The sequence below is a fragment of the Cryobacterium sp. TMT2-14 genome, assembly GCF_004402465.1.
GTDB classification, from domain to species: Bacteria; Actinomycetota; Actinomycetes; order Actinomycetales; family Microbacteriaceae; genus Cryobacterium; species Cryobacterium sandaracinum.
The window spans coordinates 1-56,552 of the sequence record NZ_SOFV01000008.1 but is presented as its reverse complement, the minus strand read 5'-3'; the positions used below and the strand labels follow the sequence as shown (position 1 = coordinate 56,552).

Annotated in this window: 55 protein-coding genes, 7 tRNA genes and 2 pseudogenes (1 of these 64 running past the window's edge); 15 read left to right on the top strand and 49 right to left on the bottom strand. The window is 67.1% G+C overall.

Features of this window, described 5'->3' with window-relative positions; translation table 11 throughout:
- From efp to cyoE, 3 genes are all read right to left on the bottom strand, one after another.
- Nucleotides 1–73, bottom strand: the beginning of a protein-coding gene (gene efp, locus E3O28_RS02225) for an elongation factor P (protein ID WP_104100509.1). It extends 488 nt beyond the left edge of the window; the window shows 73 of its 561 coding nt (coding positions 1–73); its start codon is at nt 71–73; its stop codon lies off the left edge, out of view.
- A gap of 110 nt (nt 74–183) precedes the next feature.
- A complete protein-coding gene (locus E3O28_RS02220; protein ID WP_104100508.1) occupies nt 184–633 on the bottom strand; it encodes a type II 3-dehydroquinate dehydratase in 450 nt (149 codons plus the stop codon).
- 46 nt (nt 634–679) lie between these two features.
- Entirely contained in the window at nt 680–1,630 is a 951-nt protein-coding gene (cyoE, locus tag E3O28_RS02215; RefSeq protein WP_166784712.1) for a heme o synthase, read from the bottom strand.
- Between the two features lie 185 nt (nt 1,631–1,815).
- Between cyoE and E3O28_RS16165 the strand changes: the two genes are divergently transcribed.
- A complete protein-coding gene (locus E3O28_RS16165; RefSeq protein ID WP_166784711.1) occupies nt 1,816–1,992 on the top strand; it encodes a DUF1508 domain-containing protein in 177 nt (58 codons plus the stop codon).
- A 128-nt stretch (nt 1,993–2,120) separates the two neighbouring features.
- Nucleotides 2,121–2,855, top strand: coding sequence for a signal peptidase I (lepB, locus tag E3O28_RS16160; protein WP_134400847.1), 735 nt, complete (start codon nt 2,121–2,123; stop codon nt 2,853–2,855).
- A 467-nt stretch (nt 2,856–3,322) separates the two neighbouring features.
- Here the strand turns inward: lepB and E3O28_RS02200 are convergent, their stop codons facing one another.
- The 14 genes and pseudogenes from E3O28_RS02200 to E3O28_RS02135 all read right to left on the bottom strand — a co-directional run bounded on the left by E3O28_RS02200 (nt 3,323) and on the right by E3O28_RS02135 (nt 18,006).
- A complete protein-coding gene (locus E3O28_RS02200; RefSeq protein ID WP_134415106.1) occupies nt 3,323–3,823 on the bottom strand; it encodes a histidine phosphatase family protein in 501 nt (166 codons plus the stop codon).
- Between the two features lie 593 nt (nt 3,824–4,416).
- Nucleotides 4,417–5,385 (bottom strand): annotated as a pseudogene (locus tag E3O28_RS16805) (aldehyde dehydrogenase family protein); the annotation flags it as partial.
- Between the two features lie 221 nt (nt 5,386–5,606).
- Nucleotides 5,607–6,386 carry a hypothetical protein gene (locus tag E3O28_RS02190; protein WP_134415105.1) on the bottom strand — a complete coding sequence of 260 codons (780 nt, stop codon included), beginning with the start codon at nt 6,384–6,386 and terminating at the stop codon, nt 5,607–5,609.
- 318 nt (nt 6,387–6,704) lie between these two features.
- Complete coding sequence (gene aroB / locus E3O28_RS02185; protein WP_104100503.1) at nt 6,705–7,811, bottom strand: 3-dehydroquinate synthase; 1,107 nt, start codon at nt 7,809–7,811, stop codon at nt 6,705–6,707.
- On the bottom strand, nt 7,808–8,323 hold the full coding sequence (locus tag E3O28_RS02180; RefSeq protein WP_174720172.1) for a shikimate kinase: 516 nt from the start codon (nt 8,321–8,323) through the stop codon (nt 7,808–7,810). Before E3O28_RS02180 ends, aroB begins: the two co-directional genes overlap by 4 nt.
- 18 nt (nt 8,324–8,341) lie before the next feature.
- Nucleotides 8,342–9,547: a chorismate synthase gene (gene aroC / locus E3O28_RS02175; RefSeq protein WP_104171053.1), complete on the bottom strand. Its 1,206-nt coding sequence runs from the start codon at nt 9,545–9,547 to the stop codon at nt 8,342–8,344.
- Nucleotides 9,548–9,552: 5 nt separating this feature from the next.
- On the bottom strand, nt 9,553–10,458 hold the full coding sequence (locus tag E3O28_RS02170; RefSeq protein ID WP_104100502.1) for a shikimate dehydrogenase: 906 nt from the start codon (nt 10,456–10,458) through the stop codon (nt 9,553–9,555).
- Complete coding sequence (gene mltG / locus E3O28_RS02165) at nt 10,451–11,692, bottom strand: endolytic transglycosylase MltG (protein WP_134415104.1); 1,242 nt, start codon at nt 11,690–11,692, stop codon at nt 10,451–10,453. The genes E3O28_RS02170 and mltG overlap by 8 nt, the downstream gene beginning before the upstream one ends.
- Nucleotides 11,689–12,213, bottom strand: a complete 525-nt coding sequence (gene ruvX / locus E3O28_RS02160) for a Holliday junction resolvase RuvX (RefSeq protein WP_174721868.1) — start codon at nt 12,211–12,213, stop codon at nt 11,689–11,691. The genes mltG and ruvX overlap by 4 nt, the downstream gene beginning before the upstream one ends.
- 3 nt (nt 12,214–12,216) lie before the next feature.
- Nucleotides 12,217–14,871, bottom strand: a complete 2,655-nt coding sequence (alaS, locus tag E3O28_RS02155; protein ID WP_104100500.1) for an alanine--tRNA ligase — start codon at nt 14,869–14,871, stop codon at nt 12,217–12,219.
- A gap of 72 nt (nt 14,872–14,943) precedes the next feature.
- Nucleotides 14,944–15,174 (bottom strand): hypothetical protein, encoded by a 231-nt coding sequence (locus tag E3O28_RS02150; protein WP_104100499.1) that lies wholly within the window; start codon nt 15,172–15,174, stop codon nt 14,944–14,946.
- Between the two features lie 131 nt (nt 15,175–15,305).
- Nucleotides 15,306–15,683, bottom strand: a complete 378-nt coding sequence (locus E3O28_RS02145; RefSeq protein ID WP_134415103.1) for a DUF948 domain-containing protein — start codon at nt 15,681–15,683, stop codon at nt 15,306–15,308.
- 134 nt (nt 15,684–15,817) lie between these two features.
- Complete coding sequence (rpsD, locus tag E3O28_RS02140; protein ID WP_104100497.1) at nt 15,818–16,447, bottom strand: 30S ribosomal protein S4; 630 nt, start codon at nt 16,445–16,447, stop codon at nt 15,818–15,820.
- A 218-nt stretch (nt 16,448–16,665) separates the two neighbouring features.
- On the bottom strand, nt 16,666–18,006 hold the full coding sequence (locus E3O28_RS02135) for a replication-associated recombination protein A (protein ID WP_104100496.1): 1,341 nt from the start codon (nt 18,004–18,006) through the stop codon (nt 16,666–16,668).
- A gap of 175 nt (nt 18,007–18,181) precedes the next feature.
- Between E3O28_RS02135 and E3O28_RS02130 the strand changes: the two genes are divergently transcribed.
- The 3 genes from E3O28_RS02130 (at nt 18,182) to E3O28_RS02120 (ending at nt 20,988) form a co-directional block, all read left to right on the top strand.
- Nucleotides 18,182–18,982 carry a peptidylprolyl isomerase gene (locus E3O28_RS02130; protein ID WP_134415102.1) on the top strand — a complete coding sequence of 267 codons (801 nt, stop codon included), beginning with the start codon at nt 18,182–18,184 and terminating at the stop codon, nt 18,980–18,982.
- A gap of 89 nt (nt 18,983–19,071) precedes the next feature.
- Nucleotides 19,072–20,304 carry a DUF349 domain-containing protein gene (locus tag E3O28_RS02125; RefSeq protein ID WP_134415101.1) on the top strand — a complete coding sequence of 411 codons (1,233 nt, stop codon included), beginning with the start codon at nt 19,072–19,074 and terminating at the stop codon, nt 20,302–20,304.
- Nucleotides 20,305–20,409: 105 nt separating this feature from the next.
- On the top strand, nt 20,410–20,988 hold the full coding sequence (locus E3O28_RS02120; RefSeq protein ID WP_104100493.1) for a hypothetical protein: 579 nt from the start codon (nt 20,410–20,412) through the stop codon (nt 20,986–20,988).
- A gap of 38 nt (nt 20,989–21,026) precedes the next feature.
- Here E3O28_RS02120 and E3O28_RS02115 read toward each other — a convergent pair whose 3' ends face one another.
- The 19 genes from E3O28_RS02115 to E3O28_RS02025 all read right to left on the bottom strand — a co-directional run bounded on the left by E3O28_RS02115 (nt 21,027) and on the right by E3O28_RS02025 (nt 35,459).
- Nucleotides 21,027–23,300 (bottom strand): bifunctional (p)ppGpp synthetase/guanosine-3',5'-bis(diphosphate) 3'-pyrophosphohydrolase, encoded by a 2,274-nt coding sequence (locus tag E3O28_RS02115; RefSeq protein WP_104100492.1) that lies wholly within the window; start codon nt 23,298–23,300, stop codon nt 21,027–21,029.
- 103 nt (nt 23,301–23,403) lie between these two features.
- The gene (gene secF, locus E3O28_RS02110; protein WP_104100491.1) at nt 23,404–24,417 is read right to left on the bottom strand and encodes a protein translocase subunit SecF; all 1,014 of its coding nucleotides are present in this window, start codon (nt 24,415–24,417) and stop codon (nt 23,404–23,406) included.
- On the bottom strand, nt 24,417–26,153 hold the full coding sequence (gene secD, locus E3O28_RS02105; RefSeq protein WP_104100490.1) for a protein translocase subunit SecD: 1,737 nt from the start codon (nt 26,151–26,153) through the stop codon (nt 24,417–24,419). The genes secF and secD overlap by 1 nt, the downstream gene beginning before the upstream one ends.
- 67 nt (nt 26,154–26,220) lie before the next feature.
- The gene (yajC, locus tag E3O28_RS02100; protein ID WP_233191352.1) at nt 26,221–26,586 is read right to left on the bottom strand and encodes a preprotein translocase subunit YajC; all 366 of its coding nucleotides are present in this window, start codon (nt 26,584–26,586) and stop codon (nt 26,221–26,223) included.
- Nucleotides 26,587–26,704: 118 nt separating this feature from the next.
- A complete protein-coding gene (gene ruvB, locus E3O28_RS02095; protein ID WP_104100564.1) occupies nt 26,705–27,736 on the bottom strand; it encodes a Holliday junction branch migration DNA helicase RuvB in 1,032 nt (343 codons plus the stop codon).
- A 32-nt stretch (nt 27,737–27,768) separates the two neighbouring features.
- Entirely contained in the window at nt 27,769–28,392 is a 624-nt protein-coding gene (gene ruvA / locus E3O28_RS02090; RefSeq protein WP_134342473.1) for a Holliday junction branch migration protein RuvA, read from the bottom strand.
- Nucleotides 28,389–28,991, bottom strand: coding sequence for a crossover junction endodeoxyribonuclease RuvC (ruvC, locus tag E3O28_RS02085; protein WP_134400855.1), 603 nt, complete (start codon nt 28,989–28,991; stop codon nt 28,389–28,391). Before ruvC ends, ruvA begins: the two co-directional genes overlap by 4 nt.
- Before the next feature lie 6 nt (nt 28,992–28,997).
- The gene (locus E3O28_RS02080) at nt 28,998–29,762 is read right to left on the bottom strand and encodes a YebC/PmpR family DNA-binding transcriptional regulator (protein ID WP_134342474.1); all 765 of its coding nucleotides are present in this window, start codon (nt 29,760–29,762) and stop codon (nt 28,998–29,000) included.
- A gap of 150 nt (nt 29,763–29,912) precedes the next feature.
- Nucleotides 29,913–30,455 (bottom strand): DUF1697 domain-containing protein, encoded by a 543-nt coding sequence (locus E3O28_RS02075; protein ID WP_134371515.1) that lies wholly within the window; start codon nt 30,453–30,455, stop codon nt 29,913–29,915.
- 9 nt (nt 30,456–30,464) lie between these two features.
- Nucleotides 30,465–31,058, bottom strand: coding sequence for a pyridoxal 5'-phosphate synthase glutaminase subunit PdxT (gene pdxT, locus E3O28_RS02070; RefSeq protein ID WP_134371513.1), 594 nt, complete (start codon nt 31,056–31,058; stop codon nt 30,465–30,467).
- A 10-nt stretch (nt 31,059–31,068) separates the two neighbouring features.
- Complete coding sequence (pdxS, locus tag E3O28_RS02065; RefSeq protein WP_104100483.1) at nt 31,069–31,965, bottom strand: pyridoxal 5'-phosphate synthase lyase subunit PdxS; 897 nt, start codon at nt 31,963–31,965, stop codon at nt 31,069–31,071.
- A gap of 68 nt (nt 31,966–32,033) precedes the next feature.
- Nucleotides 32,034–32,597, bottom strand: a complete 564-nt coding sequence (locus E3O28_RS02060; RefSeq protein ID WP_104100482.1) for an HIT domain-containing protein — start codon at nt 32,595–32,597, stop codon at nt 32,034–32,036.
- Between the two features lies 1 nt (nt 32,598).
- Complete coding sequence (gene thrS, locus E3O28_RS02055) at nt 32,599–34,521, bottom strand: threonine--tRNA ligase (protein ID WP_233191359.1); 1,923 nt, start codon at nt 34,519–34,521, stop codon at nt 32,599–32,601.
- A 162-nt stretch (nt 34,522–34,683) separates the two neighbouring features.
- Nucleotides 34,684–34,755 (bottom strand) — tRNA-Val (locus tag E3O28_RS02050).
- A gap of 25 nt (nt 34,756–34,780) precedes the next feature.
- Nucleotides 34,781–34,854: transfer RNA gene (locus E3O28_RS02045), tRNA-Cys, on the bottom strand.
- A 49-nt stretch (nt 34,855–34,903) separates the two neighbouring features.
- A tRNA-Gly gene (locus tag E3O28_RS02040) sits at nt 34,904–34,975 on the bottom strand.
- A 178-nt stretch (nt 34,976–35,153) separates the two neighbouring features.
- Nucleotides 35,154–35,225: transfer RNA gene (locus E3O28_RS02035), tRNA-Val, on the bottom strand.
- 39 nt (nt 35,226–35,264) lie between these two features.
- Nucleotides 35,265–35,338, bottom strand: a tRNA-Cys gene (locus E3O28_RS02030).
- 49 nt (nt 35,339–35,387) lie between these two features.
- A tRNA-Gly gene (locus E3O28_RS02025) sits at nt 35,388–35,459 on the bottom strand.
- Nucleotides 35,460–35,614: 155 nt separating this feature from the next.
- Here E3O28_RS02025 and E3O28_RS02020 point away from each other — a divergent pair.
- Nucleotides 35,615–35,687 (top strand) — tRNA-Val (locus E3O28_RS02020).
- Nucleotides 35,688–35,763: 76 nt separating this feature from the next.
- Here the strand turns inward: E3O28_RS02020 and E3O28_RS02015 are convergent.
- Nucleotides 35,764–35,925, bottom strand: coding sequence for a hypothetical protein (locus tag E3O28_RS02015; protein WP_134371589.1), 162 nt, complete (start codon nt 35,923–35,925; stop codon nt 35,764–35,766).
- Nucleotides 35,926–35,986: 61 nt separating this feature from the next.
- Nucleotides 35,987–36,160: a CsbD family protein gene (locus E3O28_RS02010; RefSeq protein ID WP_104100480.1), complete on the bottom strand. Its 174-nt coding sequence runs from the start codon at nt 36,158–36,160 to the stop codon at nt 35,987–35,989.
- Between the two features lie 78 nt (nt 36,161–36,238).
- On the opposite strand from E3O28_RS02010, the gene E3O28_RS02005 reads away from it, so the two are divergent.
- Complete coding sequence (locus E3O28_RS02005; RefSeq protein ID WP_104100479.1) at nt 36,239–36,949, top strand: M50 family metallopeptidase; 711 nt, start codon at nt 36,239–36,241, stop codon at nt 36,947–36,949.
- A gap of 24 nt (nt 36,950–36,973) precedes the next feature.
- Here E3O28_RS02005 and E3O28_RS02000 read toward each other — a convergent pair whose 3' ends face one another.
- Nucleotides 36,974–37,477, bottom strand: coding sequence for a GNAT family N-acetyltransferase (locus E3O28_RS02000; protein WP_104171045.1), 504 nt, complete (start codon nt 37,475–37,477; stop codon nt 36,974–36,976).
- A 516-nt stretch (nt 37,478–37,993) separates the two neighbouring features.
- Here E3O28_RS02000 and E3O28_RS16155 point away from each other — a divergent pair.
- Complete coding sequence (locus tag E3O28_RS16155; RefSeq protein WP_166784710.1) at nt 37,994–38,149, top strand: hypothetical protein; 156 nt, start codon at nt 37,994–37,996, stop codon at nt 38,147–38,149.
- 37 nt (nt 38,150–38,186) lie between these two features.
- Here E3O28_RS16155 and E3O28_RS01990 read toward each other — a convergent pair whose 3' ends face one another.
- From E3O28_RS01990 to zapE, 8 genes are all read right to left on the bottom strand, one after another.
- On the bottom strand, nt 38,187–38,384 hold the full coding sequence (locus E3O28_RS01990; RefSeq protein WP_134415099.1) for a hypothetical protein: 198 nt from the start codon (nt 38,382–38,384) through the stop codon (nt 38,187–38,189).
- Nucleotides 38,385–38,723: 339 nt separating this feature from the next.
- Nucleotides 38,724–39,455 carry a DUF2071 domain-containing protein gene (locus E3O28_RS01985; protein WP_134415098.1) on the bottom strand — a complete coding sequence of 244 codons (732 nt, stop codon included), beginning with the start codon at nt 39,453–39,455 and terminating at the stop codon, nt 38,724–38,726.
- Between the two features lie 152 nt (nt 39,456–39,607).
- A complete protein-coding gene (locus E3O28_RS01980; protein WP_158250210.1) occupies nt 39,608–41,053 on the bottom strand; it encodes an SPFH domain-containing protein in 1,446 nt (481 codons plus the stop codon).
- A 132-nt stretch (nt 41,054–41,185) separates the two neighbouring features.
- Nucleotides 41,186–41,320 carry a LuxR C-terminal-related transcriptional regulator gene (locus E3O28_RS01975; RefSeq protein WP_166785917.1) on the bottom strand — a complete coding sequence of 45 codons (135 nt, stop codon included), beginning with the start codon at nt 41,318–41,320 and terminating at the stop codon, nt 41,186–41,188.
- On the bottom strand, nt 41,295–42,956 hold the full coding sequence (locus E3O28_RS16645; protein WP_198411523.1) for a hypothetical protein: 1,662 nt from the start codon (nt 42,954–42,956) through the stop codon (nt 41,295–41,297). The genes E3O28_RS01975 and E3O28_RS16645 overlap by 26 nt, the downstream gene beginning before the upstream one ends.
- A 72-nt stretch (nt 42,957–43,028) precedes the next feature.
- Entirely contained in the window at nt 43,029–43,295 is a 267-nt protein-coding gene (locus E3O28_RS01970; RefSeq protein ID WP_134415096.1) for a hypothetical protein, read from the bottom strand.
- 790 nt (nt 43,296–44,085) lie between these two features.
- Nucleotides 44,086–45,309: an ammonium transporter gene (locus tag E3O28_RS01960; protein ID WP_174721869.1), complete on the bottom strand. Its 1,224-nt coding sequence runs from the start codon at nt 45,307–45,309 to the stop codon at nt 44,086–44,088.
- A 261-nt stretch (nt 45,310–45,570) separates the two neighbouring features.
- A complete protein-coding gene (zapE, locus tag E3O28_RS01955) occupies nt 45,571–46,620 on the bottom strand; it encodes a cell division protein ZapE (RefSeq protein ID WP_134415094.1) in 1,050 nt (349 codons plus the stop codon).
- A 180-nt stretch (nt 46,621–46,800) separates the two neighbouring features.
- Here zapE and E3O28_RS01950 point away from each other — a divergent pair, with 180 nt between their 5' ends.
- The 3 genes from E3O28_RS01950 to E3O28_RS01940 are packed head-to-tail and all read left to right on the top strand — an operon-like array spanning nt 46,801 to nt 48,986.
- Nucleotides 46,801–47,703 carry a sulfurtransferase gene (locus E3O28_RS01950; RefSeq protein WP_134371499.1) on the top strand — a complete coding sequence of 301 codons (903 nt, stop codon included), beginning with the start codon at nt 46,801–46,803 and terminating at the stop codon, nt 47,701–47,703.
- A 60-nt stretch (nt 47,704–47,763) separates the two neighbouring features.
- Nucleotides 47,764–48,201: a SufE family protein gene (locus E3O28_RS01945; RefSeq protein ID WP_104099618.1), complete on the top strand. Its 438-nt coding sequence runs from the start codon at nt 47,764–47,766 to the stop codon at nt 48,199–48,201.
- A complete protein-coding gene (locus E3O28_RS01940) occupies nt 48,198–48,986 on the top strand; it encodes a dihydrofolate reductase family protein (RefSeq protein ID WP_104099617.1) in 789 nt (262 codons plus the stop codon). The genes E3O28_RS01945 and E3O28_RS01940 overlap by 4 nt, the downstream gene beginning before the upstream one ends.
- Here E3O28_RS01940 and E3O28_RS01935 read toward each other — a convergent pair.
- A complete protein-coding gene (locus E3O28_RS01935; RefSeq protein WP_166784709.1) occupies nt 48,907–50,091 on the bottom strand; it encodes an alpha/beta fold hydrolase in 1,185 nt (394 codons plus the stop codon). The genes E3O28_RS01940 and E3O28_RS01935 overlap by 80 nt on opposite strands.
- Nucleotides 50,092–50,202: 111 nt before the next feature.
- Here E3O28_RS01935 and E3O28_RS01930 point away from each other — a divergent pair, with 111 nt between their 5' ends.
- From E3O28_RS01930 to E3O28_RS01915, 4 genes are all read left to right on the top strand, one after another.
- Complete coding sequence (locus E3O28_RS01930) at nt 50,203–50,793, top strand: DUF3000 domain-containing protein (protein ID WP_104099615.1); 591 nt, start codon at nt 50,203–50,205, stop codon at nt 50,791–50,793.
- Nucleotides 50,786–51,982, top strand: a complete 1,197-nt coding sequence (locus E3O28_RS01925; protein WP_134342487.1) for a ribonuclease D — start codon at nt 50,786–50,788, stop codon at nt 51,980–51,982. The genes E3O28_RS01930 and E3O28_RS01925 overlap by 8 nt, the downstream gene beginning before the upstream one ends.
- Nucleotides 51,983–52,057: 75 nt before the next feature.
- Nucleotides 52,058–53,263 carry a thiolase family protein gene (locus E3O28_RS01920; protein ID WP_104099613.1) on the top strand — a complete coding sequence of 402 codons (1,206 nt, stop codon included), beginning with the start codon at nt 52,058–52,060 and terminating at the stop codon, nt 53,261–53,263.
- Nucleotides 53,260–55,431 carry a 3-hydroxyacyl-CoA dehydrogenase NAD-binding domain-containing protein gene (locus tag E3O28_RS01915; RefSeq protein WP_134415092.1) on the top strand — a complete coding sequence of 724 codons (2,172 nt, stop codon included), beginning with the start codon at nt 53,260–53,262 and terminating at the stop codon, nt 55,429–55,431. The genes E3O28_RS01920 and E3O28_RS01915 overlap by 4 nt, the downstream gene beginning before the upstream one ends.
- Before the next feature lie 340 nt (nt 55,432–55,771).
- Here E3O28_RS01915 and E3O28_RS01910 read toward each other — a convergent pair.
- A pseudogene (locus E3O28_RS01910) lies at nt 55,772–56,552 on the bottom strand (transposase); the annotation flags it as partial.

Below are 56,552 nucleotides of genomic sequence, written 5' to 3'. Positions count from 1 at the left end.
AATCGGTGACTGCCCACAGCTGGCCATCGATGTTGAGCACGACGCCATTCCGGATATCGGCGGTTGATGCCATGAAAATGTGTTCCGTTCACTGGGTTCAATTAGAAAGGTGCGCGGCCGAATCGGCCATCATCGAGTGTAGTTGCCCGCAGCCCGCGCACCAAAGGCGCGAGACCCGGCCGGTCAGGCGGTCGCCGGCACCGACCTCGCGATGAAGTCCAGGGCCAGACGGTAGGAATCGAAGCCGAACCCGGCGATCACCCCGGTGGCCACGGCGCTGACGACGCTCGTGTGGCGGAACGTTTCCCGGGCGTGCGGGTTGGACAGGTGCACCTCGACCAGGGTGACGCCGGCCTTCGTCACGAGAGCGGCGGCATCCCGCAGCGCGTAGCTGTAGTGCGTGAACGCCGCCGGGTTCAGGATGACGGGGATGCGCTCGTCGACGGCCTCGTACAGCCAGTGGATGAGCTCGGCCTCGTCATCCGTCTGGCGCACGTCGACCGTCGTCCCCGCCGGGGCGGCCCGCGTCAGCATCGCGCGCAGCTGATCGAGATCGGCCGACCCGTAAACGTCGGGTTCGCGACTGCCGAGCCGCCCCAGGTTCGGGCCGTTCAGAACGAGAACTGTACTCATTCCCACAGCCTAAGGGAGTACGCGGGCGCCGAAGGCCAGGGCAGGATCAGGGCAGGATCGGCCCGACCGAGATCATCACGCAGTACACCAGGATCATCACCAGCGAGTAGCGGAACATCCGCCTGGCCCAGGCGGCGGGATCGGCGGCGCGCAGGCCGATGACACCCAGCCAGATCCAGTAAGCGCCGAGCACACCCATGACCGCCGTATAGACGTAGCCCACGTAGCCGAATACCGACAAGAGGAGGGTGGAGACAACGAATCCGACCGTGTAGACGAGGATCTGAACTGTGGTGTTCGGGACGCCCCGCACCACGGAAATGACGGGCACGCCGGCACGGGCGTATTCGTCGTGGCGGTAGATGGCGATGGAGTAGAACTCGGGCATCTGCCAGAGGAACACGGCCAGGAAGGCGAGCACGGCTGCGATGTCGATGGCGCCGGTGACGGCGACGTAGCCGGCCAGAATGGGCGCTGCGCCCGAGACGCTGCCGACCAGGGTGCCGTGGATCGACATGCGCTTGGACAGCATGCCGTAGAGCACGACATAGACGAGGAAGCCGACCAGGCCGACGGCGACGACGAGCCAGTTCGTCCAGGCGATGAGCGTCGCCATGCCGAAAACGAACAGCAGGCTTGAGAAGGTGACCGCGTTCCGCACGCCGATGCGGCCGGTGACCGTGGCCCGCTTCTTCGTGCGTTCCATCACCGTGTCGATGTCGCGGTCGAGTACGTTGTTGAGCACGGTGGCCGAAGCAATCACGAGCGTGGTGCCCAGGCAGAGAGCCGCGAACAGGAAAAGATCCACCTGGCCCCGGGCCGCGAGTAGAAAGCCCGCCGCGGCTGTCAACGCGTTGCCGTAGAGAACGCCGGGTTTGGTCAGGGAGTAGTACAGCGTGACCGTGTCACGGATGCCCGTGCCGTCGGCCCGGCCGGCGAGAGCCCCGTCGGTGCCGTCCACCCGATTGCGAACGAAGAATGGTACGCGCGCAGTCATGCGGAAAGGGGTCCCATCGGGTCGTCGGTCGTGATCAATCATATGCCGCCGAATCTGTGCACGACCCGTGCCGGCCGACATCACACTGGCGCGCGTCGCGGCGCCTCTATCCGGCGCTGATCCAGGGCGGTAGGGTGTCGAAGCTGGTCGTTTGGTCGGCGCCAGGCCAAGAACAAGGGTGTGACATGGCCGGAAGATTCACCATCTATCGGGACCAGTCGGGCCGCTACCGATTCTGTTTCTCCGCGGACAACGGGCAGAGCATCCCGTCGCCGGAGACCTATTGCACGGAGGACGAGGCCCGGAAAATGGTTGACTCTCTGCGCTCCAACGTCAGCCCACGCAGCCGCCGCACGCACTGAGGCCAGCGCCTGTCTCCGAACCGTCATCCCCGTGGCGACAGGGGTGCAACCACGTTCTACTCACCCTGGCCTTGCAGTCGCCCTGCATCGGTCGAATTGGCCCACCACGCGTCACGTCAGGGGAGAAATTGACAGACCACGAAAGCGCGGGTCGTCGGCCCCGCGCCGCCTGGCGAGGATCTGCGTCGGGTAGCGCCAACGCCCGCACACCACGGAGGCGTCGCGTCCTCCGAAACCTCCTCGTCATCCTGGCCAGCGCCCTGGTCGTCTCGTTTCTGACCGAGGCCTTCCTGATCCGCACGTTCTACATCCCGACCGGATCGATGCAGGACACCCTGCAGATCGACGACCGCATTATCGTGAACGAGCTCGTCCCCGACGTCGTCGACATCGATCGCGGCGACATCGTCGTTTTCAGGGATCCCGGCGGATGGCTCGGTCCGGTCGCTCCGGCCCCGATCGAGGCAGGGAACACCGTTGTCGACGGCATCCAGTGGCTCGCCGCTGAGGCCGGCCTCCGGGTTCCGGATTCCGATGACCACCTCGTGAAACGCGTCATCGGCCTCCCCGGCGACGATGTGGCCTGTTGCGACGCGGCGGGCAGCACCACCGTCAACGGCGAGCCGATCACCGAGCCCTACCTCAAGCTGCCGCCCGGGGCCATCCGAACGTCGGAGTACGACTTTTCCGTGACCGTGCCGGCCGGCGGTCTCTGGGTCGAGGGCGACAACCGTTACAACTCGGCGGACAGCCGGCTGCACACAGACACACCCGGCAACGGATTCGTGCCCGTCTCCCATGTGGTCGGCCGGGCGTTCGTGATCAACTGGCCGCTCAGCCACTGGTCCTGGCTCGGCGGCTGACCCGCCGCCCCGACACCGCCCCCGCCGATCCCGTTCCCGCCCCCGCCCCCGCCCCCGCCCTTGCCCTTGCCCCAATACCAGACCCCCAGTCTCGGGCGAATTCGACGGAGATTTTGGCCCCACGCGTCCCAAACCGGCCAAACCGTGCCAGATTGCGCAAAATCCACGTCGAATTCGTTCGTTCCATTCGGCCGCGCTGCGTGGGACTACGTCGGCGAAAAAGCGCCCTCTGGCCAGCGTCGCACAAGCCGGATACGACGAGACGACGAGTCAAAAGCAGATGCCAGCGCTGGCACCCTCGAGTGCCTCCCGGCGCGAGAGCACCGGCATCCGTTGGCGCGCTCCCCAGCGCTTCCCGACGCTCCGCAACGCCCTGGAACGTCGTGGCGTGCCCCGCGGCCTGACCACGGGATCGGTTGCCGCCGCGGTCGTCCTCTTTCTCGGCGCGTTCAGGCAGCCCTGCACCGCTAGCGAGGAGGCGCGTTCACCCTGGGCGGCCGGCCCTGGGCCAGGAGGGCCGCCGGGGACTCTCCGGCGGACGACCAGGGACCCTCCCAGCCGATCACGGCGAAAGCCGAGGTCGGCAGGGACACGGTCGTGCCGGCGAGAGCGGTGGCCAGATCCTCGAGGCCGGGATTGTGGCCCACCAGGACGACGGTGTGCATGGTGCCCGGCAGCGCCCGAACAATGCTCTGCAGTTCGCCGGCCGAGGTGGCATACACCGCATGTTCGACACGGATCGGCGGAGTGCTCTCGAACTCGGCCGCCACGAGGTCCCAGGTGGCCCGCGCGCGCTCCGCCGGTGACACGACCGCGAGATCGATGCGGTAGCCGCTGTGGGACAGCCACGCTCCGGTGAGCGGCGCCTGCCGTACCCCACGTTTTGCCAGCGGCCGGTCGACGTCGGCCTGGCCGCCCACCCAGTCCGACTTGGCGTGCCGCAACAGGATCAGGGTGCGTTCAGGCATCGCCCGGCCCCGCGCCCACCCGGCCGGCAACACAGACGTTGACACTTTCCAATCGCTCACCGCTGATCATCATCCTGTCAGTCTGCCACTGCATCCACGACGGTGGCCGGGAGTTCGCAGACGCCCTCGTCGTGGGCGACGAACATGCCCGTGATGCGCACCACTTTGCCGAAGGATTCGGCGAGTTCCCGGGCCCAGGCCTGGTCGGGCGCGGTCAGCGCCGCGGTGCCCGGTCGCTCGAGGGTGAGGATGACGATGCCGCACGGGCCGTGCTCGGACAGGAGCCGACCGACCGCCGCGGCCATGACGGCGGCACCGCCGGGTTTCGGACGGAGCGGGATGTCGTCGACGGGAATCAGCAGGGGAATCTGCCGCCCGCAGGCGTCGAGCAGCATGAACCAGAGCTGGCGGCTAATCGCGTGGCCGACGAGGTCGGCCACCCGGTCTCGCGCCTGCTCGGTCGTGGTCACTGGGGCAGCGTCTTCGACGCGCAGAGGGGTTGTCATGCCACCCAGACTGGACGCGCGGACATCCGTCGCGGTCCCCGTCCACAGGGCCGGGCTCGGGAGGGAGCGGTGGAGGAGAGTGAACTCGACGGCGTCGCTCAGGGAGTCATCGTAGATCGGCTTCTGCAGCACCGCCCGGCTGGGCGCGGTGCACACCTCGCCCTGGTTGAACGCGAAGAGCACGAACCCTTCCAGGGCCTTGTCGTAGAACGCATCCTTCTCCTGGGCGACGTCGCCGAAGAAGATGTTGGGGCTCTTTCTGCCGAGCTTCATGGTCGACGAGATGATATTGGAGCTCGCGTACTGCATGATCCGACGCCCGGTCGAGGTCTCTCCCATGAACGCGATCTTGCGGATACGGTTGGACGACGCGAGCGGCTTGCCGGCCTCGATGCCGAAACCGTTGACGACGTTGAGCCCTCCCGTCGGCAGCACATCGCCGATCAGTTCGATCAGCACGAGGATCGACACCGGGGTCTGATCGGCCGGCTTCAGCACGATCGCGTCGCCGGCGGCCAGGGCCGGGGCCAGCTTCCAGACGGCCATCAGGAGTGGGAAGTCCCACGGGATGATCTGCCCGACGACGCCGAGCGGCTCGTGGAACTGGTCGGAGACCATGTCGCCGCCCAGCTCGGCGTGGTCGCCATCCTAGGCGCGGATGGCGGCAGCGAAATAGCGGAAGTCGTCGGAACAGAGCGGGATGTCCGCGTTCAACGTCTCGCGCACCGGCTTGCCGTTCTCCCAGGTCTCGTCGACCGAGAGCAGGTCAAGGTTCGCACCGATGATGTCGGCGATCTTGTTGAGCACGGCCGCGCGCTCGGTCGACGAGGTCTTGCCGCACACCGGCGCTGCACTATGCGCGGCGTCCAGGGCCAGTTCGATATCCTCCGCGGTGCCGCGGGCCACCTCGGCGAACGGCTTCCCGTTGACGGGTGAGATGTCTTCGAAGTACTGGCCCCTGACGGGCTTGACCCACTCGCCGCCGATCCAGTTCTCGTAGCGGGGCTTGAAGGTGACGAGGGCGCCCGGTGTTCCGGGGTTGGAATAGACGGTCATGATGTCTCCTCGTCGACGACGTCGTCGGTGCGGAACCGCGGGACGCGGAGGTGGACCTTGATCCGAGGAAGGAGAACGTTGCTTCAGCGTTGCGGGATATTGCGGGCGGGGCCGCGGAGCCGTCGCGGCGCAACTCGTCCGCGATCCGGTTCAATCGGGCGACCACGGATGCCCGCTTCGGCGACCGCGCCGGCAGCAGTTCGAGGCACGCGCGCCAGACCTCAGCGTCGTAGGTCGCCTCGTCGGTGCGGGCGTACTCCAGCAGGAGTTCGGCGGACGCGTCGCTGACCATGGCCTGCCGCAGCCGCGCAGAGATCCCGGCGCGGATCTGGACGATTCCCGGCGCGGTCGAGCTCGGTAGCACGGGCCCCCGGTAGGCCCCCAACGCCACCCGGTGCGTGCCGGGCTCCAGGGATGCCAGCACGCGCTGGGCGTCCAGTTCGACGGATGTCTCGAGCCGGTAGGGCCGCGAGGCAATGCCGCCACGGGGGCTGGTCTGCTACAGCACCCCGCGCAGCCGCACCATCTCGGCACGCAGGTTGTCGACCGCGTTGGTTTGGTCGGTGAGCAGCAGCGAGTGCCGGTCGTTGGATGCGCAGTTCCGCTTCCAGGGCCGCGACGGCCGCCTCCACGAGCGGGAGAGTCTGCGGGGCCACCGCCTCGTCGCCGCCCGTGATGTCGATGACGCCGAGGATGGAGCCGGAATGCGGGTCGGGGATGCGCACGGCCGTGCAACTCCACGGATGCGCCAACTGGTTGAAATACTCGGCCCGCTGAATCTGGATTCCGTGATCGAGGGCCAGGGCCGTGCCCGGCGCGCTCGTGCCGACCCGGCGCTCGGACCAGTCCGACCCCTCGACGAACAGCATCCCCTCCGCCTTACTCCGCACGGTTCGGTCACCGTCGATCCAGAGCGGGCGACCGAACTCGTCACCGATGGCCACGATCAGGCCGGAGTGAAAGGCGTGCCGGATGAGCAGGTTGTGCACGACCGGGAGCACGGCGGCCAGCGGATGCCGGTCGCGCAGCTCGTCGGAGCTGAGTTCGTGTTAGTGGACGAGCCTCAGCGAATCAAGGCTGAGGGCGAGCGACCGTTGCCAGGACTCCTGCACCAGCTTGCGCACGCCCGGACCGACGAACCGTTCCGTGACTGCCGCCTCCTGGGCCGCCGTCAGGTCCGCGAAGTCTCCGCCTCCGCTCTCGCCGGCCGCACGGACGATCCACGGACTCGTCCTGAAGCCTCCGAACAGCTTCGGTCAGCGGCGACCGGCTGCGCCTGTCTGGGAATCAGTCTGGGCCCACGGATGCGGCGCGAATGGTTAGGAGCCGATCTCCTGGTAGGCGGCGAACAACAACGACGAGTCCGGTCCTTCGAGCACGGTCGGCTTCCCGATGTCGTCGAGCACGATGAATCGCAGCATGCCGCTGCGGGTCTTCTTGTCGCGCTGCATGGTGGCGAGCAGGGTGCTCCAGCGGCCGACCGGATAGGTGGTGGGCAGGGTGAGCGATTCGAGGATGCGACGGTGCCGGTCGACGGCCTCGTCCGAGAGCCGGCCACTCAGCCGGGCGACCTCCGCCGCGAACATCATGCCGACGGCAACGGCCGCCCCGTGCCGCCAGCCATAGCGTTCGGCGTGCTCGACGGCGTGGCCGAGGGTGTGCCCGTAGTTCAGAATCTCACGCAGGCCGGACTCCCTGAAGTCTTCCCCCACGACCCGGGCCTTCATCCCGATCGCGAGTTCGAGCACGCGCCGGAACTGCGGGGTGTGCGGGTCGGTGACGGCCGTGACATCCGCTTCGACGATGTCCAGGATCTCGGGCAGCTGGATGAACCCGGCCTTCACGATCTCGGCGAAGCCGGCCAGGATCTCGTTACGCGGCAGGTCGTCGAGCACGTCCAAATCGCAGATGACGGCGGCGGGCGCGTAGAAGGTGCCGACAAGGTTCTTGCCCTCGGCGGTGTTGATGCCGTTCTTGCCGCCGACGGCGGCGTCGACCATGCCGAGCACGCTGGTCGGGATCTGCACCAGGCGCACGCCACGGAGCCAGGTCGCGGCGACGAAGCCGGCCAGGTCGGTGACGGCGCCGCCGCCGAAGCCGATCACGGCATCCGTACGACTGAAGTCGGCCTGACCCATGACCTGCCAGCAGAACGCGGCCACCTCGACGCGCTTGGCAGCCTCGGCGTCGGGCACCTCGGCGATCAGCACCTCGAATCTGCCGAGCAGGCTCTCGCGCAGGGCGACGGCGCGGGCGCCCAGGTGTGAGGTGTGCACGATGAGCACCTTCGCCACCTTCGGGCCGAGCTGTTCGACGACGTCGTCGACGAGGCCGCGACCGATCAGAACGGGGTAGCTGTCGGCGCCGGCAACCGTGATAACGGTGGTGGCGGGCTCGGTGGAATCAGGCACAGGTGCTCCGGTCATGATCTTTTCTTGGTCCATTTCACGACGTCATCAGCGATGGCGCCCAGGGGACGGTGCGAGGTGTCGAAACGGATGCCGGCCAGCGCCTCATAGATCGGGCGCCGGAGGGCGTAGATGCGCTTCCAATCGGCGATTCCGCCCGTGAGCAGCGGCCGTTTCGCCCCGCCGATCCGGGCCCCGACGGCTCGAGCGGACACGCTCAGGTACACCACGGAGCACTCAGCAAGGTCGGCCTGAGTCTCCTCGTCGAGCACGGCTCCCCCGCCGAGCGAAACCACGGCCTGCTCGGTGAGGGCCTGCACCACGGCCTGGCGTTCGAGCACCCGGAAGTGCTCTTCACCGTGCTGCCCGAAGAGGTCCGTGATCGGCCCGTGCAGGGCGACGATCCGGTGGTCGGTGTCGATGAACGGCACATCGAGGGACTTCGCCACTTTCCGGCCGATCTTGGTCTTGCCGGCGGCCATGGGACCGATGAAGACGAGGGGCAGGATCGGATGCGTCGGCGCGGCCATTGTGATTCTCCGGCGCCTCTAAAGGGAAGCGTCGCTGGACGCGCCCGTCTGGAGATTCGCCGGCATTCCGGCCAGGTAGGAATCCAGGTTGCGGCGCGTCTCCACGATGGAGTCACCACCGAACTTCTCCAGGACCGAGTTGGCCAGCACCAGAGCGACCATGGCTTCCGCGACCACGCCGGCGGCCGGCACGGCACAGACATCCGACCGCTGGTGGTGCGCGGGGGCAGCCTCGCTCGTGGCCACGTCAACCGTGCGGAGGGCGCGCGGGATCGTGGAGATGGGCTTCATGCCGGCGCGCACGCGCAACACGGTTCCGGTGCTCATGCCGCCTTCGGTGCCGCCGGCCCGGTCGCTGACCCGCTGGATGCGACCGTCGGCCTGCACAAGCTCGTCGTGCGCCTCCGAGCCGCGCCGGGTGGTGGTCAGGAAACCGTCCCCGACCTCGACCCCCTTGATGGCCTGGATGCCCATCAGCGCGGCCGCCAGCTGCGAATCGAGGCGGCGATCCCAGTGCACGAACGAACCGAGTCCGGGAGGAAGGTTGTAGGCCAGCACCTCGACGACCCCGCCGAGGGTGTCGCCCTCCTTGTGGGCCAGGTCGACCTCGGCCACCATCCGGGCGGAGGTGACGGCGTCGAAGCAGCGCAGCGGGTCGGCGTCGAGGGCGTCGACGTCGCCGGGTAGCGGTAGCGGGGCGTCGACGGGCACGCGAACCGGCCCGATCGACAGGGTGTGACTGACCAGGGTGATGCCGAGCTCGGCCAGGAACGACCGGGCGACGGCGCCGAGCGCGACGCGTGCCGCGGTCTCCCGGGCGCTGGCGCGCTCCAGTACCGGGCGGGCCTCGCCGAAGCCGTACTTCTGCATGCCGACCAGATCGGCGTGGCCGGGCCGGGGACGGGTCAGGGGGGCGCCGCGTCCGCGCGCGGACGTGGTCTCCACCGGTGCGGGACTCATCACCTCGGCCCACTTGGGCCATTCAGTGTTGCCGATCCGCAGGGCAACCGGTCCGCCCATGGTGAGGCCGTGGCGCACGCCGCCCGAGATGTTCAGTTCGTCCTGCTCGAACTTCTGGCGCGCGCCTCGGCCGTAGCCGAGTTTGCGGCGTGCCAGATCGAGGCGGATCGCATCTAGAGTAACCGGGATTCCAGCGGGCAAACCCTCGACAATGGCGATGAGTTCGGGGCCGTGGGACTCTCCGGCGGTGAGCCAACGAAGCATGACCACTATCCTGTCACAGCCTTCCCGGTCAGGGCGCCGCGCATGGCGTGCAGCACCACGTCCTCATTCGGGAGCGGCTCGAACGGGTTGCCGGAGACGAAGATGCGCACCTGGATCAGGGCCTGGTGCAGCAGCATCCCCTCTCCGGACACCGCGGTGCCGCCCACCGACGACCAGGACCGGGCGAGGGCGCTGGGCCAGGGGGAATAGCTGACGTCGAACAGGAGCGCCTGCCGGCGCAGCCCGGCGGGAAACTCGGCGCCCGGGTCGCTGCCCCCGGGCAGGGTGCTGATCACCAGCTCGCTGACGCGGGCAGGGTCGGGCAGGTCGGTGAGCGGGTATACCCGTACCACGACCCCGAGGCTCTGCCCCAGTTCGACCAGATCGGCCGCCTTCGCCGGGGTACGCACGAGCACGTCGACCAGCTCCGCGCCCAGCTCAGCCGCGGCGACCAGGGCGGATGCCGCGGTGGCGCCGGCGCCGAGCAGGCACACGTGCACCGCGCGGCGCACTCCGGCTTCGGCAAGGGCACGCACCAGGCCGGTGACGTCCGTGTTGAAACCCTGCAACGTTCGCCTGCCGTCGGCTTCACCGAACAGCACCGTGTTGACGGAGCCGGTCTGAGCGGCGACCCGGTCGATGCCGTCGAGCTGCGCCTGGACCTCGTGCTTGAGGGGCATCGTGAGGGAGAGGCCGCGCCAGTCTGCGCCCCGGGACGCGAGGAAGTCCGGCAGTCCGCCCGCCGGCACCCGCACGGCGTCGTAGCGCCAGTCCAGGCCGAGCGCCTGGTACGCGGCCCGGTGCAGTGCCGGGGAGAGGGAATGCTCGACGGGCGAGCCCAGCACCGCGAGACGACGCACGCGGGCAGAGTCACGGGCGGGGGCCGGCACGGATGCTTCGGGCTCAACCATATTCGGGGTGCTCGTCCATCCAGGCCAGCCATTTGTTCACGGCGGCGTCGTGCTCCGCGATCGTGGTGGAGAAGATCGTCTCCCCCGTGTCGAGGTTCCAGGACACGAAGTACAGCCAGGTGCCGTCGGCGGGGTTCACGGCGGCGTCGATCGCGATGTCGCCGGGGTTCGAGATCGGCCCCACGGGAAGCCCGGGGTGCACATAGGTGTTGTAGGCGTTGGCGGCGTCGGCGCGTTCGGCATCCGTTGTCTTCACCCGGTCGGTCGCCCCGGTCCCGTAGGCCACGGTAGCGTCGGACTGCAGGAGCCCGCTCTGCCACTTTGCCGGGTCGAGCCGGTTCAGGAACACGCGCGAAACCTTGTAGAAATCCTCCGTGAGCCCCGCTTCGCGTTGGATCAGGGCCGCGACAACGATGGTCTTCCAGCGGTTCTCGGGCGCGACCCCGGCAGCGTCGAGAGCCTCGAACTGTCGGTCGACGAGCGTGCGGATGGCCTCGGGCGCCGTGGTCTCCGGGGGGAACGTGTAGGTGGCCGGGAACAGGAACCCCTCGAGGGTGGTTGCCTCGCCCGGCAGGCCGTAGGGCTCGACGTCGGCGGCCGCGGCCTCGAGATCGACCAAGGGAATGCTGGTGCCCTCGCTGATCAGCTGGAGCACCGAGGCAGTCGTGGTTCCCTCGGGTATCACCACGGTCTGTTCGAGCTTGTTGTCCGGGTCGAGCAGGGCGTCGAGGGCGGCACGGCCGCTCATCTTGCCGGCCAAACGATAGGCGCCGGGCTGGAAGACGGGTGCCGGGCTCTCCGCGCGGAGCACCTCGTAGAACGCGTCGTAGCTCTTCACCACGTCCTGGGCGAGGAGGGAGTTCGCGACGTCCTGACCGGTTTCACCGTCGTGGATCATCACGATGACCTCGTCGCCTCCGGCGCCGTCGTAGTCCGCCGGGCCCTGCACCATGCCGATCACGGTACCGATCGGCTCCTGGAGCAGGAGGGCGGCGGCACCGGCGAGTCCGGCCAGGATCAGGAAGACGATCAGGCAGCCCCAGGCGCCCCGGCGGCCCCTCTTCTGCGGCACCGGAGCGGAGTCCAGCAGGGCGCGACGACTGGACCGGGTGCCTTCGCCCCGTGACTCACGGATGGCCCGACGCGAACTGAGGGGGTCCGCCGGGTCGATGGGGCTTGTCGGGTCGCCCGGCTCGGCCGGGGCTCCGGTGCTGTCGGCGGGAGGCGGTGTCATCGTTGAGGCTGCCCTTCATTCGGTGCGGCAGCTGGCGGGGACCCGGCTGGAAACTGGTCGCGCACGAGATCGACGGCGGTGCCGGCGGGTGTGCCCAGGGTGCGTTCGGTGTCGAGGGCATGCTGGAGGATGATGACCGCGGCGACTTGGTCGATCACGGGTTTTTGGGTTTTGGCCTTCCGCCCCGCGGAGCGCAGGACCGACTGCGCCGCGACGGTGGAAAGGCGCTCATCGACCAGGCGAACCGGAACGGTCAGGGACCGGGCCAGCAGCTCGGCGAACCCCACCGCATCGTTGGTCGACGCCGTGCGGTTGCCGGAGAGCGCGAGCGGCAGCCCGACCACCACCTCAACGGCGTCGAGCTCGGCCACCACGGCCACGATCCGGGCCACGTCCAGGCTGCCGGAGTGGTCGCGGCCCACGGTCTCGACCGGGATTGCCAGCAGGCCGTGCGCGTCGCTGCGGGCCAGGCCGATCCGGGCTTTCCCGACGTCGACTCCCACCCGCACACCGTGACGCATGGTTCAGCCTGCTACGGCGGATCGAACGGCCGCGAGGGCGTTCGGGATGGCTGCTGCGTCGGTGCCGCCGCCCTGGGCGAGGTCGTCCTTGCCGCCGCCGCCGCCGCCGAGGATGCCGGCGACCTGCTTCGCCAGGGCTCCCGCACGCTGGCCGGCCTCCCGGGCCGCGGGGTTGGTGGCCACGATGACGACGGGCTTGTCGGCGACCACGGCCGCGAGGGCTACGACCGCCGGCGTGCTGCCGAGCTGCGTGCGGGTGGCTGTGACCAGCATCCGCAGGTCGTCAGCGGAGCCCAGCGTGCCGACCTGCTCGGCCACGACATTGACGGAACCGGCCAGCTTTGCCGAGGCGACGAGGGCCGGCACCCTGTCGGAGAGGGCCCGCGCCTCGAACGCGGCGATCTTCTTCTCGGCGGCCTTGAGGCTCTGCACGAGCTCGTTGATGCGCTCTGGCAACTGCTCCCGCGGCGTCTTCAGGTGTGAGGTCAGCTGGGAGACGAGGGCGCGCTCGGCGGCCAGGTCGCGGAAGGCCTCGAGGCCGACCAACGACTCCACCCGGCGGTTCGTGGAACCGACAGAACCCTCGCTGACAAGGTTGATCATGCCGATCTCGGCGCTGGAGGCGACGTGGGTTCCCGCGCAGAGTTCGCGAGACCAGGGGCCGCCGATATCGACGACGCGCACTCGGTCGCCGTACTTCTCGCTGAACAGGGCCATCGCGCCGAGCGCCTTCGCCTCGGCCAGGGGCAGCTCCCGGGTGAGCACGGGCAGGTTGTCCCGGATGGCGTTGTTGGAGATCTCTTCGATCTCGCTTCGGGTCGCCGGGGACAGTGCCTGGTTCCAGGAGAAGTCGAGGCGGAAGAAGCCGGCCTTGTTGTACGAGCCGGACTGGTGGGCGTTCGGGCCGAGCACCTGGCGGAGGGCGGCATGCAGCACGTGTGTGCCGGAGTGCGCCTGTCGGGCACCGCGGCGCCAGTCGGGGTCGACGACGCTGGTGGCGGAGTCCCCGACGCCGACTTCGCCGGTCCGCACCTGAACCTTGTGACTGATCAGGCCCTTGACGGGCTTCTGCACGTCGAGCACCTCGAGCTCGTAGCCGGTGCCCACGATCAAACCGGCATCGGCCTCCTGGCCGCCGGACTCCGCGTACAGGGCCGTCTCGGCGAGGATCACCTCGGCGATGTCACCGGAGACGGCGCGGTCGACGGAGAGACCGTTGACGATGATCCCAAGCACGCTGGATTCGGTCTGCAGAGCGTCGTAGCCCGTGAAGACGGTCTCCCCCGCCGCGCGGAATGCGCTGTAGACCGACAGGTCGGCGAGGTGCGTCTTCTTGGCCTTGGCGTCGGCCTTGGCCATCGCGCGCTGCTTGGCCATCAGCGTGTCGAAGGCCTCGCGGTTGACGCTGAGCCCGGCCTCCTCGGCCATCTCGAGGGTGATCTCGATCGGGAAGCCGTAGGTGTCATGCAGGAGGAACGCGGTGTCGCCCGGCAGAACGACCTTGTCGGCCTTCTTGGTCTTCGCGACGGCGAGGTCGAGCACGGCGCTGCCACTGGCGAGGGTGCGCAGGAAGGTCTCCTCTTCGGCATACGCAGCCTGGCTGATGCGGGCGTAGTCCGCCTTGATCTCGGGGTACGCGCCGGCCATGGCGTCGCGCGAGGCCGGAAACAATTCGGGAAAGGTCGCGGCGTCGACGCCGAGGAGGCGCATGGCGCGCACGCTGCGGCGCATCAGGCGGCGCAGGATGTACCCGCGGCCCTCGTTGGACGGCATCACTCCGTCGCTCATCAGCATCAGGGACGACCGCACATGGTCGGCGACGATGCGCATCCGCACGTCGTCGTCGTGAACGGCCCCGTAGCGGCGACCGGACAGTTCCGCGGCCCGGTCGAGGACCGGGCGCACCTGGTCGATCTCGTACATGTTCTGAACGCCCTGTTTGAGGAAGGCGACACGTTCGAGCCCCATGCCGGTGTCGATGTTCTTCTTCGGCAGGTCGCCGAGGATGACAAAGTCGTTCTTGCTGGTGCCCTCGCCGCGGAGGTACTGCATGAAGACGAGGTTCCAGATTTCGACGTACCGGTCGTCGTCGGTGGCCGGGCCGCCGTCGATGCCGTAGGCCGGGCCGCGGTCGAAGAAGATCTCGGAGCAGGGTCCGGCGGGCCCGGGCTGACCGGTCGACCAGTAGTTGGAGTCCATGCCGAGACGCTGGATGCGGTGCTCGGGCAGGCCGAGGGCGCGCCAGTACCGAAAGGCCTCGTCGTCGTCCTCGTAGACGGTGACCCAGAGGTCCTTCTCGGCGAAGCCGTAACCGCCGTCGGCATCCGAGCTGGTGAGCAGTTCCCAGGCGTAACCGATCGCCTGTTCCTTGAAGTAGTCGCCGAACGAGAAGTTGCCGTTCATCTGGAAGAAGGTGCCGTGACGCGGGGTCTTGCCGACCTCTTCGATGTCGTTGGTGCGGATGCATTTCTGAACACTCGTCGCTCGCGGGTAGGGGGGCGGCACGAGACCGGTCAAATACGGTACGAACGGAACCATCCCGGCCACCGTGAACAGGAGTGTGGGGTCGTCGCTGACAAGCGAAGCGGAGGGGACGACGGTGTGACCGCGATCGGCGAAGAAGTCGAGCCAGCGCCCGCGAATTTCAGCAGTCTGCATTAGTTCCGTAGTTCGTTGTAGTGGAAAAGATATGGATGATACCTACCTGGCGAGCGCGTACTTGGCGAGTACTTACTTGGCGAGTTTTTCGATCGTGATTTCGGTCTCCGACTCGATGTCGCCGATGGCATCCCGCAGCTCGGCCTCACGCTTGCGGTAGCCGTCCGAGATGGCCTCACCGAACTCGCGCGCTTTGGTGTCCAGATCGGCGAAGAATTGCTTCCCCTGACGCGTCTTGCCGGCTTCGCGGGCGATGAGCAGCCCCGTGGTGACACCGACGACAAACCAGATGAAATTCTTCATAGCAATGCTCCCTGAATATGTGTGGAGACCCTGAAAAGTGGTGAAAAGGTCGGTTCACGGCGGTTGAACGTCTGGAACGACCGTCTGACCGGCGAATCCCTGACGGGCCGGCTCCGTTCCAGAGTACCCGACTACCTGTGGCGGCGGCGGCGGGTGCCGCCCGGGCGGGCAGCCCTCAGCGCCGCGCGAACCCCCGCGGAGAAGCCGGCCAGTTTGACCAGCGGGCCGCCGACGGTCGCCGCGACGAGGGCGACCAGGGCGGAGACGTTGCCCGTGACATCCGCCACGTTCGAGGTGATGGTGTCCACCCGGGCCAACTGCGCGTTGGTCTCCCGAATGGTCTTGGTGGATTCCTCGAGCAGTGGGGTGACGGTGTGGGTCAGGTCGCGGATGGCCACCGTCGTCTCGTCGAAGACGCGGCCGAGCTTGACCAGGGGCAGGGCCAGGAACCCGACCAACATCAGGAAGGCAGCGGCGAACACGAGCCCGACAATATCTCCACCAGACATTGACCAACCATCCATTCCAGATTCGACATTCACGAGCTTGGTGCGCGTACGCAAAGAGCGGACCACCCCAGGGTGATCCGCTCTCCAGCGTAGTTCAGTTGCAGCGCCTGACGGCGGTGCGGGTGAAAAGGAGCCTAGCGGGCCGCGTAGTACTCGACGACGAGCTGGACTTCACAGGTCACGGGGATTTCGATGCGCTTCGGGCGGCGCACGAGGCGGGCCTGCAGCTTGTCGATCTCGACCTCGAGGTAGGCGGGGAGCTTGGGCAGAACGTCGACGTGACCGCCGGCGGCTGCGACCTGGAACGGCTCCATGGCCTCGCTCTTGGGCTTGACGTGGATGAGCTGTCCCGGCTTCACGCGGAAGGAGGGACGGTCGACCAGCTGGCCGTCGATCAGGATGTGACGGTGCACGATCATCTGACGGGCCTGGGCGGTGGTGCGGGCGATCGCGGAGCGAACGAGAAGAGCGTCGAGACGGGTCTCGAGGATCTCGACGAGGTTCTCACCGGTCAGTCCCTGGGCGCGGCGAGCTTCCTCGAACGCGATCTTGAGCTGGGCTTCGCGGATGCCGTACTGGGCGCGTAAGCGTTGCTTTTCGCGGAGGCGGACAGCGTAGTCGGAGTCGGTCTTGCGCTTGGTGCGACCGTGCTCGCCCGGGGCGTACGGACGCTTCTCCAGATAGCGCGCGGCCTTCGGGGTCAGGGCGATGCCCAGGGCCCGCGAGAGGCGGGTCTTACTGCGGGTACGTGACTTGGTAGACACGGTGTCCTTTCGATGGAACTGCAAACAAGGGGAAACCAGGGCGGCGGCCGCGCGATGAGACAGCACGGGCTCAACGTCATGGGAGTTCAGAGGGGTGGTGCCACGGGACGCCCGGCTACAGGGCGAAACCATCAAATCCGGAATCGGACGCAGCCGCATACCGATTCCATTTGTAGGCAGCGTTCAGGTTAGCACATCGGGTTGTTCGGCCGTTCCGTTCAGCGGGCACGGATGATCTTGCGCAACTTGGCGAGGCGGGCCGAGACCTCGCGCTCGTGGCCATGCTCGGTGGGCTCGTAATAGCGCACCTCGGCGAGCTCGTCCGGCGGGTACTGCTGGGCCAGCACGCCGAGGGCGTCGTCGTGGGGATACTTGTAGCCCTTGCCGTGGCCGAGGCGTTTGGCGCCTGGGTAGTGCGCATCCCGCAACGGTTTGGGCACCCGGCCGGTCTTGCCATTCCGCACGTCGGCGATCGCCGCATCCAGGGCCATGTAGGCCGCGTTGGACTTGGGTGCGGTGGCCAGGTGCACGACGGCCTGGGCGAGCGGGATGCGGCCCTCGGGCATGCCGATGTATTGCACGGCGTCGGCGGCGGCGATGGCGATCACCAGCGCCTGCGGGTCGGCCATGCCGATGTCTTCGGAGGCCAGCACGATGATGCGGCGGCAGATGAACCGGGGATCTTCGCCGGCCTCGATCATGCGCGCGAGATAGTGGAGGGACGCGTCGACATCCGAGCCGCGTACCGATTTGATGAAGGCGCTGATGACGTCGTAGTGCTCGTCGCCGTTGCGATCGTAGCGCAGAAGCGCACGGTCGACAGCGAGGGCGACCACCTCGGTGGTGATGACCGGCTTCGCGTCGGACTCGGCGTCGACGGAGGACGCCGCCGCCACCGACCCAGCTTCCAGGGCGGTCAGCGCCCGTCGGGCGTCACCGGACGCGAGCCGGATGATCGCGGCCCTGGCTTCGGGGTCGAGCACGAACCGGTCGGCCAGGCCGCGCGGGTCGACCACGGCCCGGTCGACAACGACAGCGAGGTCGTCGTCGCTGAGCGTTTCGAGGGTGAGCAGTAGGGAGCGGGACAGCAGCGGCGAGATGACGGAGAAGGACGGGTTCTCGGTGGTGGCGGCCACGAGGATGATGACCCCGTTCTCCACCCCGGGCAGGAGAGCGTCCTGCTGCGCCTTGCTGAACCGGTGGATCTCGTCCAGGAAGAGCACGGTGGAGAGTCCGTAGAGGTCCCGGCTGGTGCGCGCCTCTTCCATTACCTGGCGCACGTCCCGCACTCCGGCCGACACGGCGGACAGCTCGACGAACCGGCGGCCCGAGCTGCGCGCGATGGCCTGGGCCAGGGTGGTCTTGCCGGTGCCGGGCGGGCCCCACAGGATGACGGAGATCGCGCCCTGCTCCCCTGTCTTGTCACTGGCCAGGCTGACCAGCGGGGAGCCCGGTGTGAGCAGATGCTTCTGACCGGCGACCTCCTCGAGGCTCGTCGGGCGCATCCGTACGGCGAGGGGTGTGGCCCCGCTGCGCAGTCCCGGTTGTGAATCCACCATGGGTCCAGCGTAGTTTGTGCCGGTGACCGGGCCGATCCTGAACCGGTGCTGCCCGGAGCGGATGTTTGTTTGCCCTCTCCGGGTTGCGTAGAGTTCAACATGGTTCGGGCGCCAGACGCTGGAGCCGTCCCCGTTCGATCGGGCCTTCCGATGGAGGCCGCCTGGAGGCTACGACGTGGTACCGAACAAGAAGCAAGAACGTGAAGCCCGCGAGGCGCGCGTGCGTGTACGCGCCTTTCAGGCCCGGCGTTCGGTGAATGCGCACCAAGTGAAGCGGCGCCGGCGGGACAACCTCATCGCCGGCGTCAGCGTGGCCGTGGTCGTGGCGCTGGCCGTTGGCGCCCAGGTGCTGTTCTTCACCGGAGGCCCCGGCAGCCCGGCACCCTCCGTGGCCGACACCGCTTCCCCCTCCGCGTCGGCCGCACCGTTCGACAGCGCGAACAGCGGCGAGGTGCCGCCCAGCACCCTGGCGGAAGACCGCACCTGGACCGGCACGCTGGCCCTCAACGGCATTCCGCTCGAGATCGAGCTCGATGGAGCCCTCGCCCCTCAGGCGGTGTCCTCGACCATCAACCTGATCACCACCGGCTTCTACCAGGACGTGACCTGCCACCGGCTCACCGACGGCGGTTTCTTCGTGCTGCAGTGCGGGGACCCGACCGGAACGGGATCGGGTGGCCCCGGCTACAGTTATGGACCGATTGAAAACGCCCCGGCCGACGATGTGTACCCAGCCGGCACACTGGCCATGGCCCGCCAGGGCGGCAACGCCTACAGTATGGGCAGCCAGTTCTTCATCGTCTACGACGACACGACCATCCCCGCCGACGCGGTCGGCGGCTACACGGTGCTCGGCCGGGTGACCGATGGACTGGACGAAATCAAAGCGCAGATCACGGCTGCCGGCGTCGCCGACGGCTCTTCGGACGGCACCCCTCAGGTGCCGACCAGCATCACTCAGGTATCAGTTCAGTAGAACAGACGAACAGCGCGCGGGCTTGCAATAGGCTTGACCGGGTATTGGCTCACTTGTGAGCACACAACGACATCGATAAGGTGAGGCTCTTGACTACGACAGATCAGCAACCATGGGGTCGCGTAGACGAAACCGGCACGGTTTACGTGCGCGAAGCGACAGGCGAGCGCGCCGTGGGACAGTATCCCGACGCGACGCCGGAAGAGGCGCTTGCCTACTTCGAACGGAAATACGTTGAGCTCAACGGCCAAGTCACGCTTCTCGAACAGCGCGCCAAGGGTGGCGCACCTGCCGCAGATATCGCGAAGTCCGTCAAACATCTGACCGAGGCCGTGGCGAACGCCAACGCGGTCGGCAACCTGGCAGCCCTGGCCACCCGCCTGGGTGCCCTCGGCGGCGCGGTGACCGAGCTCACCGAGCAGCAGGGCGCCGAAGCGAAGGCTGCAGCGACCGCCGCCGTCGCCGAGCGTGCCGCGATCGTCGCCGAGGCCGAGGCTCTCGCCGCCGAAGACCCGGCTAAGACGCAGTGGAAGCAGACCAGCGCTGCTCTGGAAGCCCTGTTCGCGAAATGGCAGGCCCACCAGCACGATGCTCCGCGCATTCCCAAGGGCGAGGCCAATGACCTCTGGAAGCGGTTCCGCGCGGCCCGCACCACGATCGAGCAGAACCGCAAGGCATTCTTCGCCGAGTTGGACAGCGCCCACAAGGACGTTCGCAACCGCAAGCAGCACCTGATCGAACAGGCCGAGGCCCTCGCCCCCAAGGGCGCCGATGGCATCCCGGGCTATCGCAATCTGCTCGACGAGTGGAAGCTCGCGGGTCGCAGCGGCAAGAAGCAGGACGACGCCATGTGGGCCAAGTTCAAGGCAGCCGGCGACGTGCTTTACTCGGTCAAGTCCGAAATCGACGCGCACGACGACGAGGAGTTCGCGGGAAACCTGACTCTTAAGGTCGAGCTGCTCACCGAAGCCGAACTTCTGCTGGCCGAGACGGACCGCGCCAAGGCGCGCAGCTCGCTGAGCTCCATCCAGCGCCGGTGGGACGCCATCGGCAAGGTTCCGCGCGACTCGGTCAAGTCCATCGAGGACCGCATGCGCAAGGTTGAGGCAGCCGTGCGCAAGCTCGACGACGACCACTGGAAGCGCAACAACCCGGAGACCAAGGCTCGCGCCGAGGGTCTGGCCGGCCAGCTGAACGATGCCATCGTCAAGCTCGAGGCCGAACTGGCCGCGGCGCAGGCCGGCGGGGATGCCGCGGCGATCACGGAAGCCACCGAGGCTCTCGAGACCCGCAAGGCGTGGCTGAAGGCCATCGGCCAATAGCCCGGCCGTCCACAGCACGACCAGCGGGGATCTGTCCACAGATCCCCGCTTTTTGTGGGCGGGAGAACACACCCGGCGCACGCTGAGTCGATGAACCCACAATCGATGAACTCACGCCTTCCCGTGGTGCTCTCTGCCCAGGACCTGCCGCTTGCGGAGCTGTGCGGCGCCCGTCTCGACGGGGAACTCTTCACCCTGGGCGACTTTTGGTGCCCGGTCGACGAGGTCGATGACCGGGTGCGACGCGCCCGAGCCGTCGGGTTGCTGCTTGCGTCCCCAAGGGCCATCGCCGAGCGGATGACCGCTGCCTGGATCTACGGTCTGGCGCCGGAACCTCGCCGCCACCACTTCTGCGTGCAGAGTTCCGCCCGAATGAAACTGGTCCCGTCACCCCGAATGCAGATCCGCGAGGTGAGCTGCCCGTCCGACCAGCTTCAGGCGATCTCCGGCCTCCGGGTCACGCTGCCCCTGCGCACCGCCGTCGACCTCGTCCGCTGGCACGACGAGCCCACCGACGGTGACCGGGTTGCCCTGATCGCCGCCCTGCTGCGCCTGGCCGGCTGCACCAGCACCGACCCGGCGAGTCGCCTATGCGCGGCACCCAACCTGCCGTTCAAGGCTCCGGCCCTCACCCGACTGCGGGAGGTGCAACGGTACCTCGACGAGCATCCGCGCCCCACCTGATGTCTCTAACGGGAGGCCAATGCGAGCTGAATGGCCGCTCAGCCCTCGTTGACGCGATAGACGTCATAAACGGCGTCGATACGGCGCACCGCATTGAGCACGCGATCGAGGTGCGTGGTGTCGCCCATCTCGAAGACGAACCGGCTGATCGCGAGTCGGTCGGAGGAGGTGTGCACCGTCGCCGACAGGATGTTGACGTGATGCTCCGACAGCACCCGGGTGACGTCGGAAAGCAGCCCGGAGCGGTCGAGAGCCTCGATCTGGATCTGCACCAGGAACAGGCTCTTGGAAGTGGGCGCCCAATCGACGTCGATCATGCGCTCGGGTTCCTTGAGCAGGGACTGCACGTTGCGACAGGATGCCTGGTGCACCGATACCCCAGCGCCGCGCGTGATAAACCCCACGACTTTGTCGCCCGGCACGGGAGTGCAGCACCGGGCAAGCTTCACCAGGATGTCGGGGGCGCCGCGCACGAGGATGCCCGAGTCGCTGTTGCGGAGCGTCTGGGTGCGGCCGTGGGGCGCGAACGGCAGGTCCGTGGCGTCGCTCTCCTCGACGCTCTGCAGGGTGGCAACCACCTTCTCCAGCACCGACTGCGTCGACACATGCCCCTCGCCGACGGCGGCGTACAGCGCAGAGACGTCTTCATACTTCATCACCGCGGCAACCTCGGCGAAGGAGTCCTGGTTCATCAGTTTCTGCAGCGGCAGGTTCTGCTTGCGCATAGCGCGTGCGATGGCGTCGCGGCCCTGCTCGATCGCCTCGTCGCGGCGCTCCTTGGTGAACCACTGGCGGATCTTGTTGCGAGCCCTGGGGCTCTTGACGAAGTTCAGCCAGTCCTTGCTCGGCCCGGAGTCGGGATTCTTCGACGTGAACACCTCGACGACGTCACCGGTGACGAGAGGGCTCTCCAGCGGGACGAGGCGCCCGTTGACCTTGGCGCCCATGGTGCGATGGCCGACCTCGGTGTGCACGGCGTAGGCGAAGTCGACCGGGGTGGCGTCGGCCGGCAGACCGATCACCCGGCCCTTGGGGGTGAAGACGTAGACCTCTTTGGCGCCGATCTCGTAGCGCAGCGAGTCGAGGAACTCTCCCGGGTCGGCCGTTTCGGCCTGCCAGTCGGAGATGTGGGCGAGCCAAGCCATGTCGGTGTCGCTCTGCGGGCCCGGACCGGAACTCTTGCCGGTGGTCTGCTCCTTGTACTTCCAGTGCGAGGCCACGCCGAATTCGGCGCGCTGGTGCATTTCCTGGGTGCGGATCTGGATCTCCACGGCGCGCCCGCTCGGGCCGAGAACCGTGGTGTGCAGCGACTGGTACAGGTTGAATTTGGGGGTGGCGATGTAGTCCTTGAACCGGCCGGGAAGCGGCGTCCACCGGGCGTGGATTGCGCCGAGAACCGCGTAGCAGTCCCGCACCGAGTTGACGAGAACTCGAATGCCGACCAGGTCGTAGATGTCGTCGAACTCGCGCCCGCGCACGACCATCTTCTGGTAGATCGAATAGTACTGCTTGGGCCGGCCGGCGACCTTGCCCCGGATGCGGGCGGCCTTCAGGTCGTCGACGATCGAGTCGATGACGTGCTGCACGAACTCTTCGCGCTGCGGAGTGCGCTGCTTGACAAGACTGTCGATCTCGGCGTAGAGCTTGGGGTACAGCACCGCGAACGAGAGGTCTTCGAGCTCCCACTTGATGGCCTGGATGCCCAGGCGATGCGCGAGCGGCGCGTAAATCTCCAGCGTCTCGGTCGCCTTCCGAACCGCGGACTCGGCAGGCACGAATCCCCACGTGCGCGCGTTGTGCAGCCGGTCGGCGAGCTTGATGATCAGCACACGAATGTCCTTAGACATCGCCACGATCATCTTGCGCACGGTCTCGGCCTGGGTGCTGTCGCCGTACTTGACCTTGTCCAGCTTGGTGACGCCGTCGACCAGCATGGTGATCTCGTCGCCGAAATCGTGCCGCAACTGGTCGAGAGTGTACTCGGTGTCCTCCACGGTGTCGTGCAGCAGTGCCGCCGAGACGGTCTTGGGGCCGATGCCCAGATCCGCCAGGATCTGCGCGACCGCGACCGGATGTGTGACGTACGGCTCTCCGCTGCGGCGAAACTGGCCCTCATGCGCCTGCTCCGCGGTGACGTAGGCCCGCTCGATGATCGAGAGGTCCACCTTGGGATGGTGCATCCGCACGGTCTTCAGCAGCGTGTCGACCGCGCCGACCGGCTGGGCCCGGGAAAAGATCCGAGGCACGAGGCGCCGCAAGGATGCCGGCGGGAGCGGAGCCGGGTAGGCAGGAGGAGTCGTCAGTTCGGTCATCTGGCCACCTCCATCCGCTTGATCAATTATTACTGCTCCCGAGCCGGATCGGGTACCACTTCCGGCTCGGGTGCGGGCCTCCTCCGGCGGTGATCGGGGCCGACTAGGTGCTGACTTCGGCGGCCACCTTCAGCGCGGGGCCGGCCTTCGCCCGCTGGGCGAGAACCTTCTGGTCGGCCCGGCGCACGGCCGGCTCCGCGGAGCGGATTTGAGCGTACAGCGGCGACGCGATGAAGATCGTCGAGTAGGCGCCGGCGACGATGCCGATCAGAAGTGCCAACGAGATGTCCCGAAGGGTTCCTGCCCCGAGCACGAGCGTTCCGATGAAGAGGATCGAGGCGACCGGCAGCACCGCGACGACGGAGGTGTTGATCGAGCGCACCAGGGTCTGGTTGACGGCCAGGTTCACGGATTCGGCCAACGTGCGCGTCTCGGCGCCCGCCTCCGAGGTGTTCTCGCGGATCTTGTCGAAGACCACGACCGTGTCGTAGAGCGAGTAGCCGAGGATCGTGAGAAATCCGATCACGGCGGCCGGGGTGATTTCGAAACCGGTGATGCCGTAGATCCCGGCGGTGATGACGAGGTCGTGCATCAGCGCGGTCATGGCCGCGACCGACATCTTCCAGGTGCGGAAGTACAGTGCCATGCCGATGGCGGCGAGCACGAGGAAGATGAGGAGTCCGCGCACGGCCTGGCCGGTGATGTCCTGGCCCCAGACCGGACCGATGAAGGACGCGGTGACCTGCTCGATCGGCACGGCGTAGGCATCCGCCAGCGCGGCGCGAATCTCCCGAGTCTCGTCGCTGGTAAGCTGGTCGGTCTGCACGCGGATGCCGGTGGTGCTGACGCTCGACACCCTGGGCGTCGCCAACGGGACGACCTCGGTCACGGCATCGGCGGCAGCTCGCTGGTCCTGGTCGGCGACCTGGGAGATCTTGAACTCGGAGCCTCCCGTGAACTCGATGCCGAAGACGAAGCCGCCACGCAGCTGGGGAACGACGATGGCCACGAAGAGTGCCACGACCGCGACCAGGTACCAGGTCTTGCGCCGCCCGACGATGTCGAACGAGCGCTTGCCGGTGTGCAGGTCGTTGCCGAACTGGGAAAAGCTAGCCATTAGGAATCCTTCCCGTCGGTCGTTCGATCCGCACTGGAACCGACGAGTTCTGACGCCTTGCGCTCGGCGATGGTCTGGCGCTTGGCTGCCTCACGGCTGGCCGAGGACAGTTTGGCGGAAGGGAGGTCATCCGAGGGACGGAATTTCGCCCGCCCGCGGTAGGTCGCGCCCAGGGCCCGCGGGTCGAGGCCGCTGAACTTGTGTCCGTCGCTGAAGAACTTCGTGCGCGCCAGCAGCTGGAGCATCGGGTGGGTGAAGAGCATGACCACGAGCACGTCGACGAGGGTGGTCAGCCCCAGGGTGAGGGCGAAGCCCTTGACGTTGCCGACGGCGACGATGAACAGGACGCCGGCGGCCAAGATGTTGACCGCGTCGGAGGCGAGGATGGTGCGCAGGGCGCGCTTCCAGCCGGCCTCGACGGAGGATTCGAGCCCTCGTCCGTCCCGCAGCTCATCACGCACCCGCTCGAAGTAGACGATGAAGGAGTCGGCGGTGATGCCGATCGCGACGATCAGACCCGCGACGCCGGCCAACGACAGCCGGTAGCCCTCGCGCCAGGACAGGATCGTGATCAGCAGGTAGGTGATGATCGCGGCGACCGTGAGCGACGCCACGGTGACGAGGCCGAGCAGGCGATACTGGATCAGCGAGTAGAGCACGACCAGTACGAGTCCGATCAGGCCTGCGATCAGGCCGCCGGTGAGCTGGCTCGAGCCCAGGGTCGCCGAGATGGTGTCCTGGCTCTGCACCGTGAAGCTGATCGGCAGGGCGCCGAACTTGAGCTGGTCGGCGAGGGCCTTCGACGAGTCCTGGTCGAAGTCACCGCTGATCTGCGCGTTGCCGTCGGTGATGGCCGCCAGGGTGCGCGGGGCCGAGATGACGTTGCCGTCGAGCACGATCGCGAACTGGTTCTGCGCTGCGGTGAGCGCATTCAGCCGGGTGCTGACGTCGGCGAAGGCCTTGGTTCCGGTTCCGTCGAAGGTGATGTTGACGACCCATTCACCGGTCGTGGCGCCGCTCTGCGTGGTCTGCTGGCCGTTGGTCGCGTCGGAGACGTTCTCGCCGCTGACTTCGACCGGGCCGAGGATGTACTTGATGGAGCCGTCGGCCTCACAGGTGACAAGCGGCTCCGCCGCCGGTGCCACATTGGTGGTATCGATCTTGCTGCAATCGAAGGCCTCGTACTGGGCCTGGAGCGCGGGGGTGATCCAGTTCAGGTCGCTCCCGTCGGTGGGCACCGCGGTCGGGGTGCTTTCCAGACTCGGGTCGACCGTGGGGGTCGGTACCGGGGTCGCGACCCCGTCCTCTCCGACAACGTTTTCACCGACGCTGGCCGCGGACGGGGCACCGGCCACGAGCACCGGGCGGAACTCGAGCTTGGCTGAGGACTCGATTCGGTTGATCGTCGCGTCGTCCGGCACGCCGGGGATGGACACGACGATGTTCTGGCCGCCCTGGGTGTTGATCTCCGCCTCGGAGACGCCTGCCGAGTCGATGCGCTGCCGAATGATCTTCACGGCCTCGTTGAGCTGCTCCGAGGAGACGGACTGCCCGGACTCGAGCTTCGGCGCGAGGATGATCTGCGTGCCGCCCTCGAGGTCCAGGGCCAGCTTGGGCGTCCAGGATCCGCCGCCGGTGAGCACGCCGGCCGTGTTGAGCGCAATCAGGCCGACGATGATCACACCCAGCCACGTGAGGGAACGCCAGGCCTTCTTGGCCGGAGACGACTTTGCCACCAGAGAACTCAGCTTTCTATGCTCATGCTCATGCCCGCGCCGAGGCGCGGGCATGGAGAGGGATTGGTTAGGCGTCGCCCTTTTTAGGCTCTTCGTCGGTGTCGGCGACGCGCTGACCGAAGTCAGGTTCGCCCATAACGGTGGCGCTGCCCTGGTTCAGCTCGGCGACGCCCTCATCTTCGGGCTCGGCCACGATCGGTTCCACCACGCGGGCGATGGTCTGACGGTGCAGCTGCACGACGGTTCCCGGAGCGATCTCGAGGGCAACCTTGTTCGCCTCCTCGTCAATCGCGAGAATGGTTCCGTACATGCCGAAGTTGGTCATGACCTCGGCGCCGACGACCATCTGGGCCTGCAGGGCAGCGAGGTCCTTCTGGCGTTTGCGGCTGTTGCGGAACATGAAGAACACGAGCGCCGCGAGAACGGCGAGCATGACGAGAGTCAACGGATCCATAAAACTGTGGGACCTTCCGGTTGCGGCGCGAGGGCCGAAGTCTGTGCGTCTGGCTCGGGGGAACCAGCACGAGTGGTTCGAAGCGAACCAACTCGAATTATAGGTCATCCAGCATAAGAGGGATTGGCGGCCCGCCCACCAGAGGCGCCGTCAGGCCGAAATGCCGCCACGCTTCCGCGGTCGCCACCCGGCCGCGCGGGGTGCGCATCAGGAAGCCGATCCGCACCAGGAACGGCTCCACGACGGCCTCGATGGTCTCGGACTCCTCCCCCACGGACACCGCGAGCGTGTTCAGACCCACCGGCCCTCCCCCAAAACGGGTCAGGATGATGCGCATCACCTCCCGGTCGAGCCGGTCGAGCCCGATGGCGTCGACGTCGTACAGCTCGAGAGCCGCGTGCACCGCGGCCACATCGGCGTCTCCACCGTGCACCAGCGCGTAGTCCCGCACCCGCCGGAGCAGGCGGTTGGCGATTCTGGGCGTGCCGCGGCACCGACCGGCGATCTCGGCGGTGGCGGCCGTGTCGATCGACAGGTCGAGCAGCTTGGCTGCCCGGCCGAGCACCTGCTCGAGTTCGTCGTCGGTGTAGAACTCGAGGTGGGCGGTGAAGCCGAACCGGTCGCGCAGTGGGTTGGGCAGCAGTCCGGACCGGGTCGTGGCGCCAACCAGGGTGAACGGTGCCAGGTCGAGGGGAACCGAGGTGGCGCCGGCGCCTTTGCCGACCATGATGTCGATGCGGAAGTCCTCCATCGCCAGATAGAGCATCTCCTCGGCGGAGCGGGCCATGCGGTGGATTTCGTCGATGAACAGCACCTCGCCGGGCACCAGCGAGGAGAGTACCGCCGCCAGATCACCGGCGTGCTGGATGGCCGGGCCGCTGGACATCCGCAGCGGGCGGTTGCCCTCGTAGGCGATGATCATGGCCAAAGTGGTCTTGCCGAGTCCGGGCGGGCCGGCCAGAAGGATGTGGTCGGGAGTGCGGCTCTGCATGGTAGCGGCGGTCAGGAGCAGCTGCAGCTGCCCGCGAACCTTCTGCTGGCCGACGAACTCGCCGAGGCTGCGCGGACGGAGGGCACCCTCGAAGGCAAGTTCGGCGTCGCCCCCGAGTTCCGGCTTGGTGAGCTCCACGCCGGGATCTCCGGCCAGACCCTGTGCGCCGGTCACGGGCGACGCTCCGATGCCTGCTGGGCCGGGCCGAGCCTGACGAGTACGAGGCGAAGGAGCGCTGCGACGCCGACCTGCCCGGGTTCCACGGTCTCCGCGAGGGTCTCGTCGACGGCCTCGGCGGCCACCTTCTCCGACCAGCCGAGCCCGATCAGGGCGGCCTGCACGTTCGCCGACACGCTGGTGGGCTCCGGGCGGGCGGATGCCGCGGCCGTGACGGTCACGAACACCTTGCCGGCCAGGGAGAGCACGATCAGTTTGGCCGTTTTCGGGCCGATGCCGCTGACCTTGCGGAAAGCGCCGTCGTCTTCTGCCGAGACGGCCTGCGCGATCTGGACGGGGCTGAGCACCGCGAGTACGCCGAGGGCCGATTTCGGGCCGACCCCGGTGACGCCGACCAAAAGCTCGAAGACCTCGAGTTCGTCGGCGGACGGGAATCCGAAGAGGGTGAGCGAGTCCTCGCGCACGATAAGGGTGGTCGAAAGCCGGGCCTCCGTGCCGACGCGCAGGGAGAGCGCAGTGGCCGGGGTGACCTGTACGGCCAGACCGACTCCCCCGACCTCGATCACGGCCGTGGAACCCACGGCAGACAGGACAAGGCCACGAACGGAAGCAATCACCGCTTCAGACTACGGGGCACCGGCGACACTGCGCTGCGCTCGGCGGTGCGCCACGCCTTCTGGGCCGGGGTCAGGGTGCCGGGGACCACGTCGGCGCTGGTGGGCAGGGTGCCGCCGGCCGCCCCGGTGCGCCAGGCATGGCAGATCGCGATGGCCAGCGCGTCCGCGGCATCCGCGGGCTTGGGCACCTCGGCCAGGCCCAGCACCCGCGCCACCATGGCGCCGACCTGGGCTTTGTCGGCGGACCCGTAGCCGGTGATGGCTGCCTTGACCTCGCTCGGGGTGTGCAGGGTGACCGTCAGCCCACGCTGAGCGGCCAGGAGCAGCGCGACGCCGCTCAGCTGGGCGGTGCCCATCACGGTGCTGACATTGTCCTGAGCGAACACCCTCTCGATGGCGACGACCGCCGGCTTGTGCCGGTCGAGCAGGTCTTCCAGGCCCCGGCTGATCAGCAGGAGCCTCTGCTCGAGCGGCAAGTCCGGCGAGCTGCGCAGCACGGTCACGTCGACCAGGGACGCGGATCGGTTGGCGGCGACGTCTACGATTCCGACGCCGCAGCGGGTCAGCCCGGGATCGATGCCCAGAACCCGGACCGACACAGCGCGCTACTCGGCTTCGGCCTGAAGCTCCGCGACGACCTCGGGCGACACGTCGTAGTTACTGTAGATGTTCTGCACGTCGTCAAGTTCTTCGAGGGCGTCGATCAGTCGGAACACCTTGCGGGCGGTTTCGGCGTCGACCTCTACCTTGAGCTGGGGCACGAACGCGATGTCGGCGGAGTCGTAGTCGATCCCGGCGGTCTGCAGGGCGGTCCGGGTCGGGACGAGATCGTGCGCTTCGCTGAAAACCTCGAACTTCTCACCGTCGTCGACGACCTCTTCGGCGCCCGCGTCGAGCACGGCGAGGAGCACGTCATCTTCGCTGAGGCCGTTGCTCTTCGGCACGACGACGATGCCCTTGCGGTGGAAGTTGTACGCGACGCTGCCGGGGTCGGCCATGTTGCCGCCGTTTCTGGACATGGTGGTGCGCACCTCGGCGGCCGCGCGGTTCTTGTTGTCGGTCAAACACTCGATCATGACGGCGACGCCGTGCGCGGCGTAACCCTCATACATGATGGTGGTGTAGTCGACTACTTCGCCAGACAGGCCGGCGCCGCGCTTGACGGCACGGTCAATGTTGTCGTTGGGAACAGAGGTCTTCTTGGCTTTCTGGATCGCGTCGACCAGGGTCGGGTTGCCCGACAGGTCGGCGCCACCCATGCGGGCCGCGACTTCGATGTTCTTGATCAACTTGGCGAAGGCCTTGGCCCGACGCGAGTCGGTGACCGCCTTCTGGTGCTTTGTTGTCGCCCACTTGGAATGTCCGGACATGAGTCTCCCGTTGTCTTTGGCTGTCGTGACGTGGCTGTCGATTGGCGCGGGGGTACCGCCGCCGTGCTGGTCGCTGCACTACTGGTGCCATTGGCCGTTGCACCGTGGGGTGCATCTCATTCTAACCCGCGATGCCTGATGGGCCGGGCTTCACGCGCCCGGGGCCGCGGCGATCAGTTTGTTCAGGGTGCGGAGGTTGCGGGTGGTGGTCGTCGACCGGTAGCGGGCCTTGCCGCTCAGCTTGCTGAACGGACTGTTGATGCCGATGCTTCGGCGCACCTGCCAGTAGAGCACGCCGGTTCCGGGCCGAACCTGCTCCGTTTCCGGGTCCGGTTCCCCAGCCGCCTCGAGCAGTTCCTCGAGCGCGGTCCGCGCCGATCCGAACACGACATACGGATGCCAACCGTCCCGCTCCGCATCGAATGGGAACGCCCGCGCCACCCTGTCGAGTGCGTCAACGCCGAGCAGCACGATCCACGCCTGATAACCGAAGTTGTCGGAGAGAGCGCGTTCGATTGTGGCCTTGAGGGCCGCGGCATCCGTTTCGCCCGCCGTGAAGAGCACGTTACCGCTGGCCAGAACCGTGCGGACATCCGTGTAGCCGAGCCCGCGGAACACGGCCCGCAGGTCCGCCATCGTGATCGTGATCCCGTTGACGTTGATTCCGCGCAGGAGCGCCACCCAGCCGGCCATGACCGGAGCCTAGTAGCGGAAGCCGGCGGCGGCCACCTTCTGCAGGAAATAGTCGTGGAACCGGTGCTCCCCGGTGATCTCGGGGTGGAATGAGGTTCCGAGCAGGTTGTCCTGCTCGACCGCGACGCAGCGCCCGTCCGAGAGCGTGGCGATCGCGCGGGCCCGGGTCCCGACGGACTCCACCACGGGGGCGCGGATGAAAATGGCGTGCACCGGCGGCTCACCGAGCACCGGCACGTCGAGGTCGGTCTCGAAAGAGAGCGTCTGCGAACCGAAGGCGTTGCGACGCACGGCGATGTCGAAGCCGCCGATGCTCTGCTGCCCTTCGATCCCGTCGATGACGGTGTCGGCGAGCATGATCAGGCCCGCGCAGGTGCCGTAGACGGGCAGGCCGGCCCGCACGGCCTCGGCCAGCGGTTCCGCCACGCCGAACGCGCGGGCCAGTTTGTCCATGACGCTGGATTCGCCGCCGGGGATCACGAGCCCGCTGATGCGGTCCAGTTCCTCTGGGCGGCGGATGAGTTCGACTTCGGCGCCGAGGGACCGCAGTACCTCGGCGTGCTCACGAAAGTCACCCTGCAGGGCGAGAACTCCAACGCTCACGAACGGGTATCTACCAGCCGCGCTCTGAGAGGCGGTGCGGCGCAGCCAGATCGGACACGTTGATGCCGACCATGGCCTCGCCGAGTCCGCGCGAGACGGATGCGATGACGCTGGGGTCGTCGTAGAAGGTGACGGCCTTGACGATGGCGTTGGCGCGGGCCTGCGGGTTGCCCGACTTGAAGATGCCGGAGCCGACGAATACACCGTCCGCACCCATCTGCATCATCAGGGCCGCGTCGGCGGGGGTGGCCACGCCACCCGCGACGAAGAGCACGACGGGGAGCTTGCCGGTGGCGGCGATCTCGGCGACGAGTTCGTACGGCGCCTGCAGTTCCTTCGCGGCGACGTACAGTTCGTCCTTGGTCAGAGCCGACAGGCGGGCGACCTCACCCTTGATGGTGCGGATGTGCTTCATGGCCTCCGAGACGTCGCCGGTGCCGGCTTCGCCCTTGGACCTGATCATGGCCGCGCCCTCGTTGATGCGGCGAAGCGCCTCACCCAGGTTGGTCGCGCCACAGACGAACGGGACCGTGAAGTTCCACTTGTCGATGTGGTTGACGTAGTCAGCCGGGCTCAGCACCTCGGACTCGTCGATGTAATCGACGTTCAGGGCCTGAAGGATTTGAGCTTCGACGAAGTGGCCGATGCGCGCCTTGGCCATCACCGGGATGGATACCTCGGCGATGATGCTGTCGATCAGGTCGGGGTCGCTCATGCGGGCAACGCCACCCTGGGAACGGATGTCGGCGGGAACGCGCTCAAGGGCCATGACGGCGACAGCACCGGCGTCCTCGGCGATGCGAGCCTGCTCGGCGTTGACGACGTCCATGATGACGCCGCCCTTCATCATGTCGGCGAGACCACGCTTGACGCGGCTCGAACCAAAGGCGGAAGTGGTTTCAGTCATAGCTTTGATTCTATTCCTTGGGTGGTGTCGATTCCGCCCGGCGGGTGCCGGTGGAGGGGTATATACGGCTAGTTGCCATCCTGGGGCCAGCCCTCGGCGACTTCGCGCCGCACATCGCCCAGAAGACGGGGAATCGCCTTCGTTCCGGCGATGATCGGGAAGAAATTCGAGTCGAGCGCCCAGCGGGGAACGATGTGCTGGTGTAGGTGCTCGGCAATGCCCGCGCCGGCAATTCGGCCTTGGTTCATGCCGATGTTGAAGCCGTCGCAGTGCGACACCGCCTTGAGCACACGCATGGCCACCTGGGTGAGACTGCCGATCTCGGCGACCTCCTCCGGACTGGCCTCATCGTAAGTCGCGACGTGCCGGTACGGACAGACCAGCAGATGCCCGCTGTTATACGGGAACAGGTTCAGCAACACGTAGGCGTGCGTGCCGCGGGCCACAATCAGTGCCTTCTCGTCGGTCATGCTCGGGGCCAGGCAGAAGGGGCAGTCATCCGGGTGCGGCTGCTGGCCGTCCTGGATGTAGACCAGGCGGTGCGGGGTCCATAGCCGTTGGAAGGCATCCGGAACCGCGGCGAACTCGGACGACTGCTCGAGCCCCTCGAACTCGTCGCTGTGCGTGTCCATCTCAGACCTGGCCCTGGGTCGTGACCTGCGCGCGCGCATGGATCGCGGCGATGATGCGACGGATGGCCTCGTCGGCCGGTACGCCGTTCTCCTGGGTGCCGTCGCGGAACCGGAAGCTCACCGAGCGATTGGAGCGGTCATCCTCGCCGACGATCAGCTGGAAGGGCACCTTCGCCTTGGTGTGGTTGCGGATCTTCTTCTGCATGCGGTCGTCGGAGTGGTCGACCTGGGCGCGCACGCCTGCCGTCTCGAGCCGGCCGATGATTTCGTCGAGGTATGGACCGTATTGCTCGGACACGGGGATGCCGACGACCTGCACCGGGGACAGCCACACCGGGAACGCCCCGGCGTAGTGCTCGGTGAGCACGGCGAAGAAGCGTTCGATCGAACCGAACAGGGCCCGGTGGATCATCACCGGGCGCTGGCGGGAGCCGTCGGAGGCGGTGTACTCGAGGTCGAACCGTTCCGGCAGGTTGAAGTCCAGCTGGATGGTGGACATCTGCCAGGTGCGGCCGATCGCGTCGCGGGCCTGCACGGAGATCTTCGGGCCGTAGAAGGCGGCGCCGCCCGGGTCGGCCACGAGTTCGAGACCGGATGCTTCGGCGACTTCGCGCAAGGTGTCGGTCGCTTCCGCCCAGGCCTCGTCGGTGCCGACGAACTTCTTCGGGTCCTTCGTGGAGAGCTCGAGGTAGTAGTCCTCGAGGCCGTAGTCGGCGAGCAGCTTGAGCACGAAGTTGAGGGTGCTGGTGAGCTCCTCTTTCATGCCTTCGCGGGTCGTGTAGATGTGCGCGTCGTCCTGGGTCATTCCGCGCACGCGGGTGAGGCCGTGCACGACGCCGGACTTCTCGTAGCGGTAGACCGAGCCGAATTCGAACAGGCGCATGGGCAGGTCGCGGTAGCTGCGGCCGCTGGAGCGGAAGATCAGGTTGTGGAACGGGCAGTTCATCGGCTTGAGGTAGTAGTCGACGCCCTGACGGGTCATGTGGCCGTCGGCGTCGTACTCCGCGTCGAGTTTCATCGGCGGGAACATGCCATCGGCGTACCAGTCGAGGTGACCGGACGTCTCGAACAGGTTCGACTTGGTGATGTGCGGCGTGTAGACGAAGTCGTAGCCGGCCTCGGTGTGGCGCTTGCGGGAGTAGTTCTCCATCTCCTGACGGATGATGCCGCCCCTGGGGTGGAAGACGGGCAGGCCGGAGCCGATCTCCTCGGGGAAGCTGAAGAGGTCGAGTTCGGCGCCGAGCTTGCGATGGTCGCGCTTGGCGGCCTCCTCCTGGCGGGCTTGGTAGGCCCGCAGTTCGTCCTTGGTGGCCCAGGCGGTGCCGTAAATGCGCTGCAGCTGCGGGTTCTTCTCGGACCCGCGCCAGTAGGCGGCGGCCAGACGGGTCAGGGAGTAGCCGTTGCCGATCATGCGTGTGTTCGGCAGGTGGGGACCGCGGCAGAGGTCTTTCCAGAGCGTCTCCCCCGTCTTCGGGTCCACGTTGTCGTAAATGGTGAGTTCGGCGCCGCCGACCTCGACCGACTCGTTGTCGACGGTCTCGGCGGCCCCGCCCTTGAGCCCGATCAGTTCGAGCTTGTACGGCTCGGCGGCGAGTTCGTCCCGGGCCTGGTCGTCGGTGACGACGCGGCGCACGAACCGCTGGCCCTGGCGGATGATGCGGTCCATGGCCTTCTCGAGCGACTTGATGTCCTCGGGGGTGAATGCCTCTTCAACGTCGAAGTCGTAGTAGAAACCATCGGTGACGGGCGGGCCGATTCCCAGACGCGCCGCCGGGTTCACGGTCTGCACGGCCTGTGCGAGCACGTGCGCGGCCGAGTGGCGCAGGATGCTGAGGCCGTCGGGCGAGCCGATGGTCACCGGTTCGACGACATCCGTCGGAGTCACCGTCGTGGCGAGATCCTTGAGCTCGCCGTTGACGCGCATTGCGACAACGGACCGGTCGGTGAATAGCTCAAAGCCGTCAGCCACGTGTATTACTCCTTCAGTATTGTTCGAACCCCAATAACTTTAGCGGCGCGCCTCGACCACGACGGGCACGGCCATTTTGGGCAAAGAAAAACCCCCGAGTTACCGGGGGTTTGCCTGTGGGCGATACTGGGATCGAACCAGTGACCTCTTCCGTGTCAGGGAAGCGCGCTACCGCTGCGCCAATCGCCCATTCTCTGAAAAGACAATCCAGAAGTGGAGGTGGATACGGGATTCGAACCCGTGTACACGGCTTTGCAGGCCGCTGCCTCGCCTCTCGGCCAACCCACCACATAGGATTCGTACCAAAAAGAACCGGCTTTGCGGCCGATTCCTTTCGAGCGGATGACGAGATTCGAACTCGCGACCCTCACCTTGGCAAGGTGATGCGCTACCACTGCGCCACATCCGCACTTATCAACGTTTCCGCTGACTTGAAAGACTCTAGCCGATTCCGGCCGAACCCGCCGCACCCTCCCCGGCGATTCATCGCGGCGAGCCCGAGGAAGGCCCGACTGCACCTGGATTTCCGGTGCTGTGCGAACAAAAAAACCCCCGCTTTACCGGGGGTTATCTGTTTCCCAACTCTGTGGGCGATACTGGGATCGAACCAGTGACCTCTTCCGTGTCAGGGAAGCGCGCTACCGCTGCGCCAATCGCCCATTTCCTGAAAATCATTCCTGCATTGCGACTTCCGGGATTGGAGGTGGATACGGGATTCGAACCCGTGTACACGGCTTTGCAGGCCGTTGCCTCGCCTCTCGGCCAACCCACCACTTGGGATTCGTACCGAAAGAAACCGGCCTCGCGGCCGATCCCATTCGAGCGGATGACGAGATTCGAACTCGCGACCCTCACCTTGGCAAGGTGATGCGCTACCACTGCGCCACATCCGCAACTGCCCGCATTTCTGCGCGCTTGGAAGACTCTAGCCGATAGTCCTGTTCATATTCAAACCGAGTCGTTCCGGCGTGTTGAGGCCCCCACGATGTGCGCCTTCCACCCGGTCTGGGTTAGTATCTAGACTTGTGGCTACAGTACGAGGCCGCAGGGGCGATTGGCGCAGTTGGTAGCGCGCTTCCTTCACACGGAAGAGGTCATCGGTTCGAGTCCGGTATCGCCCACAGCCAAGAAAAAGCCCCGAAGGTCGGGGCTTTTTCTTTTTCTCGGTACGGGTTGGAGACCACATGCGCGGCCCGGTCAGGCCCGCTTCCCGGAGATCGTCCGGGCAAGCCAGACGATCAGCGCGATCACGACGAGCACGATGCCGACCCAGATGAGGAAGTTGAGCGACTCGACGAACCCTCCGGTGAACAGAAGCGCGATGGCGATGATGGCAACAATGACGAGGAGTACGTTCATCCTGCTCGCCGTCCTTTCTTTTGATTGACGTGCACTGATGGTGTGGAGATGCGGATTCGACTCAATCAGTGACGGCGTCCTTGACGTTCTCACCGGCCTGCTTGAGGTTTGCCCTGGCCTGTTCAGCCTTGCCCTCGGCTTCCAGCCGCTCGTTGTCGGTCAATTTGCCGGCGGCCTCCTTTGCCTTGCCCACGGCTTCCTCGGCCGAGTTCTTCATCTTGTCCGAAGCACTCATGGGGACCGTCCTTTCACTCGTATCCAGCTTTTGCGATCAGTATAAAGCTCCCGCCCAAGGTAATCTAGGCTGAAATCCATGGACGGGCTTGTCGATCTCTGGGGGCAACTCTCCGCCCGAAACGAGCCTCTGCCCGCGATCACGGCCTGGCTGACCATCGCGGCCGCTGCCGTGCTCGTGCTGGTGCCGGCCGCGTGGCGGGTCACCCGCCACGTCATCACGATCGCGCACGAGGGCGGCCATGCGGTGGTCGCGACGGTGAGCGGTCGCCGGCTCGGCGGTATCCGTCTGCATTCCGACACCTCGGGGTTGACCGTCAGCAGCGGACGCCCGCGCGGACCCGGCATGGTGCTGACCCTGCTGGCCGGCTATACCGCCCCTGCCCTGCTGGGGCTCGGCGCGGCACGGATGCTCAGCCTCGGCTACGACATCGGCCTGTTGTGGCTGTCGCTGGCGGCCCTGGCACTGCTGCTCGTGCAGATCCGCAACTGGTTCGGACTGTGGTCCGTCCTCGTTACCGCTGGACTGGTCTTCGGCATCACCTGGTTCGGCACTCCTCCGGTGCAGAGCGTCTTCGCCCTGCTGATCACGGCGTTTCTGCTGCTCGGGGCTGTGCGCACCGTGGTCGAGCTCCAGCGGTCCCGGTCGCGGAGCCGCGGTACCGCCTCCGACGCCGACCAGCTGGCCCGTCTGACCCACATCCCGGGCGTGGTCTGGGTGGCCGTGTTCTTCACCGCGACGATCGCGTGCGCAGGGTTCGCCGGACGGCTCCTCGGCCTGCTTGCCTGATCCTGCCCCGCGGGGGTGCTGCCGTCAGGAGACCGTCGGCACGGCGTGTTTGAAGCCCACGTGGGACGCGGTGAAGCCCAGCCGTTCATAGAACCGGTGCGCGTCGACGCGCGCTGCGTCCGACGTGAGCTGGACGAGTTGAGCCCCGAAGGCCGGGGCATTCTGCACGGCCCACCGAATCATGGCTCCGCCGAGCCCGCGGCTCCTCTGATCTGAGCGAACCCGGACGGCCTCGATCTGCAACCGGGTGGACCCGACACGGGCGAGCCCAGGGATGACGGTGAGCTGCATGGTGGCCAGCACCTCGCCCAAAAGCGACGTCGCGACCAGCAACTGTTGGGCCGGATCTGCGTCGATTGCGGCGAATGCCCGTTCGTAGGCGACGCGATCTTCCGGCCGGTCGGCGTCGCCTCGGGAAGCGCTGATGGAGTCGTCGGCGAGAAGCCCCACGATTGCAGACAGATCCTGGGACAGGGCGCGCCGAAGGAGCACAGCGCCGGCGGGAAGGGTGAGGGTGACGTCGACCATTCTCCGAGTATCCCAAATACCGCCTTCGCGTCTGTGCTCGGGTGAGCTGGGCCCGGGTCTGGGCCCCAGCCCCAGCCCCAGCCCCAGCCCCAGCCCCAGCCCCAGCCCCAGCCCGTGATTGTGCCACTGGGGTCTCGCTGGGTGAGCAGCCGGAACCAATTCGACGGAGATTCTCCGGAAAAACGGGATTTCCAAACGATTTAGGGCCGATTTTGACAAAATCTCCGTCGAATTCGTTCGGGAGAGCCTGCCGCTCTCACGCTGCCGACGACAACGCTCATGAAGTCCGCGCTGTGTCAGACCGCGTTGAGTCCGCGTAACGCGGCTTGACGGTTGCGGTCGACTCCATGCGCGAGCATGCGCACGAGATGTCGATCGTGGGGCTGCACCCGGGAGAGTGCGACCCAGGCGACATCCTCCGCGCAGGTGGTCGGGCCGGGGGCTTCCCCGATCGGACCGGCCCCCTCCGATCAGGGCCGCGCCGATGACCAGCAGCACTACGCTCATGATCGTGGCATGGTGGCGCACCAGGAGGTCGACGGTTCGGTCGAAGCCGAGCGGATGACCCTGGCCGGCTCGCTCACGAGCCTGCGCCCCGTCGGCGACGTCCACTCACGTAAGCCGCCGCCGCGGTTCAACACCCGCCAACCGGTCTCGCTCGTCGGCGCATGACAGCCCGCAGACAGACGTGCCAGATTGTCGTGCGCGGTCAGCCCATCGAACTATCAATCCAGGGAATGCTCGATATCGCAGTTTGCGACCGACCGTTTGCAGCCTGGAAACCGGCAGGTTTGACCCACACCCGCAGGAACCGTTTCGGGTCTTCCGGCACCATGTACCGGTCGCGGCCGACCACGAGCACCGCCCCCGCCTCCGGACGCACCAGAATCCGGGTGAAGCTCGGCACCCGACCGCGATCCGCCGGGCCGTCTCCGCGGCGATCGGACCGCGGCGCCACCTTCTCAGCACGGTCGTAGAGCGTCCGCGACGCGATGCCGCGGGGCCAGGTACGTCAACTTCGACGCCGGCAACCTGCCTGCCGAACGCAGAACCTCCACCTCGAACGCCGGCCTCACCTCGTCGGCACCGACCACGCCTGAACGATCACCACCCTCGCATGCTGACAACTGATCTCACCCGACTCCAACGCGGCGCGGGCCAGCCCGAAGCGACGCGCGCCTCGACCGGTTCCGCCCGCCGAGCGAACGCCCCGTCCTACCTTGCCTCGATAGCGTCGGCCCGCGACTCAGCCGGCGGCGCCGAACCAGGTGGTGACCCCGGGCGAATACAGCACGGAATCCGGCTCGCGTCCGGCCAGCCCGGGGAACCCCGCCACGGCGAGCAGGGTGTCGTCAAGGCTCACCAGTTCGGCCTCGAAGAGCTCCCACGGCTCATGGTGGTTGCGCAGGTGCACCGTGCGGCCACGCGTACGGGTGAATAGAGCCCAGCGGGCGGTCAGGAAATCGGCGAGCGGGTCGCCGACGACCGGGCGGGCAGTCGGCCGCACCACGATCTCGGTGTGCGCCCCGGCGGCCAGGTGTCGGCGCGCGGTGTAGCGGTACTCCCCCGCCCCGACCTCAAGCTTGGTGCGGGACCACATGTACGGGATCGAGAACAATGCCCGGGCCGCCATCACAGCCGCCAGCCGGGAGGCCTCCAGCGAGACGAAGACCACGCCGCGGTGCCCGTTCGCATCCACCGCGTACAGGCGCACGTTCACCTCAACGAAGGTGCCGAAGTAGGGAATGGGCGGACTGCCGAAGACGGTGGCCCGGTCTAGCACGAACGGGATCAGCCCAACCCAGCTAGCGCCGTCGAATTCGTCGGGCACGAGACCGTCCGGCAGCAGCGGAGCCACGAGAGCGGCATCCACGCGCCAGTGCACGAATATCAAATTCGACCAGCGCTGGCTCGAGGACGCTCGCCCGGCCAGCAGGGGCGCAACGGCCGAGACCGGGTCCATCGCGGCATCCGTCATCTGGAAATCTCCCCTTGTTCCCGAGCCCATGCGGACCGGACTGCGGCATTCTGTGAACATCAACGCTACTCGCACCGGGACCAGGTCGACGCCCTCGAAATGCGAGCGATCCAGGCGCGAAGGCCTGAATCAGCGTCCGACCTGACTGCGTGCTATGCCTCGACGGCCGGCGCGGCCAGAGCGCTGTCGACGTCGGCCTGCTGGGCGGTCGTGAGTGAGGCCTGTGGCTTGGCGGTTTTGGTCGCGGCCGCTCCGACAGCGGCTCCACCGACGAGGTTGCCGAGCAGTTCCCGGATGCCGATACCCATGGTCGACTTGAGCACGCCGTCGACCTCGGTGATACCGGAAGCGACATTCTTGGTCAGTTGGCTGGCGCCATCCGTGGAGATGACCGTCAGGTTGTCGATGTTCGACATCGGAGCGGCCAGCTCGCGGGCGATCTCGGGCAGCATTTCCACCATGCGAAGCTGGATCAGCGCCTCACTCTGCTCGGCGACGGCCTCGGCGGACAGCCGGGTAGCGGTCGCCTCAGCGGTACCGCGGGCGAGGATGGCGTCGGCCTCTGCCTGCCCCTCCGCGCGGAGGGCCTCGGCGTTGGCGATGCGGCTGTCGCGGTCGGCGTTCGCGCCGGCCACGGCGGCCTCCGCCGCCGCGATGGCGGTCACCCGGATGCGGTACGCCTCGGCGTCGGCGATCGCGTTGACCTCGGACTCAAGCTCGGCCTTGCGGAGAGATGCGCGCCGCTGGGCGGTGAGCTCCTGCTCCTGAACGATGGCCTGCTGGGCCTTGGCCTCGGCCAGCGGCTTGGCCGCGGCGGCTTCGGCGGCGGCCTTGTCGGTGTCCAGCTGCAGCGCCGCTTTCCGAAGTGCGAGCGTGTTCTGGGCCTCGGCGATGGCCTGCTCGGCCAGAATGGCGGCCTCCTGTGCCTCCCGGTTGGCCGCGTGCTCGGCAACCTCGGCCTGGCGCCGCACCTTGGCCTGCTCGGCGCGTCCGAGGTCCCGGATGTAGTCGTTCTCGTCAGTGATGCCCTTAATCTCGAACGAGTCCACGTCGACGCCCTGGTTGGCCAGGGACTCCCGGGCGGTCGCCAGCACCGAGGAGCCGAGCTCGTCGCGCTTCTGGATGATGGTCATCACGTTCGTGCCACCGATCGACGACCGCAGGGATCCCGACAGTACTTCCTGTGCGAAGCCGTCGATGTTCTTGTCCTGGCCGAGAAACCTCTGCGCGGCGGCACGAATGGCGGCCGGGTCGTCGCCGACCTTCACAATGGCGACTGCTTCCACGGTGAGGGTGACGCCGTTCTGGTCCTGGGCGACGGCCGTGATCTCGATCGCCCGGCTGCGCAGGCTAATCTTGAACGCCTTCTGGAAGAACGGGGTGATGAACACGCCCTGGCCGTGCACGACGCGTTGCCCGGATTCCTCCAGCGTGGCACCGTCGACGATGGTCTTCTTCGATTTCTTGCCGGTGATGATCAGGGCTTCGTCCGGCCCGGCGTTCTTGTAGACGCTCTTGGCATAGAACAGGCCGATCAGGAAGACGACGATACCCAGCATGATGAGACCGGGGATGGGGCTGAGCAGGAATTCAAACATGGGGTCCTTCCGTTCCGCCGGCACGAAGATCATGCACGTGGCCTGGCACTTCGCGCGGCGCGCGCGGGCACGAGACCCTCGAAGCCTAGTGGTCTGGGTCAGGCGGAACCATTCCCATTCGGGGGGTGCAGGTCAGAGCAGGCCGCGCTCCTGAGCAATAGTCACGGCCCGAGTGCGGTCGGTGTCCTCAAGCTTCTGATAGATGTTGCGCAGATAAGTTTTGACGGTGTTCGGGCTCACATTATGCTTGCGGTCGATGTCCGCCACGGATTGATGGAAGGGCAGCTCGCGCAGCAGCACCCGCTCCCGCTCGGTGAGCGGTGCGACCGGGGCCGGGGCTGGGGCTGGGGCTGGGCTGGGGCTGGGCTGGGGCTGGGCAATTCTCCCCCGGCGCCTGAGCGGACCGAGTCACAATCCGGCTTGCGAAACCGTCGAGGTCCCGCAGCTGCTCAGCCAGGCGCGGCGCCCGAGCCAGACGGGCATCCGCTTCGGCAGATCGTTCACTCTCCTCAGCGATGCCGGCGAGCACGATCCAGGCGCTCACGAGCGTGGACCCGCGCCAACACCGGGCGGCCGGCGTTGCGGCGGCTTCCAGCCGCCCACCGGCGCCGTGGCGGCCCGGGGCCGGCGGGTACGCCAGGGAGCGGAGCAGCACGGCCTCCAACGAGTCCGTACCCAGCACGTTCTCCACCAGGAGCGTGACACGTCGGGCCTCGGCCCGCCCGTCCAGCGCACCGGTCAACTCGAACCAGGGGATGCAGCACAGGCTCGGCACACGCGGGTGGGCGTCCGCATTCTCCCGCATCAAGCCGTTCAGATTCTCGAGCACCGATCGCCGCCTCGGGTCCGCCGCCGGTGCCGACAGGGACAGGAAGGTCTGGGCGGGCACGATCAGTCCGGAATCGCACACCAGAGGGTCGGCCGCGACAAGCCGTTCCAGCACGCCCTGATCGATCGGCTCGCAGCGTTCGTACCGGCGGATCTGGAGCGAGACCGAGGCGCGGGCCGCTGCGCGGTCGAACGCCGCCCCCGCCACGGATGCCACGGCACCCGCGGCCGGGCGCGCTGCGGCATCCGTCGCCCGAGCGAGTTGATCGTCGATGAGACCGGCGCGGGCCCAGTCGCCCCGGCGGGAGGCCGACACGGCGGCGAGGTCGCCGGCAAGCAGGAACAGCCATTGGTTACCGGCATTCCGCGCGGTCACAGCCACCATTCGCAGTCCCGCTTCGGCTCGCTCCGCCTCGCCCAGACCGGCGCGGCACCAGGTCTCCGCGGTGGCGGCCAGCAGGTCGACACCGAGGTCTCCCCGCCGCCCCGGTGCGGCGCGGACAGCGCCCAGCCTGGCCAGACGGTCCCGGATTTCGTCAGGCGTCGCTGCGAAGAAGGCGGCAAGCGCGTCGATCACGACGGTCCAGATCTCCGCACTGCCGCCGGACGCGAGCCCCACCACCTCGAGCTCCGCCAGCAGGTGGTCGGCCTGCCCCCGGTCGGGAAAGTATGGCGCCTCCAGGAGCAGCCTCAGGGACGCCGCCACGGATGCACCTGGGTTCCCGGCGCGCGCGGCCGGCTCTGCCAGGGCACGGAGGACGAGGTCTGGCGTTCCCCTGAGCACGAGATCGAGACCGAAAGCATCGAGCATCTCGGCGGTGAGGACGGGCAGCCCGGCAGCAAGCGCCTGCTCGAGAGCGTTTTGACCGTCGGCGCGGCGCGCGAACCACCGGGCCGCGGTCTCGTGAGCCGCCGCCGCCGCGAAGTCACGTCGCCGCGCCTCGCCCTGCAGATAGGCCAGCAGGATCGAGTGGATGCGATACGCCCTGGTGTCGTCGCCCCTCTCCCTGGTGATAAGTGCGCTGGGCCCGGCCAGCCGGTCCAGCCCAGCCCCGGCATCCGCTCGCTTCGTCACCTCGACGGCCAGGTCGACCGAGTGGACAGGCCTGACGGCGGCGCGCAGCTTCGTGTTCTCGTCACCGTCAGCTCAGCCGGCGATGATCTCCGACCGGAGGAAACCGGCCACCGCCGGATCGTCACCGTCGAAATCCACCACCAGCCGTGCGGAATCGTTCCTCCCGTGCAGGAACGGCACGATCAGCAGCAGCTCGCTCCGATCGAACGCCAGGTCCGCCGGCGGCACGTCGACCATGGAGCCGTCGCCGCGCAGTCGCGTCGGCCCTGCGCACGGCCGAGTGCGCCCGGCGACCACGAGACGGATGCCATCGGGCACCGACGCGACCAGCTCGCCCACCAGCCCGGCCGATCCGCTTCGACACGGTCCAACCCACCGATGAACACGTACCGGGTGTCCCCGTCGCCTGACACCCCCGAGCGCCGCCCGACCTGCCGCCAGACATCAGCGGGACGGAACCGGCCCGGCTGCGCGCGTACCCAGGTGACCGACTCCCCGTTCCGGTGAAAACGGCCAGCCCAGGACGCCAGCAGGGTCATCTTCCCGGGGCCTGCCGCAGCCCACACGCAGACGCAGCGCGCTTCGCCGGCGATGAGCCGATGAAATGCACCATCAAGCCGCGGCCGTTTCACCTCAGCGGTCGACGGAGCCGGGATCGGCGTGCCGACCCCCGGTGACGGTGCAGCCGGTGACGACGCTGCAGGTGTCACGGCTCCCGGTGTCAGGGCTGCGCCCGGAAGCGCCATCTGAGCCGGTACCCGATGCGAGGTCATAGAGACGCGTCCTCCATTCGCGGCCCCGAGTGGTCGTTCAGCCTCGTCACCGTGGCTCTCGGCCTGCCCCACGGCTAGGGTGCACGCAGTTCCACGGAGTCGAGGGAGTACCAGGCGCAGACCGATCAGTGCATCCGCAGTGTCGCCGGAACCAGTGCCGGGCCCACGGAGGAGATCGGCCGGGCGAAGGCTCTGCATGCTGCGGGCGCGATCACCCCGGCCGAGTTCGACGCCCGGAAGTCCCAGGCGCTGTCGAGGTCGTCCTACACCGAATAGGACAGCCACCGAATAGGACAGCCACCGAATAGGACAGCCACCGAAAAGGACAGCACGCACAGGGCGGTGCTGCTTCATGGTTAGACGGCGTCGAGCGCGTAGCCTTCTTCACCGTGCACGATGGTGTCCACTCCGGCCACCTCGTCTTCGTTGTTGATTCGGAAGCCGATCGTCTTCTGAATGATCACGCCGATGCCGTAGGCCATCACGAAGGAGAAGATCGCGATGCCGAAGGCTGCGACAAACTGCACCCAGAGCTGGTTGAGGCTGCCGGTGTCGAGCAGGCCGATGCCCGACCCGAAGATACCGATGTAGAGCGTTCCGATCATGCCACCGATGAGGTGGATGCCCACCACGTCGAGCGAGTCGTCGAAGCCCCACTTGAACTTCAGGTCGATGGCAACCGCGCATACCGCTCCGACGAGGACTCCGAGGACGATCGCCCAGAACGGGGTGAGGATGTTACAGGCAGGGGTGACGGCGACGAGCCCGGCGACGGCACCCGAGGCGGCACCGATCGAGGTGGGCTTGCCGTCCTTGATCTTCTCGACGATCAGCCAGCCGAGAATACCGGCGGCGGGAGCGACGAGCGTGTTGATCCAGGCGAGGGCAGCGACACCGTCGACGGCGGCTTCGGAGCCGGCATTGAAACCGAACCAGCCGAACCACAGGAGCGAGGCACCGAGGAGGGTGAGCGGAACGTTGTGGGGCTTGGAGATGCCTTTCTTGAAACCCACCCGCTTGCCGAGCACCAAGGCGAGAGCCAGACCGGCTGCACCGGCGTTGATGTGCACAGCGGTGCCACCGGCGAAGTCGTTGACCCCGAGAGCGGCGGGAGCCCAGCCATCGGCGAGGTTGAAGACCCAGTAGGCGACCGGGAAATACACCAGGGTCGACCACACGGCGGCGAAGATCAACCAGGCGCCGAACTTGGCACGGTCGGCGATCGCACCAGAGATCAGTGCGACGGTGATGATGGCGAAGGTGGCCTGGAAGCCGGCGAACGCCAGCCCGTTCAGGTCGGGAGAGAGGGATCCGTCTTCCCCGGCGCCGAGCAGCCCACTCAGGCCGAGCAGCCCGGACGGGTTGCCGAGGAAACCGGGGATCAGCGGCGGGCCGAAGACGAGCCCGTAGCCGTAGAGCACCCACAGCACACCGACAACGCCCATCGCGCCGAAGCTCATCATCATCATGCTGATGACGCTCTTCGCCTTCACCATTCCGCCGTAGAAGAAGGCAACACCGGGAGTCATCAGAAGCACGAGGGCGGCCGCGACGAGGAGCCACAGGGAATTGAGATTCAGGCCTATTTCATCAGTTGTGGCGTCCAACAGGACTGACAGTTGAACCATGGATATGGTTACCTCTCGCTAACTAACAGTGGTTGCCGTCGACGTGCACAGGGTGAGCGGTTGATCGTGTCTCGGCGGGTACAGAGTCAGTTTGAAGTTGTGAGGTTTCGGTGAGTGCGCGCGGATGTTTCGCCCGCGTTACGCGCCGAGCGACGGTGTTAACATCGCGTTTCCGGCGGGCAGAGCGGTGGCCCGGCCTCGATCAGTCGTGCATCAGTCGTGCGGTGGAAGCTCACCTGTGGTCAGCGCCACGAGACGGGACTGGGACCGCTGGTACTTCTTTCGGTAACCGCCGGAGAGCATCTCCTCGTCGAAGACCTCGTTCAGGGGCTGCCCGTTGGCGATGATCGGAATCTCCGCGTCGTAGACCCGGTCGATGAAGGCGACCAGCCTGAGGGCATCCGTCTGGTCGGTCAGTAGGTACACATCGGTCAGGGCGATGACGTCGATGCCGTGGATCAACTTGATGTACTTCGACGGATGCACCGTGCTGAGATGTCGGATCAGGTCGCCGAAGTCGTCCCGGGTCACCGTGGAGCCGCGTTCGACCAGGGCGGGCACCAGCTGGTCCACTTCGTCCCGGGACACGGCGATGGCGTGGCCCTCGATGTCGCGCCTGCGGAAGTCGAGGCCGTCGATACGCACGATCTCGAAGTTCGCGGACATCGCCTGGATCTCGCGAAGGAAGTCGATCGCGGCGAAACGCCCCTCGCCCAGCGAATTCGGCGGCGTGTTCGACGTGGCGGCGACGCGGGTACCCGAGGCCACGAGCTCGCCCAGAAGCCGGGTCATCAGCATGGTGTCGCCCGGGTCGTCGAGTTCGAACTCATCGATGCAGATCAGGCGGGCGCCGGAGAGCTGCCTGACGGTGGCTGCGTAGCCGAGTGCTCCCACCAGTGCGGTGTACTCGATGAAGGTGCCGAAGTATTTCGGTCCCGCGGCGGCATGCCAGAGCGCGGCCAGCAGGTGGGTTTTGCCGACGCCGAAACCACCGTCCAGGTAGATGCCCGGCAGCTCCGGCTTGGGCTTGCGGGTGCGGGAGAAGAAGCCGCTGGGCCGCTGGGCCAGCCAGGCTCCGGCAAAGGTGCCCAGCCGTTCAACGGCCTCGAGCTGCGAGGGGAAGTTCAGGTCAGGTCGGTACGACGCGAAGGTGGCGTGCTCGAACTGGGGCGGCGGAACCAACTCGGCCACGATCTCCGGCCCGGTGATGCTCGGAGAGCGATCGGCCAAACGTTGCACCTGGCTGAGAGCTTGTGGAGCCATGCTGTAGTACCCGGTTTCTGTGTCGAACTGATAGTCCCGGTCTGAGCACCATCGTTGAAGAACGACCGCGGATGCGATCAGGACCCATACCGCGTAGATTCGAAAACGCGGACCGGTAACCAGCCTAAACCGCGCCCATTTGATTCCAGTGTCCATCGGACGCCACCAGGAGGTTCCCCCATGTCTGTTGATCTCGATCCGGCACCGAAGTTCATGGCCTACGCCCACCCCGAACGTCTTGTCAGCACCGAGTGGCTGCAGGCGCATCTCGAAACCCCCGGTCTTGTTGTCGTCGAATCGGATGAAGACGTTCTGCTCTACGAAACCGGCCACATTCCGGGAGCCGTGAAAATCGACTGGCATACCGACCTCAATGATCCGGTCGAGCGCGACTTCGTCGACGGTGCCGCCTTCGCCGCAATGCTCGGTGCCAAGGGCATCTCCCGCGACACCACCGTGGTCATCTACGGCGACAAGAACAACTGGTGGGCGGCCTACGCCCTGTGGGTGTTCACCCTATTCGGCCACGAAGACGTCCGCCTGCTCGACGGCGGCCGTGACAAGTGGGTGGCCGAGGAACGAGGCCTCACCCGGGACAAGCCCGTTATCACCCCGACCGTGTACCCGGTCGCCCCGCGCAACGATTCCGCCATCCGCGCATTCCGCGAGGATGTCTTCGCGCACTTCGGGAACCCGCTGATCGACGTGCGCTCCCCCGAGGAGTACACCGGCGAACGCACCCACATGCCGGCCTACCCGGAGGAGGGCGCCCTGCGCGGCGGCCACATCCCGTCGGCGGCGTCGGTGCCGTGGGCGCGCGCCGCTGCCCCGGACGCCACCTTCCGCACCCGCACCGAGCTGGACGCCATCTACCGTGACGAGGCCGGCCTCTCCGACGGCGACAACGTCATCGCCTACTGCCGGATCGGCGAGCGGTCCAGCCACACCTGGTTCGTCCTGACCCACCTTCTCGGCTTCGAAGGCGTGCGCAACTACGACGGGTCCTGGACCGAATGGGGTAACGCCGTGCACGTGCCGATCGTGATGGGCACGGAGCCGGGCGCCGCACCTCAGCCCCGCTGAGCCGGCCGGCCCACTCGGATTCTGGGGCCTCACGGCCCGCGCATGGCAGACTGAGTGTCGATGACCGCTACCGAACTTCCCGCCAAACTGGCCGAGATCCGCGATGACTTCCTCGAACTCGAGGAGTCCGACCGGCTGCTGCTGCTGCTTGAGTTCGCCGACGAGCTGCCGGCGCTCCCGCCGCGCTACGCGGAGCACCCGGACCTGCTCGAGCGAGTCGTTGAATGCCAGTCTCCCGTCTTCATGTTCGTCGAGGTGGACGGCGAGTCCGCGGTGCACCTCTACGCGACCGCTCCCCGGGAGTCGCCGACGACCCGGGGCTTCGCCTCGATCCTGGCCCAGGGTCTGGATGGGCTCAGCGCCCAGGAGGTGCTCGATGTGCCGGATGACTATCCGAACACGATCGGATTGACGAAAGCGGTGTCTCCCCTGCGCATCCGCGGCATGTCAGCCATGCTCGCCCGCACCAAGCGCCGCCTGCGCGAGGGCGCTGCGTGACCCTGACCCGGGTGTTTCCGGAGCCGGACGCGGGCGGCGATACGGTCGACCTGCCGCGGAGCGTCGACGGGCTCGACCCGGTCAGCCGGGATTGGCTGTTGCGGCGCTACGCCCCGGCGCCGGGCGCGTACCTGCGGGTCAACATGATCGCCAGCCTGAACGGCGGCGTGGCCGGGTCCGATGGCACCTCGGATTCCCTCTCGAGCCGCCTCGACCGCCGGATCCTCGGTGTGATCAGGGAACTTGCCGACGTCGTCCTGATCGGCGCCGGCAGTGTCCGTGCGGAGGGGTACGTCGTGCCGGCCCGGGCGGCCCTCGCGGTCGTCACCTCCAGCGGAAACCTGGCCGGTCATCGGCTCGAGCACTTTACGCACCGGGACTCCGCACACCCGGAATCCGCGCATCGGCAGCCGGTGTTCATCCTCTGTCCGCGCTTCGCAGTCGGCCGGGTGGAGGCCGCCACGGTCGGGGCCCGCACGACCGTCGTGCCGCTCGACGATGAGAACGGCGTCCTCACTCCGTCCACGATTCTCGCAGCCCTCTGCGCCCTCGGCCTCCCGCGCATCGTCTGCGAGGGCGGTCCGGTGCTGGCCGGGCGATTCTTCGCGGCCGACCTGGTCGACGAATTCTGCCTGTCCACGAGCCCCCAAGTGGTGCTCGGCGGCCGGGGGTTGCTCGAATCGGCCACGGCCGGATCCACCGGATTCAGGTTGCGGCAACTTCTCCTGGACGACCAGGGAGCGACATACGCTCGGTGGGAGCGATCTCGACCAGCCAGTTCGTGATGGCCTGATTCCAACCCTCGCGGTCGTAGTTCCACAGCTTCGTGTGCCGCGCCACCGCGAACGGCAGAAAGGTCACGATGTCGGGTCGGCGCCCGGCCAGGGCGCGGGAGCCGGTCGCGGGCACGAATCCGTCGTCGTCGCTGTGCATCAGGAGCACCGGTAGGTCGAGCTCGGCGGCGCGCGTGACGAAATCGAGGCGTCCGAAGTCGATCGGTTGGGTCTGACCGGTGACGATCTTGCCCCAACGCCGTCCCAGGACCTCCAGAGCACCGCTGGCGATGACCGCGGGCAGGCCGAGCAGACCGCCGTGGAAGCGCGCGACATCCGCCCAGTCGATCACGGGCGAGTCGAGCACGATGCCGACGATCCGGTCGCGCAGCGTTGATCGCGTCGCGCTCTGCAGCACGATCGCGCCGCCCATGGACCACCCCATCAACACGATCTCGGTCGCACCGCGGTGCACCGCGAACGCGATCGCCGCATCGACATCCTGCCATTCCGCGTCACCGAGGGAATACCGGCCGTCGCCGCTCCGCGGTGCCTCCCCGTCGTTGCGGTACGACACAAGCAGGGACGTGAAGCCCGCATCCCGGAAGACCGGCGCCGCTCGCAGCGTCTCCTGCCGCTGCACCCCGCGCCCGTGCACCTGGATCACCCAGCGGCCGTCCGGCTCCTCGGCCGGGATCAGCCAGGCCGGGGCATCACCGACGTCGGTGGAAACGAGCACGTCCTCGAAGGCGAAGCCGAGGTCCCAGGGCCCGAGGTACGAGTAGCCGCCGAGCCGGCCGCGCTCGGCTCGGGCCAGATCCCCGTGATCGACGCGCAGGATACGCCGCGTCACCTTCGTGGGCGTGAGACGGAGGATCTCGCCCAGGTGGGCGTGTCCTGTATCGCCCGAGAACCAGAAGCTGTAATCGCCCTGCAGTACGGAATCCGCCGTGGACTGCAGCGTAATCGTTCCCGCCACGAGGTCGACGGAGTGGATCCGCACGTCGTCGGAGCGCGTGGTCGAGGGCGTCACAATCCGACGTGCCATCACGGCCGCCAAAACACCGCCCGCGATCCCCAGCAACACCGTTGCCCCGGCGACTGCGATCCCGCTCACCGCCAGAAAACGCCTCGGGTACCGCCCTGAGCCCGCCCGCTCACGCATGACTACCTCCCCTGTCCGGCGTGCCTGTCCGACTCCGCTCGAAAAAAACTCTAGTCTGCACACGTGCCCGAAACACAAGAAACGCCTTCGCCGGAGTTCGCCGCCGCCCGCGCATCCTTCGCACGTGCCCGCATCCGTACGGAGCTTGTGGTCAATGAGATTTCCGCACCCGGAAACCTCGCTCCGCACTCCATCGCCTTCTCGGCCGACGTGACCCCGGTACGTCACGGGAGCGACTCCGATCTCGGGACCGGACGCTTCATCCTGCTGTATGACCCGGCCGAGCCCGAGGAGTGGGGCGGCGCCTTCCGCGTCGTCTGCTTCGCCCAGGCTCCCCTGGAAACCGACATCGGCCTCGACCCGTTCGTCGCGGGGGTCACCTGGTCGTGGCTGGTCGATGCTCTCGACGCCCACGGGGCACGGTATACAGCGGCCTCGGGGACCGCTACTAAGATTATCTCGTCCGGCTTTGGCGAACTTGCCAAGCAGGGCGATGGCGCGCAGATCGAACTGCGGGCCTCGTGGACGCCGCTGGACCACAATCTCGCCGCCCACGTCGAAGGATGGGGCGAGCTGCTCTGCATGCTCGCAGGTCTTCCACCCACTGGCGAAGGAGTCAGCATGTTGTCCACACGCCGAACCGGTCGTGCTTGATCACCAGGTGATCGATACGCGGGACGCCTACCTCGCGGCGACCGCAGCCCTCAGCGCGGGCACGGGCCCGATCGGCATCGACGCTGAACGAGCCTCCGGCTTCACCTACTCCCAGCGCGCCTACCTGATCCAGATCTATCGGCGCGACGCTGGCACATTCCTGTTTGACCCGCCCGCGATCGGCAACTTCCACGAGCTCAACCAGGCTCTGCGCGATGACGAGTGGATTTTCCACGCCGCGAGCCAGGACCTGGCCTGCCTGCGCGAGGTCGGACTTGACCCCCGACACATCTTCGACACTGAACTGGCCGCCCGCCTGCTCGGAATCCCCCGGGTCGGCCTCGGCACGGTGGTAGAAGAGCTGCTCGGCATCCATCTTGCCAAGGAACACTCCGCCGCCAACTGGTCGACCCGCCCACTGCCGGAGGCCTGGCTGGTCTACGGCGCGCTCGACGTGGAACTGCTTCCCGACCTGCGTGACCGTATGGTCGACATGCTCGCCACCGATTCCAAGACCGACATCGCCGCGCAGGAATTCGCCGCCGTGCTGGCGCGTGAGGCGAAGCCCGTCGGCCCCGAACCCTGGCGCCGCCTTTCCGGCGTGCACTCCATCCGGGGACAGCGTGGCCTGGCCGTGGCCCGGGAATTGTGGCTGGCTCGCGACGCTCTGGCACAGGAGCTGGATGTGTCCCCCGGCCGGCTCGTGCCCGATGCGTCGCTGACGGCGGCAGCACGGGCCATGCCGGCGAACCGGCAGGCCCTGGCTGATCTGAGGGAGTTCAGCGGCCGTGCGAGCCGCAGCGAACTCGACCGCTGGTGGCGTGCCATCCAGAAGGGCCTGGCGTCAACCGACCTGCCGTCGCTTCGGGGCAACGGCGACCTGCTCCCGCCCCCGCGCGCCTGGTCCGACCGCAATCCCGAGGCTGACCTGCGCTACAAGGCCGCTCGCGCAGCCCTCACCGAGGTCTCCGAGGAGCTCGCCATCCCGCTGGAGAACCTCGTCACCCCGGACTATGTCCGCCGGGTGGCGTGGACGCCGCCCGTCAACGTCGATCCCGCATCCGTCGGTGAGGCGCTCGCGCACCTGGGTGCGCGCACCTGGCAAATTGAAGTGACCGCACAACGGATCGCCGATGCCTTTGTGGATGTCCACCAATCGATCGAGCTCTCTTCGGAAGCGGATTCGTAGGATCCGTCCAAGGATTCGACCCTCCACGGGAGCCCCTTTAGGATCGACCGACACCTGATCGATGATGGAGGCAAAGTGGCCGATAGAACAGAAGTCGTGTTTGTGGACGGGGTTCGTACCCCGTTCGGACGCGCCGGTGAAAAGGGCATTTACTGGAACACCCGGGCGGATGATCTCGTGGTCAAGGCCATGATCGGACTGCTGGAACGCAACCCGTCGGTCCCTGGGGAACGCATCGACGAGGTGGCGATTGCCGCCACCACCCAGACCGGCGATCAGGGCCTCACGCTCGGTCGCACGGCGGCACTGCTTTCGGGGTTGCCGAAGTCGGTACCCGGATTCGCCATTGACCGGATGTGCGCCGGCGCCATGACCGCCGTGACCACTCTCGGAGCCGGGATCGGATTTGGCGCCTACGACCTGGCCATCGCCGGCGGCGTCGAGCACATGGGACGCCACCCGATGGGTTCGGGCGTCGACCCGAATCCGCGTTTCCTGTCCGAGCGCCTGGTCAGCGAGGACGCCCTCAATATGGGCGCCACGGCCGAGCGCATCCACGACCGGTTCCCGGCGTACACCAAGGAGCGGTCCGACCGGTTCGCCCTGCGCAGCCAACAGAAGGTCGCCGCGGCCTATGCCGCCGAGAAGATACAGCCCGACCTGGTGTCGGTTGCGATCCGCAGCGATTCCGGCTGGGGTCTGGCGACCCGCGACGAGGCTCCCCGCCCCGAAACCACGATGGAGGGCCTCGCGACTCTCAAGACCCCCTTCCGTCCCCACGGACGGGTCACTGCCGGCAACGCTTCCGGGCTCAACGACGGTGCCAGCGCCTGCCTCCTCGCCAGCGGCAAGGCCGCCAAGGACCTCGGTCTCACCGTCAAAATGAAGATGGTCAGCTTCGCCTTCGCCGGCGTTGAGCCGGAGGTCATGGGACTCGGTCCGGTCCCCTCCACCGAGAAGGCCCTGCGCAAGGCCGGCCTCAGCATCACGGACATCGGCCTGTTCGAACTCAATGAGGCTTTCGCCGTGCAGGTCATCTCGTTCCTCGACCACTTCGGCATCGACGACGAGGACCCACGGGTGAACGAGTACGGCGGCGCGATCGCCATCGGACATCCGCTCGCTTCCTCCGGCGTGCGCCTGATGAACCAGCTCGCCCGTCAGTTCAGCGAGCACCCGGAGGTGCGCTACGGCCTCACCGCCATGTGCATCGGTCTCGGCCAGGGCGGCACCGTGATTTGGGAGAACCCGAACTTCAACCGGAAGGCAAGCAAGCGATGAGCAACTACTCCGAACTCGATTTCACCCCGCTGGTCGAGCTGTCGGCCGACGAGGTCGTCACCCACTGCTACGTACACGATGTGCCTCTGTCCGGTGGAAGGACCCTGGCGCTGGTCACGCTCGACAACGGCCGGGACCACACCCGCCCGAACACGCTCGGCCCGAACACCCTGCTCGAGTTCGCCATGGCGATGGACCTTCTCCGGGAACGCGCCGCCCTCGGCGACATCCACGGCGTCGCCGTCACCGGCAAACCGTTCATCCTCGCCGCCGGCGCCGACCTGAGCAAGGTCAGCGAGATCCCATCGCTCGCGACGGGCAAGCTGCTGGCCCAGTTGGGCCACTATGCGCTGGGCAAGCAGGCCGAACTGGGTGTGCCCTCCTTCGTGTTCATCAACGGGCTCGCACTGGGGGGCGGGCTGGAGATCGCCCTCAACGCCGACTACCGCACCGTCGACGCGACCGTGCCCGCGATCGCGCTGCCCGAGGTCTCCCTTGGGCTGATCCCGGGCTGGGGCGGCTCCTACCTGCTGCCCAACCTGATCGGCATCGAGAACGCGCTGAAGGTGATCATCGAGAATCCGCTCAAGCACCGCACGCTCAAAGCGGCGGATGCTCTCGAGCTGGGCATCGCCGACGTGCAGTTCGCCTCGGCCAGGTTCCTTGAACAGTCCATCGAGTGGGCCGATGGCGTGATCGCCGGAAAGACAAAGGTCGCCCGGCCCAATACGCCCGGCAAGGTCGAACGGCTCGTGAAATGGGATGTGGCCGTGGGCGTGGCCCGTAAGATGCTGGAAAACCGCATCGGAACCGTCGCCCGGTCGCCGTACATCGCCCTCAACCTGCTCAAAGCAGCCAAGAGCGGATCTCGCCAGGAAGGGTTCGAGCGGGAAGACGACTCCTTGGCCGAACTCATCGCCGGAGACCAGCTGCAGGCCAGTATTTACGCTTTCAACCTGGTGCAGAAGCGAGCCAAGCGGCCGGCCGGTGCGCCGGACAAGGCCCTCGCCCGCCCGATCAACAAGGTAGGCGTCATCGGCGCCGGCCTGATGGCCAGCCAGTTCGCCCTTCTCTTCGTGCGTCGCCTGCGCGTGCCCGTAGTCATCACAGACCTCGACCAGGCCCGCGTCGAGAAGGGCGTCGCGTACATCCACGGCGAGATCCTCACCCTGGAGACCAAGAACCGTATCTCCCCCGACGAGGCCAACCGGCTCCGCGCTCTGGTCACGGGAACGACAGACAAGGCACAGTTCGCCGACGCCGACTGGGTGATCGAGGCCGTCTTCGAGGAACTCGGCGTGAAGCAGGATGTCTTCGCCGAAATCGAGAAGCACATCTCTCCCGACGCCATCCTCGCCACCAACACCTCGTCCCTCTCGGTCGAACAGATCGGTGCGAAGCTGGCCCACCCCGAGCGCCTGGTCGGTTTCCACTTCTTCAACCCGGTGGCGATCATGCCGCTGATCGAGGTCGTGAACACCCCGCGGACCAACGACGCCACTCTCTCCACGGCGATGGTCGTGGCAGCCAAACTGCGAAAGAACGCGGTCATCACCCGGGACACCTCCGGGTTCGTCGTGAACCGCCTCCTGGCGAAGCTCTTGGGTGAGGCCATGCACGCCGTCGACACCGGAACCCCGTTCGAGGTCGTCGATGGGTCACTGGCTCCGTTCGGGATGCCGATGACCCCGTTCGAGCTGCTCGAGCTGGTCGGCCTCAAGGTCGGCGCACACGTTCTGGACACCCACCATGCCGCATTCCCGGACCGGTTTTTCGAGAGCGCGAACCTGCATAAGCTGGCCGAGCACGGAACCATTCTGGAGCGCGACGCCAAGGGCAGGATCAAGGGCTTCGACAAGGGCGCCGTCAAGATCGTCGCAGGCGGGCAGACCCCGATGACAGCCGAGCAGATCCTACGCCGGATCGAGGACGGCCTCGCCGATGAAATCAAGCGGATGCTGGACGACGGCGTCGTGCACGCCGCGGAGGACATCGACCTGTGCATGATCCTCGGGGCCAACTGGCCGTTCCAGATGGGCGGGATCACGCCCTACCTCGACCGCGTCGGCGCGAGCGAACGGGTCTTCCAGGGCACGTTCCACACCCCACCGATCCGCGGCGTCGCTGCCGCGGCCCTGCCTGCCACCCGCACGAGCGTAGGCGACTGACCGCAGGCGACTGACTGCATCCACTCCGCCGACCCGTAACCTCGGCTCCTTTCTCTTCACGGAAGGGGAGCCGAGGTCGTGGCTCGGCGCGGTGGTCGGCGGTATTTTTCTGCGGCCGGCGGGGCCGGAAGGGTGAGGCCCGCCAAGTGTGGGCGTTGGGGGTCGCACGGGCCGGGGTTTCCGAACCGGGCGTTTCCCTTGCCGACGTAGACGATCAGGGGACCTCGATGTGGGCAGAACGTGCATTCCACGCCCTATCCGAGTCCGGGCCCGGCCCGGCCAGCAACTCTGCCCTGAACGAATTCGACGGAGATTCTGGCTCTCCTGCTTCATCCGTGGGTTAAACCCGGCCGGGGAGCACTGGTTTGTGGCCGCCGAGGCTGAGCATGGCGAGGGCGATGAGGGCGTCGGGTGATTTGAAGCCGAAGGCGATGCGGGTAATGAGCCGGATCTTGGTATTCATNCCAGGGCCTCGGCGGCTTCGTCGCGGGGCAGCTTGAAGACCAGCCGGAGGCCTTCTTTGAGGTAGTAGGCCCGGCCCAGGGCCGGGTTGGTGTGAACGACCCAGGCCAGCTTGATCTGTTGTTTCTCGGTGAGGTTTTCGGGGTTTTTCCAGAGCGCGTAGCGGGAGTTCATCATCAACTTCGCGTGCTCGCTGTGAGGCCGGGCCGGGGCGTCGTGCACGGGCCGGCCAACCGTGCGGGACTCGTTTAGGCGGGCCTGTTTGCGGGCCTCGGTCCAGGCGGCCTTGCGGACTTCGTCGAGGGCTTCCGTGGCCCACTTCACGACGTGGAACGGGTCCACGCGGCCCCATCCGCGGAAACATGCGTGATCAGAGCGGATCGTTCCGCGCCGAGCGCATCGAAGAACGTGGCCAGGGTGGCCTTGTCCTGGCCGGGTGCGGCCCAGACCAGACGACCCGAATCGTGGTCGACGACCACGGTCAAGAACTTCCGGCCGCGCTTGAAGGAGACCTCATCGATCCCGATCCGGGTGAGCCCGGCGAAGGGATCATGGAGCTTTTCCGTGTCGGCCCAAACCCGGGTGATGATCGCCCCGACCGTCCGCCACGCGATCCGCATCAACACGGTGACCGCGGCCTTAGACGTCTGCGTGGCCAG

Coding starts and splice junctions, on each gene's coding strand:
- E3O28_RS02220 (WP_104100508.1), bottom strand. CDS start 633: ATGAGTACAGTTCTCGTTCTGAACGGCCCGAACCTGGGGCGGCTCGGC.
- cyoE (WP_166784712.1), bottom strand. CDS start 1,630: ATGACTGCGCGCGTACCATTCTTCGTTCGCAATCGGGTGGACGGCACC.
- E3O28_RS16165 (WP_166784711.1), top strand. CDS start 1,816: ATGGCCGGAAGATTCACCATCTATCGGGACCAGTCGGGCCGCTACCGA.
- E3O28_RS02200 (WP_134415106.1), bottom strand. CDS start 3,823: ATGCCTGAACGCACCCTGATCCTGTTGCGGCACGCCAAGTCGGACTGG.
- aroB (WP_104100503.1), bottom strand. CDS start 7,811: ATGACCGGAGCACCTGTGCCTGATTCCACCGAGCCCGCCACCACCGTT.
- E3O28_RS02180 (WP_174720172.1), bottom strand. CDS start 8,323: ATGGCCGCGCCGACGCATCCGATCCTGCCCCTCGTCTTCATCGGTCCC.
- aroC (WP_104171053.1), bottom strand. CDS start 9,547: ATGCTTCGTTGGCTCACCGCCGGAGAGTCCCACGGCCCCGAACTCATC.
- E3O28_RS02170 (WP_104100502.1), bottom strand. CDS start 10,458: ATGGTTGAGCCCGAAGCATCCGTGCCGGCCCCCGCCCGTGACTCTGCC.
- mltG (WP_134415104.1), bottom strand. CDS start 11,692: ATGACACCGCCTCCCGCCGACAGCACCGGAGCCCCGGCCGAGCCGGGC.
- ruvX (WP_174721868.1), bottom strand. CDS start 12,213: ATGCGTCACGGTGTGCGGGTGGGAGTCGACGTCGGGAAAGCCCGGATC.
- alaS (WP_104100500.1), bottom strand. CDS start 14,871: ATGCAGACTGCTGAAATTCGCGGGCGCTGGCTCGACTTCTTCGCCGAT.
- E3O28_RS02150 (WP_104100499.1), bottom strand. CDS start 15,174: ATGAAGAATTTCATCTGGTTTGTCGTCGGTGTCACCACGGGGCTGCTC.
- E3O28_RS02145 (WP_134415103.1), bottom strand. CDS start 15,683: ATGTCTGGTGGAGATATTGTCGGGCTCGTGTTCGCCGCTGCCTTCCTG.
- E3O28_RS02135 (WP_104100496.1), bottom strand. CDS start 18,006: ATGGTGGATTCACAACCGGGACTGCGCAGCGGGGCCACACCCCTCGCC.
- E3O28_RS02120 (WP_104100493.1), top strand. CDS start 20,410: ATGAACTCACGCCTTCCCGTGGTGCTCTCTGCCCAGGACCTGCCGCTT.
- E3O28_RS02115 (WP_104100492.1), bottom strand. CDS start 23,300: ATGACCGAACTGACGACTCCTCCTGCCTACCCGGCTCCGCTCCCGCCG.
- secF (WP_104100491.1), bottom strand. CDS start 24,417: ATGGCTAGCTTTTCCCAGTTCGGCAACGACCTGCACACCGGCAAGCGC.
- yajC (WP_233191352.1), bottom strand. CDS start 26,586: ATGCTCGCCGTTCTCGCGGCGCTCGTGTTCTTCATGTTCCGCAACAGC.
- E3O28_RS02080 (WP_134342474.1), bottom strand. CDS start 29,762: ATGTCCGGACATTCCAAGTGGGCGACAACAAAGCACCAGAAGGCGGTC.
- E3O28_RS02075 (WP_134371515.1), bottom strand. CDS start 30,455: ATGGCCGGCTGGGTGGCGCTCCTGCGCGGAATCAACGTCAACGGGATC.
- pdxS (WP_104100483.1), bottom strand. CDS start 31,965: ATGACTGAAACCACTTCCGCCTTTGGTTCGAGCCGCGTCAAGCGTGGT.
- E3O28_RS02060 (WP_104100482.1), bottom strand. CDS start 32,597: ATGGACACGCACAGCGACGAGTTCGAGGGGCTCGAGCAGTCGTCCGAG.
- thrS (WP_233191359.1), bottom strand. CDS start 34,521: ATGCGCGTCAACGGCGAGCTCAAGGATCTCGCCACGACGGTGACTCCG.
- E3O28_RS02015 (WP_134371589.1), bottom strand. CDS start 35,925: ATGAACGTACTCCTCGTCATTGTTGCCATCATCGCCATCGCGCTTCTG.
- E3O28_RS02010 (WP_104100480.1), bottom strand. CDS start 36,160: ATGAGTGCTTCGGACAAGATGAAGAACTCGGCCGAGGAAGCCGTGGGC.
- E3O28_RS02005 (WP_104100479.1), top strand. CDS start 36,239: ATGGACGGGCTTGTCGATCTCTGGGGGCAACTCTCCGCCCGAAACGAG.
- E3O28_RS02000 (WP_104171045.1), bottom strand. CDS start 37,477: ATGGTCGACGTCACCCTCACCCTTCCCGCCGGCGCTGTGCTCCTTCGG.
- E3O28_RS16155 (WP_166784710.1), top strand. CDS start 37,994: ATGGTGGCGCACCAGGAGGTCGACGGTTCGGTCGAAGCCGAGCGGATG.
- E3O28_RS01985 (WP_134415098.1), bottom strand. CDS start 39,455: ATGACGGATGCCGCGATGGACCCGGTCTCGGCCGTTGCGCCCCTGCTG.
- E3O28_RS01980 (WP_158250210.1), bottom strand. CDS start 41,053: ATGTTTGAATTCCTGCTCAGCCCCATCCCCGGTCTCATCATGCTGGGT.
- zapE (WP_134415094.1), bottom strand. CDS start 46,620: ATGGCTCCACAAGCTCTCAGCCAGGTGCAACGTTTGGCCGATCGCTCT.
- E3O28_RS01950 (WP_134371499.1), top strand. CDS start 46,801: ATGTCTGTTGATCTCGATCCGGCACCGAAGTTCATGGCCTACGCCCAC.
- E3O28_RS01945 (WP_104099618.1), top strand. CDS start 47,764: ATGACCGCTACCGAACTTCCCGCCAAACTGGCCGAGATCCGCGATGAC.
- E3O28_RS01915 (WP_134415092.1), top strand. CDS start 53,260: ATGAGCAACTACTCCGAACTCGATTTCACCCCGCTGGTCGAGCTGTCG.